This window comes from Streptomyces bugieae (assembly GCF_036352915.1).
Lineage (GTDB): Bacteria > Actinomycetota > Actinomycetes > Streptomycetales > Streptomycetaceae > Streptomyces > Streptomyces endophytica.
The window spans coordinates 56,013-107,764 of sequence record NZ_JAZBJP010000028.1 but is presented as its reverse complement, the minus strand read 5'-3'; the positions used below and the strand labels follow the sequence as shown (position 1 = coordinate 107,764).

Below are 51,752 nucleotides of genomic sequence, written 5' to 3'. Positions count from 1 at the left end.
GGGGGGGGGGGGGGGGGGGGGGGGGGGGGGGGGGCCCGGGGGGGCGGGGGGGGGGCGGGGGGGGGGGGGGGCGGTTCGGGGGGCGGCCGGCTCGGTCGGTGTCAGCGGGCGCGGGCCACCGTCCGTGGGGTGCCGGGGACGCCGGAGACGCCGGGCACGTCCGGCTCGCCGGCGAAGTCGGGGTGGCCGGGGAGGTGGTTGCGGCCGGGCGCGGTGCGCGGGACGTCGGTCGCGTACGGGTTCCCCGGGACGGGGCGGCCCGACCCGTAGGGGTTCCCCGGAACTCCGGGCCCGGGGACGCCGTTCGGGAGGTCCGGCCCGCGGACATCCACCTCCCCCGGTACGCCCCGGCCGGCGGGCGCGCCACCGTATCCGTCCGGCACCCCCGGCCCGCCGGGCACGCCCGACGGCGCCACCGGTGCCAGCCCCCGCTCGGCCCAGGGCGCGGACGGCGGCGGGCCGGACTGCGGTGCCGGGGCGGGAGACGGGGCGGGCGAAGGGCTGGCAGAAGGGGTGGCGGAAGGGTCGGGAGCCGGGGACGGGGCCGGGGCCGCGGGCGACTCGCCGGCCGGACCAGGGGCCGGGAGCGCCTGCGGGTCCGGGCTCCGGGGCGGGAGCCGGTCCGCCGCCGGGCGCGGGGCGTTCGCCGCCTCCGCTCCCGGCCCGGCTATGGCCGCGGGGCCGCGCCCGGCCGAGCCACCGCCGCGCGCCGCCCGGTCCCTGGCCAGCGGTGCCGTGCAGAACGCGCACCGGTCGCCGAGCACTTCCAGCCCGCACCAGCCGCACTCCTCGCGCCGTACCGACGCGACCAGTTGGCGGAGGATCGCCGGGTCCGGGATGCCCGCGGCGAATTCGATCAGCTTCTGGGTGCCCCACCACCGCGCGGACTCGGCGGGCAGCCGCACCTCGTAGGCCCCCTGCACCTGCCAGGCCGGGGCGAGGGCGCCGGTGACCCAGTCCGTGGTGAGCTGGCCGCGGGCGACCGCGAGTTCGGTGGCGAATCCGGGCGGCCGCAGCCCGGCCTCGGTGGCGTGCCGGTCCAGGTGCACCAACTGCGGTTCGGGGTGGGCCAGGACGGCGAAGTGGGCGCCGGGCAGCCAGGACTTCACATGGGCGCGCAGATCGACCTCGATGCGGTCCAGCCCGGTGACGCTGCCCAGCAGGGCACCGGCATGGATGTAATGGGTCAGCAGCCGGGCCGCGCTGGCCAGTACGCCGGGGCTGAAGTCGCACAGGGACAACTGCCGCAACTGACGCGCCAGCAGGGCGACGCCGAGCGGCGGCAGGGAGACCGGGACGATGGCGATCCGGTCGCTCTCCAGGACGGCGCGGAGGGTGTGCAGCCGCCGGATGTGCTCGGGCGGGCAGGCGGAGGAGTACAGCGCGACGAGGTGGCCGTGGTGTTCCAGCACCGCGCTGGTCTCCGTCAGCGCGTCGTCCAGGGGCGCCAGATGCGGTGCGGGCAGGACGACGGCGGCGGGTGTCCGCCCGTCGACGGCGGCACCTCCCTGCGCGAACGGAGTCGAGAGCAGGGGGGAAGGCAGCGTGAGGTCAGGGCTGGTGACTGCAATCGCGGTCGGCACGTCGCTCCCCCACTCCCTCCGGCCGCCGGGGGTCCCGGGACCGCGGATCGGCACAGCTCTGCGCCATCGGCGCCATACGCTCAGCACTTTATCCACAGAGATACGTCCCGGAGAACACGTTCTGGGCTACTCGTCATGACCATCGCGGCGGCCGAAGCGACCGCCGCCGCCATGAGCCGCGCGATGACCTCCGCGATGACCTTCGACCGGAGGGAATCCGTGCATACCGCCCCGAACGGCGAGAACGGCAACTCCCGCTTGTGGCAAGGACCTTGACAGGAGCATTGGTCTGGACCACGTTGTACGGCACGCACGCACAGGGGCCCCTGAACGCGCATCCGCACCACCCCTCTCACCGTCCCCCCACTCCCCACACGGAGGCAGTCGTGGTTCGCGCACGATCAGATGCGGTTCGCGCAGGTTCAGGTTCGTTGGGCGCACGGTCGGTCACGGGCGTACACAAGGTCAGGGTGAGACTGCTCGCCGGGCTGGCCGCCGCGGTGCTGACCTCGGCCGGTCTCGTCGCCGCCGGCACCGCCCAGGCCTCGCCGGAACACCCGGCCGCGGCCGCCGCCCGGGCCACCGGCTCCGCGGCGCACCCCGCCGCCGTCCCCGCGCACGCCCTCACCGGCTACTGGCAGAACTTCAACAACGGTGCCACGGTGCAGAAACTCAAGGACGTCGACGACGCCTACGACATCATCGCGGTGGCGTTCGCCGACGCCACCGACCGGCCCGGGGCGGTCACCTTCCACCTCGACCCGGCCGTCGGCTACGGCTCCGTCGACGACTTCACGGCGGACATCAAGGCCGAGCAGGCGGCCGGCAAGTCCGTGATCCTCTCGGTCGGCGGCGAGAAGGGGGCGATCTCGGTCAACGACGACGCCTCCGCGAAGAACTTCGCCGACTCGGTCGACAAGCTCATGGACGACTACGGCTTCGACGGCGTCGACATCGACCTGGAGAACGGCCTCAACGCGACGTACATGACCCAGGCCCTGAAGGCGGTGCACGCCGCGCACGGCGACGTCGTGGTGACCATGGCCCCGCAGACCATCGACATGCAGTCGCCGCAGAACGAGTACTTCAAGACGGCGCTCGGCATCAAGGACTTCCTGACCGCCGTCAACATGCAGTACTACAACAGCGGTTCCATGAACGGCTGTGACGGCAAGGTCTACGCCCAGGGCTCGGTGGACTTCTTGACCTCGCTCGCCTGCATCCAGCTCGAAAACGGCCTGGACCCGTCGCAGGTCGGCATCGGCGTCCCGGCGTCCGACCGCGCGGCCACCAGCGGCCACGTCGCCCCGTCCGTCGTCAACGACGCGCTCGACTGCCTGACCAAGGGCACGGGCTGCGGCGCGTTCACGCCGCCGAAGAAGTACCCGGGGCTGCGCGGCGCGATGACCTGGTCCACCAACTGGGACGCCGCCAACGGCAACGAGTTCGCCCACCAGGTGGGCACCCACGTCCACGGCCTCCCGTAGGGGATCCCTGCGGACGCCCCCAGCCGCCGCCCCCCACTGCCAGGTCCCGCGCACACGGTGCACGGGACCTGGCGCCGTTCCGTCAGCTGTGGCAGGTCACCTCCGCACGCCCGCCGGCTTCGGCAGCGCACAGCCCGCCGCGCTCAGGTCCAGCTTGTTCCCGGCGCCGAAGCACTTCGGGATCCCGTAGGTCTCCTCGGCGTAGTTGGTGCCCTGGTGCACCGTGACGTTGCCGTTCTCGTCGACCTCGCACGGGTTGTTGACGGTGCACTTCTCGCCGTCCTCGTTGCCCGTGTTGTTGATCGCCGCGACCTTGCCCGTCGTGGTGTCGACCACCGGCGAACCGGACGTGCCGCCTATGGTCTTGCACTCCGGGGTGTAGCGGACCGAGTCCTTCCAGGTCCAGTCGCCCTCCTTGAGGGTGGGCACGAACCCGTCGATGCTGCAGGTGTAGATCTTCTTCCAGTAGCCGGAGACCACACTGATCCCCGCGCCCTTGGCCGGGTGCTCGGTGGCCAGTTCCAGCGGCTTGATCCCGTACTTCTGCTCGATCTGGGCGTACGTGGAGCCGGTCTGGTAGATCGTGACGTCGGTGTCGGTCATCGTCGCGTAGGCGACCTTGGTGGCCCTGATCGTGCCCACGCCGCGCGCCGACTTGTCGAGCAGGGTGAAGCTGCGGCGGGACGGCTGGTCGACGATCACCTCACCGGCGCCGGGCATACCGCTTTCCAGACAGTGACCGTTGGACATCACCAGCGCCGGGTCGTTCGGCTGCGAGGTGGGCATCCGCACCACCGAGCCGGAGCAGTTGCTCAGCGCCACGGTGCCGGCGAAGTCCACCGCCTTGGTCTTGTGCTGCGCGTGGTGGGACGCCGCCGCACCGGGCGCCGCCTGCGCCGTCGTGACGGTGCCCACCAGGGCTGCGGCTCCCAGCACGGCCGTGGCCAGGGTGCCGACGAGAGGTCTGTTCATGTGGGGGTCCTCTCAGCTTCTGTACCGAGAGTCCGCACGAACCCTCGGTTTTGTCGTGCGCATTGTCAGCGCCACACCCCACCGGGGCAACCAATCCACCGAAATCGATGGGAAGTTGACGGGCACCGCGGCCGCCCCGGACTCTCCCCGCCCCGCCACATCTGGCCATCCCGCACCTTGACCCGCCCATGCCAACCCCAAACACTGGCGGCGTCGCTTCGACTCACACCCCACAGGAGACCGCATGCGACCACGGATACGCGGCGGACGGTCGACCGTCCTTGCCGCGCTGCTCTCCCTCGCGCTCGCCGCCCCGATCACCGCCGCACAGGCCCTGGGCTCTCCGGCCGGAGCCGCCGTCGGTGCCGCCGCGGCGGACGGCGGGGACCGGGCCCAGGACCTGCAGCCCCATCAGTACGAGGTCACCGGGCCGGCCACGCCGGCGGCCCGTACCGCGCTCGCGGCGACCGGCGTCAGCATCGACGAGGTGCACGCCCGGGCCGTCGTCATCACGGCCGACCGGACCCAGGCCGCCGCCGTACGTCACCTCGGGTACGGCATCCGGCAGTTGCCCGACAGCCCGGGGGCCGCGCCGGCCGCTCCCGGTACCCGCGTCAAGGACTTCCCGCCCGGCTACACCGGCTACCACACCTACGCCGAGGCCACGAAGGAGATCGACACCCTCGTCGCCAAGTACCCGGCGATCCTGTCCAAGCAGGTCATCGGCAGGTCCCACGAGGGCCGCGACATCCTCGCCCTCAAGCTCAGCAAGAACGTCACCAAGGACGAGAACGAGCCCGAGGTGCTCTTCACGGCCCATCAGCACGCCCGGGAACACCTCACCGTGGAGATGGCCCTCTACCTCCTCAATGAGCTGACCTCGAAGTACGGTGCGGACCCGCGCGTGACGAAGATCCTCGATTCGCGGGAGATCTGGATCGTGCCGGACCTCAACCCGGACGGCGGGGAGTACGACATCGCCTCCGGGTCGTTCCGCAGCTGGCGGAAGAACCGGCAGCCCAACGCCGGGAGCAGCGAGGTCGGCACGGACCTGAACCGCAACTGGGACTTCAAGTGGGGCTGCTGCAACGGCTCCTCCGACGACCCGGGCGACGAGACCTACCGCGGCCCCTCCCCCGCCTCCGCGCCCGAGGTGCAGGTCGTCTCGAAGTTCGTGCGCAGCCGCGTCGTCGGCGGTGTGCAGCAGATCAAGGCCGCCATCGACTTCCACACGTACAGCGAACTCGTCCTGTGGCCCTTCGGGTTCACCAACGACCCCACCGGCCCCGGCATGACCCAGGACGAACACGACACCTTCGCCACCCTCGGCAAGAAGATGGCCGCCACCAACGGCTACACCCCGGAGCAGTCCAGCGAGCTCTACATCACCGACGGCGCCATCGACGACTGGCTGTGGGGGGACCAGAAGATCTTTGCTTACACCTTCGAGATGTTCCCGTCGTCCGGACACGGCGGCTTCTACCCGAAGGACTCGGTGATCGCGAAGGAGACCGCACGCAACCGGGAGGCGGTGCTCCAGCTGCTGGAGACCGCGGACTGCGTGTACCGCGTGATCGGCAAGGAAGGGCAGTACTGCAAGGGCAGTTGAGCCGCGGGTGGGTTGCGGACCCGCACGGAGGCACGGGCCGCCGCGTCGCTGCGGGGAGGCGGCGGCCCGTGCCCGTCACACCAGCAGGCTCACCAGCGCCGCCACCGCGAACCCCGCGACCGAGAGGACCGATTCCAGCACCGTCCAGGTCTTCAGCGTGTCGCGTTCGGTGATGCCGAAGTACTTGCTGACCATCCAGAACCCGCCGTCGTTCACGTGCGAGGCGAAGATCGAGCCCGCCGAGATCGCCATGATGACGAGTGCGACGAAGGGCTGCGAGTGGTGGCCCGCCTCGATCAGCGGCCAGACGATGCCGGCCGTGGTGACGATCGCGACGGTCGCCGAGCCCTGGGCCACGCGCAGGACGAGGGAGATCAGGTAGGCGAGGACGATCACCGGCAGGCCGATGCCCTTGAAGGTGTCGGAGAGCGCCTGGGCGACGCCGCTGCCCTTGAGGACCGCGCCGAAGATCCCGCCGGCGCCGACGACCAGCAGGATGTTGCCGACCGGCTTCAGGGCGGCGGTGGACACCGTCTCCAGGGACTTGCGGGACCAGCCGCGGCGGATGCCGAGCAGGTAGTACGCGAGCAGCAGCGCGAGGGTCAGGGCGACGAAGGGGTGGCCGAAGAACTCGACGACCGAGCGGGCGGTGGAGGGCGCGAGGGCGATCGAGGAGAAGGTGGCGAGCAGGATCAGGACGAGCGGGGTGCCGATGATGGCGAAGACGGTGCCGAGCGGGACCGGCTTCTCCGCCGGCGTGACGCCGGCCCGGTGCTGTTCCTCCGTCAGCGCGGCCTTCGCCTCCGCCGCGGCCTCCACCATGTCCTGCGGCACGGGCACGAAGATCCGCTTGCCGATCCAGGCGGCCCAGCCCCAGGCGGCGAGGACGGCGGGGAGGCCGCAGACGATGCCCATGAGGATGACCCAGCCGAGGTCGACGTGGAGCAGGCCCGCCGCCGCCACCGGACCCGGGTGCGGGGGCAGGAAGGCGTGGGTCATGGACAGGCCGGCGAGCAGCGGCATGCAGTACAGGACGATCGACTTGCCACCCCTCTTGGCGGCCGCGTAGACGATCGGTGCGAGGACGAAGATGCCGACGTCGAAGAAGACCGGTATGCCGAAGATCAGGCCGGTCAGTCCCATGGCGAGCGGCGCGCGCCGCTCGCCGAAGAGGTGGAGCAGGCGGGAGGCCAGCACCTCGGCGCCGCCGGAGACTTCGAGCACCGCCCCGAGCATGGTGCCGAGGCCGATGATGATCGCGACGTGGCCGAGGGTGCCGCCCATGCCGGACTCGATGAGCGAGACGGCGTCGGACTTCTGGACGGTGCCGAAGAGTTCGGTGACGGAGAGGCCGGCGCCGAGTCCGACGGCTGTCGAGACCGCCAGGAGGGCCACGAACGGCTGGAGCCTGATCTTGATGATCAGGAAGAGCAGCAGCACGATGCCGAGCGCGGCAACGGTCAGCAGTCCGGCGGTGCCGCCGATGAGGGGGAGGATGCCGCCGGTGTGGGGTGGTGTTCCGGCAGGGGTGGCGGCCGCGAGCGGGGCGAACGGGGACATCGTTGACCTCGTAAGTGCATGAGACTTTCAGGGCAGGAGGGATCGCGGCACGGCACACCGCGCTGGTGTGCCGCCCCGTGACGACGTACGGCTTGCTGTTGGTGCGGGGGAGGGCTCAGCCCAGGACGGCGAGCGCGTCGATCTCGATGAGCAGGCCCTTGGGCAGACCGACGTAGACGGTCGTGCGGGCGGCCGGGGCCTCCTTGAGGCCCTGCTCCTCGAAGTACTGGTTGTAGATCTCGTTCATCTCGGCGAAGTGGTCGGTGTCCGTGAGGTAGACGCGCATCATCATCACGTCGTCCCAGGTCGCGCCGCCCTCTTCGAGGATCGCCCGGACGTTGGCGAAGGTCTGCAGGGTCTGCTCGCGCAGGGTCGGGCCGGCCGGGGTGGGGGCCTGGCCGTCGACCGCGGGGAGGAAGCCGACCTGGCCCGCGACCTGGAGGATGTTGCCCTTCTTCACGCCGTGGGAGAACTTCGCGGGCGGGGTGGTGTGGGTGGCCGGGGTGAGGGCGGTCTTCTCGCTCATGCTCATGCTTCCTTGGTCGGTGTACTGCCGGAGTACTCCCGGCTGATGGCGTCGGCGGTGCGGCGCACCAGTGGGAGCAGGGTGAGGAGTTCCTCGGCGGAGACGACGACGTTCGGTGCGGAGACCGACATGGCGGCGACGACGCGGCCGTCCGCGCCGCGGACGGGAGCCGCGACGCAGTTGATGGACTCCTCGTGGCCACCGAGGTCGGTGGCCCAGCCCTGTTCGCGGACCTTGGCCAGTTCGGCGAGGAAGGCCGCGGCGTCGGGGGTCGAACGGGCCGTGTAGCGGGGGTAGTCGAGCGTCGAGGCGAGGGCGCGGCGCTCGGCTTCCGGGAGGTCGGCGAGGAGCAGTTTGGCCACCGCGGCGACGGTGATCGCGACGGGCTTGCCGATCCGGGAGTACATCCGGACCGGGTAGCGGCTCTCGACCTTGTCGATGTAGAGGACCTCGTTCTCCTCGTGGACGGCGAGGTGGACCGTGTGCCCGCACTGCTCGTTGAGTTCGACGAGGTGCGGGTGGGCGATCTCGCGTACGTCGAGGTTCTCGACGGCCTCCTGGGCGAGCGCGAAGAGGCGGGCGCCGAGGCGGTAGCGCTGGTCGGCCTGCCGGTAGACCAGGCCGTGTTCGTGGAGGGTGCGCAGCAGCCGCAGGGCGGTGGACTTGTGCACGCCGAGCCGGTCGGCGACCTGGCCGAGGTCGGCGGGTCCCTCGGCGAGCAGCGGCAGGATGCTGAGCGCGCGGTCGACGGTCTGGCTCATGCTCGTGCCTCGCTTCGCTCGGCCCTGCCTTCGCCAGGGACGCGCCTCTCGACGGCTCTCTCACTTCGCTCGTTCACGGCGTGTGTACCTCCTCGACGGCCTCCTGAGTGGCTGCGATCCAGCCGGGGCCGAGGTGCAGTTTCTCCCAGGCGTCCGCGTCGAGCGCGGCCAGCCGGTCGGCGAGGGCCCGGCCGGGCGGGGCCGCGAGGTCGCCGGGGACGGTGAGGGCGGCGGCGGCGAAGAGGTGGCCGTGGCGGACGCGGGCGCGCAGCGGCAGGCCGCGGAGGGTGGCGGAGAGGAAGCCGGCGGCGAACGCGTCACCGGCGCCGACGGCGGCGACGACGTCCACGTCCGGGGCGCGGACGGCCACGCGTTCGCCGCCGTGCCCCTCGGCCCGTTCCCCGCCGTGGAAGACGACGGCCCCGCCCGCGCCCCGCTTGACCACCAGGAACTCCGGCTCGGGCAGGGCCTCGCGGATCGCCCGGCCGCCGTGCAGGCCCCAGGCGTCCCGGGCCTCGTCCTCGCCGACGAACACCAGGTCGGCCCCGCGCGCGAGGTCGAGCAGGACCCGCGGGCCGATGGGGGTACCTCCCTGCGCGAGCGGAGCCGAGAGCTGGGGGGAGCCGCGCCACAGGCCGGGCCGGTGGTTGACGTCGAACGAGACGAGGGGGCGGCGGCCGGGGCGACGCGCGGTCAGGGTGTGCAGCAGGTCGAGGCAGTCGGCGGAGAGGGCCGCGGTGATACCGGACAGGTGCAGGATCCGGCCGTCCTGGAGGGCGCCGGTGTCCAGGGTGGTCACGGACATGGCGGAGGCCGCGGAACCGGCGCGGTAGTAGGCGACCTCGTGGGCGTCGGTGGCGCGGTCGCCGGCGGTGCGGAAGTAGATGCCGGTGGGGCGGTCGCGGTCGCGGCGCACCGCGGAGGTGTCGACGCCGTATCCGGCGATGGTCTCGACGAGGTGGTCGCCGAAACCGTCGGCGCCGACCCGGCTGACCCACTTCGTGCGGTGGCCGGCGGCGGCGAGCATGCAGGCGACGTTGGACTCCGCACCGCCGATGGCGCGGTCGAAGGAGGGGACGTCGGCGAGCCGTCCGGGCCGGCCGGGCAGGAAGGTGACCATGGACTCGCCGAGGCAGACGACCTCGGCGGCCGGGGCGGGGGTGCCGCCCGGGCCGTGGATGCCGCTGACGTCCGGGGTCGTGGTCACGATCGTGTGCGCTCCTTCGCTGGACCGGCCCGGGCGGGCCGTGCGCGGCCCGCCGTCCCCGGAGGTTTTCCCGGCGAGGTCCGCCATTTCCTGCGGTTTCCCGCCGTGTTTCCCACCATTGACCGGGCGATGGCCCGGATGTTAGACAGCTGTCAGCGATATGCGCAATGGTCGTTGCAGAGCATGCAACATGATCTTTGAGGAGGCCCCATGACGGGGGAGCGGCTCGCGCAGGGACTTGCGGAACTCGCGGACGAACGTGTCGATCACCGCTTCAAGGGGCTTCCCCCGGACGCCGAGGGACTGACCGTCGGCGAGCTGGCCGCCGAGCGCCGCAACCTCTTCGACGGCGGGTTCACCACCCCCGTCCTGGCCCTCTCCGCGGAGGCCGTCGAGCACAACCTGGCCGCCCTGGAGACCTACTCCACCCGGCACGGCCTGGCCTTCGCCCCGCACGGCAAGACCTGCATGGCCCCCCAGCTCTTCGCCCGCCAGCTGGAGCACGGCGCCTGGGGCATCACCGCGGCCGTCCCGCACCAGGCCCGGGTCTACCGCACGTACGGCATCCAGCGGATCTTCCTGGCCAACGAGCTGGTGGACGCCGCCGCGCTGCGCTGGCTGGCCGGTGAGCTGGCCGCCGACCCCGACTTCCGCTTCGTCTGCTACGTCGACTCGCTGCCCGGCATCGCGCTGATGGACGCCGCGCTGCGGGAGGCCGGCGCCACCCGCCCGGTCGACGTGGTCATCGAACTGGGCGCGGGCGAGGGCGCGCGCACCGGCGTCCGCACCGAGGCCGAGTGCCTCGAACTCGCCGACGCCATCGCGGGCGTGGACACCCTCCGGCTGGTGGGCGTCGCCGGGTACGAGGGCGAGGTGCCGGACGCCGACAGCGAGCGGGTGCGCGCCTGGCTGCGCCGGCTGGTGGCACTGGCCGTGGAGTTCGACAAGGCCGGCCGGTTCGCCGACCTGGACCGGATCGTCGTCAGCGCCGGCGGCAGCGCCTGGTTCGACGCGGTCGCCGAGGTCTTCGAGGAGATCCCCGCCCTGTCGGCACCGGTCCTCAAGCTGCTGCGCTCGGGCGCGTACGTCTCGCACGACGACGGCCACTACCGCCGGCTGACCCCCTTCAACCGCATCCCGGACGAGGGCGATCTGCAGCCCGCCTTCCGGCTGTGGGCGCAGGTCGTCTCCCGCCCCACGCCCGGCCAGGCGTTCCTCAACGCGGGCAAGCGCGATGCGGCCCACGACCTGGACCTGCCGCGGGCCCAGGTCGTGCGGTCCGGCCGGGACGGCAGCGAGCGGCCGGCGGACGGGATCACCGTCACCGGGCTGTCCGACCAGCACGCCTGGCTGGCGACGGAACGCGCCGGGGACGTCGAGGTCGGCGACTGGGTCGGGCTGGGCCTGTCCCACCCGTGCACGTCCTTCGACAAGTGGCAGCTGATCCCGCTGGTCGAACGGGACGGCACGGTCGTCGACTTCGTCCGCACCTTCTTCTGACCCCCCGCTTCCGCCCGAGCCGAGAGGCCCCGCCATGGACCTGGTCATCCGCGACGTACGCGTCCTCGACGGCACCGGCGGGGCCTCCTACCGGGCGGATGTGGCGCTCGACGGCGGCCGGATCGCCGCCGTCGTGCGCGCGGGCGGCGGCCGCCGCCCCACCGCCCGCCGCACCCTGGACGCCGGCGGCCTCGCCCTCTCCCCCGGCTTCATCGACATGCACGCGCACAGCGACCTGGCGCTGCTGCGCGACCCGGCGCACGAGGCCAAGGCCGCCCAGGGCGTCACCCTCGAAGTCCTCGGCCAGGACGGCCTGTCGTACGCACCGGTCGACGACCGCACCCTCGCCCAGGTCCGCCAGGCCGTCACCGGCTGGAACGGCGGCGGCCCCGGGGACACCTCCCTCGACTTCGACTGGCGCACGGTCGGCGGGTACCTCGACCGCCTGGACCTCGGCTTCGACGGACAGGGCATCGCGGTCAACGCCGCCTACCTCGTCCCGCAGGGCACGGTCCGGATGTACGCGGTCGGCTGGGACGACCGGGACGCGACCCCGGCCGAGCTCGACCACATGAAACGCCTGGTCGCCGACGGCCTGGAACAGGGCGCCGTCGGCATGTCGTCCGGCCTCACCTACACCCCCGGCATGTACGCCAAGGACGCCGAACTCACCGAACTGTGCCGGGTCGTGGCCGCGTACGACGGCTACTACTGTCCCCACCACCGCAGTTACGGGGCGGGCGCCCTGGACGCGTACGAGGAGATGGTCGACCTCGCGCGCACCGCCGGCTGCGCCCTCCATCTCGCCCACGCCACCATGAACTTCGGCGTGAACCAGGGCCGGGCCGCCGACCTCCTCGCCCTCCTCGACGACGCGATCGCGGCGGGCGCGGACATCAGCCTCGACACCTACCCGTACACCCCCGGCTCCACGACTCTCGTGGCGATGCTGCCGAGTTGGGCCAACGAGGGCGGCCCGGAGGCCACCCTCGCCCGGCTCCGCGACGACGAGACCGCCGAGCGCATCCGCCACCACGTCGAGGAGCTCGGCTCGGACGGCTGCCACGGCGTACCGATCGAGTGGGACACCATCGAGATCTCCGGCGTCGCCGACCCCGCGCTCGCCTCCGGCGTCGGCAAGACGGTCGCCCGGGCCGCCGCCGAGCGCGCCGAGGCCCCCTGGGTCACCGCCCGCCGCCTCCTCCTCGACGACCGCCTCGGCTCGACGATCCTGCAGCACGTCGGGCACGAGGAGAACGTCCGCGCGATCATGCAGCACCCGGTGCACACCGGCGGCAGCGACGGGATCCTCCAGGGCGACAAGCCGCACCCGCGCGCGTACGGCACCTTCCCGCACTACCTCGGCCACTACGCCCGCGAGTTGGGGGTGCTGTCCCTGGAGGAGTGCGTGGCCCATCTGACGGGCCGTCCGGCGGCCCGGCTACGGCTGCCCGACCGCGGCCTCGTCCGCGAGGGCTACCGCGCCGACCTGGTCCTCTTCGACCCGGACACGGTGGCGGCGGGCTCGACGTTCGAGGCCCCGCGGACGCTACCCGTCGGCATCCCGCACGTCCTGATCGACGGGCGCTTCGTCATCGAGGACGGCCGCCGGACGGACGTCCTGGCGGGGCGGGCGGTGCGACGCACTCCATAGGGGCACCTCGGACCGGGTCCGCTCCCGGACGGCGGCCAGGACCAGGTCGCCCAGCTCCTGCTCGTTGTTGGTGAGCGAGGCGCCCAGGGTCGTGGCGCGCTCCTCGCGGTCCGGGGACCGGCGGATGGTGAAGAAGACCACCGGCCCGTCGTACTGCCCGTCCTCCTTGAGGCGTTCCACCATGACGAAGCCCGCGGTGTGGTCCCGCCCCCGGCTGATGTCGGAGATCAGCAGGTCGGGGGTGTGGGTGCGGAGCGCCCGCACGGCGTCGACGCTGTTCTCCACATGCGTCACCTGCGCCCCGAGACCCTCCAGCACCGTGCGCACCACGGCCTTGCGCTCCGGCTGGTCGTCGACCCACAGGACGTGGAACGGCGGCAGTGGCAGGTACGGGCTCTGCTGCCCGTATCCGGACTGCGGCATCGGCTGCGGGTAGGCGGATTGCGGCTGCTGCGGGTACCCACCGCCCTGCTGCCCCGGCTGCGGGTAGCCGGACTGCGGTACCGACCGCGGGTAGCCCGACTGCGGCACAGCCTGCGGGTAGCCGCCCTGCGGGGGGTACGCGGACGCCGGCTGCGGCTGCTGCCGCACCGCTCCCGGGCCCGGCCCCCCGGCGCCGCCCATCCCCGCGTACGGCTCCTCGCCCGACCAGGCCAGCGGCGGGCCGAAGCCCATGCCGTGGCCGTCCGCGCGGCCGTCCGGCAGGCTCTGCCACATCGGGGCCCACTCCTGGGACATCCGGGTCGGCTCGTCGCCGGAACCCTGCGGGCCCTCGCGCAGCCGTTGCAGCAGCCGGTCCGCGTCCGGGCGGGCGGTCAGCTCGTCGACCAGCGAGGTGAACGCCGGATTGATCACCAAGGTGGGGAATTCCGTGGGGAGTTGACGCTCCAGCGCGGTCAGCACCGCCTCGCCCGACTCCCCGAGCGGCGCCGGCGCCAGCAGGTCGTACGAGGCGAGGAAGGTCCGCACCCTGGTGAGTTCGTGGTCCGGGGGCGGGACCGCGGCCGCGGACAGCAGCGTGCGCCGCACCTCGCGGTAGGTACGGAACTCGGCCACCACATCGCCGTCCACCGTGCCGGACGGGCCGGTCATCATCCGGTAGAAGTCGGGATAGAAGTACTGCAGCAGCAGCGTCCTGATCACCGCGTCGGGGCCGAAGTCACGCCAGACCGGGTTCAGGGTCGCTTCCAGCACGAAGCCGTTGACCAGGCGTTTGATGCGGCGCGGGTTGCGGTCCGAGCGCTGGACCAGCAGATCCACCAGGGCGTCGTCGAGCAGCGGCTCGATGCCGGCGGTCCGGGCGCACCACCGGATGTAGTCCTTGACGCCGTGGTTGTCGGGGGCCGGAATCCGGTAGCTGGTCTGGAAGATCTTCTCCAGGAACGCCGAACCGGCCGGCGACAGATCGCGCAGCAGCCCGTTGGGCCCCAGCGCCGACCGGTCGCAGCCGATCATGAACGCCAGCCCGGGCACGTCCAGGTAGACCTTCACCGCCTCGCAGACCGCGAGCACCGTCTCCTCCGAGCAGCGGTCGAGGTCGTCGATGAAGACCACCAGGAGCCGGCGCGGCCGGAACTCGGTGTTCTGCGACCATTCCTGCACCAGCTCGCCGATCGCCCCGCGCATCTCGTTGCGCGCCTGGGAGTTGACCGACAGGCCCTTCCACAGCTCGTCGACGAGGCCGGCCATCCCGAGCGGTCCCGCGACGACGGTGGTCAGGGCCCGGGCCGCCCGCAGCAGGGCGCGCCGCTCGCTGACCCGGGCCAGACCGCGGCGCAGCACCCGTCGGTCGAAGCGCATCAGGACGGACTTGATCAGCCCTTCCAGCGCGTCGGCGCCGGTCGAGGTCCAGGCGTTGTACCAGACCGTGTGGACGTCGGGGGCGTGCGCCAGGTCCGCGTCGACCAGCCGCATCAGGCTGCTCTTGCCCATGCCCCAGCCGGCGTCGACGGCGAGGGTGAAGGGGGTGGACCCGCGGGAGGCGACGAGCAGGCCGGCGAGCTGGCGGGCGGCGCGTCCGGCGCCGAGCAGATCCGCGCCGGGCTCGGCCACCGGCTCGTCGTTGAGGAGCGCGAACGGGCCGTGCGACGGGGGCGCGGTGACGGCCGGCGCGGCCGCGGCGGGAGGTAACGGGGCCGAGGTGGGCATGCGCCCGGAGCGTACCGGGACGGCCGTGCGCCCGCGCACCCCGCCGCGAAATCAGCAGCACCCCGGCCGGCTGCCCCTGCCGGCCGGCGGCGTCCGGCGCGACACCCGGACCCTTCGCCGTCACCGATGGTGAGGAACCCCACACCCTGCGCTCATCAACGTGGGGAAAAACACCGGGCGGGCGGCGAAACACGCCCGTAAGGTGGCGGACATGCAGGTGATCCAGTCAACGAAGCTCGCCAACGTCTGCTACGAAATCCGTGGCCCGGTGCTCGAGGAGGCCATGCGGCTGGAGGCAGCGGGTCACCGCATCCTCAAGCTGAACACCGGCAACCCGGCGGCGTTCGGCTTCGAGTGCCCGCCCGAGATCCTGGAGGACATCCTCCGCACGGTCGGGACGGCGCACGGCTACGGCGACGCGAAGGGCCTGCTGTCCGCCCGCCGCGCGGTGATGCAGCACTACCAGACCAAGGGCATCGAGCTCTCGGTCGACGACATCTACCTGGGCAACGGCGTCTCCGAGCTGATCCAGATGTCGATGCAGGCGCTGCTGGACGACGGCGACGAGGTGCTCGTGCCGGCCCCGGACTACCCGCTGTGGACCGCCTCGGTCTCGCTGTCCGGCGGCACCGCCGTGCACTACCGCTGCGACGAGCAGGCCGACTGGATGCCCGACCTGGCCGACATCGAGCGCAAGATCACCGACCGCACCAAGGCCATCGTCGTCATCAACCCCAACAACCCGACCGGCGCGGTGTACGACGACACGCTGCTCCAGGGCATCGCGGAGATCGCCCGGCGGCACAACCTGATCGTCTGCGCCGACGAGATCTACGACAAGATCCTCTTCGACGGGGTCACCCACACCCCGTTCGCCGCGCTCGCCCCGGACCTGCTGACCCTGACCTTCAACGGCCTGTCCAAGGCGTACCGGGTCGCCGGCTACCGCAGCGGCTGGCTGGCGGTCTGCGGCCCGAAGGCGCACGCCTCCTCGTACATCGAGGGGCTGACGATCCTCGCCAACATGCGGCTGTGCGCCAACATGCCGGCCCAGCACGCGGTCGCCACGGCGCTCGGCGGCCGTCAGTCGATCAACGACCTCGTACTGCCCGGCGGCCGACTGCTGGAGCAGCGCGACACCGCGTACGAGCTGCTGACGCAGATCCCCGGGGTCAGCTGCGTGAAGCCGAAGGGCGCGCTGTACGCCTTCCCGCGGCTGGACCCCAAGGTGTACAAGATCAAGGACGACCGGCAGATGGTGCTGGACCTGCTGCGCGCCGAGAAGATCATGATCGTGCACGGCACCGGCTTCAACTGGCCCGAGCCGGACCACTTCCGGCTGGTCACCCTGCCCAGCAAGGACGATCTGGCGGACGCGGTGACCCGGATCGGCACCTTCCTCGACGGTTACGGACAGTACTGAGCCGGGCCGACTTCTATACGACCCACAACTTTAGACAGCGTCTAAGCTAGGATGGCTTCCTGGACATTTTTCAGGAGGCCGTCCCATGTACGAACCGATCCGCACCAAGTCGGTCCACACCATGGCCGCCGCCCCGGAGATCCCGCACCGCTCCCGCGAGGAGGAGCTGGACATCCGGCTCGCCGGACAGCTGACCGCACTGCTCACCGTCACCGACGAGCTGCACGCCCTGGCCCGGCGCCAGGACGCCCGCCCGGCCGGGGACCCCGGCGCCGGACCGGCCCCGGACGCCGCCGCGCTGGCCGAGGCCGCCGACCGTATCGCCGAGCAGGTCGCGCGGCTGAGCGGCGGCCACTACCCGCTGCGCGCCGAGCCCTCGGACGCCGGCAGCCCGTCCCGCGCGGCGGCGCTCCAGCAGCGCGCCCGCACCCTGGCCGGCAACGCCCTGGCGGTCGCCACGTCCCGCGGCGACACCGCGGTGATCGCCCTGGCGGCCGAGCGGATGGAGGCCCACACGGGGCCGGTACGGGACCTGGCCAGCGCCTGAGGCAGGGCCTGAGGAGCCACCGCTCCCCGACCCGGCCGCCGCGGCCCGTTCACTCCACCGGCCCATCGGCCCCGGCCCGCCCGGGCGACCGGCCCGCGCCGGCCTCCGCCTCGCGCTCCGTCACCACAGGCCCGGCGCTCCGCAGGGAACACGGCCGGGGCCCCACACCCTCGGTGCGGGGCCCCGGCCGGATGCCCGGCGGCAGCGTCAGCGTCGGCGGCGGTCAGCCGAGGCGCTGCACCAACGCGCGGTACTCGTCCCACAGTTCCTTCGGCGTGTGGTCACCGAAGGTGTTGAGGTGCTCGGGAACCAGCGCCGCCTCCTCGCGCCACACGTCCTTGTCGACGGTGAGCAGGAAGTCGAGGTCGGTGTCGCTGAGGTCGAGACCCTCGGTGTCCAGCGAACCCTTGGCGGGCAGCACGCCGATGGGGGTCTCCACGCCCTCGGCCTTGCCCTCCAGCCGCTCCACGATCCACTTGAGCACCCGGCTGTTCTCGCCGAAGCCCGGCCACACGAAGCGGCCCGCGTCGTCCTTGCGGAACCAGTTGACGTAGTAGATCTTCGGCAGCTTGGACTGGTCCTTGTCCTTGGCCACGTCGACCCAGTGGGCCATGTAGTCGCCCATGTTGTAGCCGCAGAACGGCAGCATGGCGAACGGGTCGCGGCGCAGCTCGCCGACCTTGCCCTCGGCCGCGGCGGTCTTCTCCGACGCCACGTTCGCGCCGAGGAAGACGCCGTGCTGCCAGCTCAGCGACTCGGTCACCAGCGGTACGGCGCTGGCCCGGCGGCCACCGAAGAGGATGGCCGAGATCGGCACGCCCCGCGGGTCCTCCCACTCGGGCGCGATGATCGGGCACTGGCCGGCCGGGACGGTGAACCGGGCGTTGGGGTGCGCGGCCGGCGTCCCGGACTCCGGGGTCCAGTCGTTGCCCTTCCAGTCCGTGAGGTGCTCGGGCTGCTCCTGGGTCATGCCCTCCCACCACACGTCGCCGTCGTCGGTCAGCGCGACGTTGGTGAAGACGGAGTTGCCCCACAGGGTCTTCATGGCGTTGGCGTTGGTGTGTTCGCCGGTGCCGGGCGCGACGCCGAAGAAGCCGGCCTCGGGGTTGATCGCGTAGAGGCGGCCGTCCTCGCCGAAGCGCATCCAGGCGATGTCGTCGCCGATGGTCTCGACCGTCCAGCCGGAGATCGTGGGCTCCAGCATGGCGAGGTTGGTCTTGCCGCAGGCGGACGGGAAGGCGGCGGCCACGTACTTCGACTCGCCCTGCGGCGGGGTGAGCTTGAGGATCAGCATGTGCTCGGCCAGCCAGCCCTCGTCACGGGCCATCACCGACGCGATGCGCAGCGCGTAGCACTTCTTGCCGAGCAGGGCGTTGCCGCCGTAGCCGGAGCCGTAGGACCAGATCTCGCGGTCCTCGGGGAAGTGCGAGATGTACTTGGTGGAGTTGCACGGCCACGGAACGTCGGCCTCGCCCTCCGCCAGCGGCGCGCCGAGGGTGTGCACCGCCTTGACGAAGAAGCCGTCCTCACCGAGCTCGTCGAGGACCGGCTGCCCCATGCGCGTCATGGTGCGCATGGAGACCGCGACGTACGCGGAGTCGGTGATCTCCACGCCGAGGGCGGACAGCGGCGAACCCAGCGGGCCCATGCAGAACGGAACGACGTACATCGTCCGCCCCTTCATCGCACCGCGGAAGATGCCGCCCTCGCCGCCCGCGCCGGTGAAGATCTCCCGCATCTCGGCGGGGGCCTTCCAGTGGTTGGTCGGGCCGGCGTCCGCCTCCTTCTCGGAGCAGATGAAGGTGCGGTCCTCGACACGGGCCACGTCCGAGGGGTCGGAGGCGGCGTAGTACGAGTTGGGGCGCTTGATCGGGTCGAGCTTCTTGAACGTCCCCCTGGCGACGAGCTCCTCCGCGAGCCGCTCGTACTCGGCCTCGGAGCCGTCACACCAGACGACCCGGTCGGGCTGGGTGATCGCTGCAATTTCGTCGACCCAGGCAATGAGTCCCTGGTGACGGGTCGGGACGGTGGGAGCCGCGTTGTCGCGCGCCACGATCGCTCCTAGATGAGGGTGTGGACGGATATATGCCCGGTGTGCCGGGAAAATCCGCTTCTTTTGGTTGTTGCCCCTTGGGGGCCGCGACCCGGATGCTTCGTGACCGCTCATCCGGTGCCGTCCGCACTCATTTGATCATCCGACCCGAATACCGATCTGTCCAGAGGGCACCTTCGTGACCGTCACCACTCGTGGACGAACCGGTAACCTACGGTCGCGTAGCTAGCATTGCGCCATGACTTCCGCGCCCGACGCCGCCGAGAACCGGCCCGCCACCGCGTCCCCCGCGATCGCGGCGGTCGCCGCCACTGCCGCACCGCTCAAACCCAAACTCCGCGGCTGGCTGCACGCCGGGATGTTCCCCGCCGTCCTGCTCTCCGGGGTGTTCCTCACCGCATTCGCCGACAGCCCCCGCGGCCGTCTGGCCTGCGCCATCTACACCCTGACCGCCTGCCTGCTGTTCGGCGTCAGCGCCCTTTACCACCGCGGCGATTGGGGCCCGCGCGCGGACCGCGTACTGCGCCGCCTCGATCACGCCAACATCTTCCTGATCATCGCCGGCACCTACACCCCCTTCACCATGCTGCTCGTGCCCGGATCACGCGGGCAGGTGCTCCTCTGGGCGATCTGGGCGGCCGCGCTCGCCGGAATCATCTTCCGCGTCTTCTGGGTCGGCGCGCCCCGCTGGCTCTACACCCCCTGCTACATCGCCATGGGCTGGGCCGCCGTCTTCTTCCTCCCCGATTTCCTGCGCACCGGCGGGGTCGCCGTCCTCGTGCTCGTCGTCATCGGCGGCCTGCTCTACAGCGCCGGCGGCGTCATCTACGGCATCAAGCGTCCCAACCCCTCTCCCCGCTGGTTCGGCTTCCACGAGGTCTTCCACTCCTTCACGCTCGCCGCCTTCGCCGTCCACTACGTCGGCATCTCGCTGGTGGCCTACACGCACGCCTGAGACACCGGATCCCCACGCAGCACCCGAAGCTCACGGAGCTCACCCGGCCCGCGTTTCACGCTCCGTGGATCCCCTTGCTTCACAGCGTGACAGACGCCACTGACAACGGCGGCGGCTCGGCCGGGGCGCGGGCCCGGGCGCGACCGTGGCCCCCCGGACGACCGGTGCCCGAGAATGCTGTGCATGGTCTCCGCACGCACCGCCGCCACCCGGACCGGAACGCCGAAGCCCGGGCTGCGGGAACGGAAGAAGGTCAAGACCCGGCAGGCGATCCGGCGGGCCGCATACCGGCTCTTCGCGGAGCGGGGCTACGACGCCACCCCCGTCGACCGGATCGCCGAGGCCGCCGACGTCTCGCCGAGCACGGTCTTCCGCTACTTCCCCACCAAGGAAGACCTCGTGCTCACCGACGAGTACGACACCGTGCTGGCCACCGGACTGCGGTCCCGGCCGGCGGACGAGCCGATCGTCGAGTCCGTCCGCCGGGTCACCGTCGAGGCACTGCACCGCCTCTCCCCCGAGGACCGCACCGACCTCGTCCAGCGCATCCGGCTGGTCCGCGAGGTGCCCGCGATCCGCGGCCGTACGGCGGAGAACACCGCCCGGGACACCGCCACGATCTGCGCCGTCCTGGCCGAGCGCACCGGCCGCCCGGCCGACGACCTGGAACTACGGGTCGTCAGCGCGGCCGTCCTGGCCGCACTCCAGGAGGCGATGCTGGCCTGGGTGGCGGGGGCCGGGACGCCCGGGGAAGGCGGGACGCCCGGGGAAGGCGGGACGCCCGGTCTGGAGGAGCTGGTCCGGCTGATCCACCAGACGATGGACGTGCTGGCGCGCGGGCTCACGTCGTAGCGGCGGGGGCCTCCGGGGGCGGCGCGGCGCCCGGACCGTCCGCCGGCTCGCCCAGGCGTGCCGCGAGCCGCGCCCGTAGTTGGGAGAGCCGCTCGATGCGGTCGTCCAGGTCCGCGAGCCGGCGCCGGGCCACCGCTTCCGCCGTCGAACACCGTTCCGCGCGCGGGTCCTTGGGGATCAGTGCGGGCACGCCCTCGGGCGGCATGGTGCGCAGCAGATGCGCGAAGGCCCGTACGTCGCCCACCGTCAGCCCGGCCTCGCGCAGTTCGCGGACCGCCCGGAGCCGGCGGATGTCCTCGGCGTCGTAGACCCGGTGCCCGGAAGGGGTCCTCCGGGCCGTCACCAGGCCCTGCTGTTCGTAGTAGCGCAGTGCCCTTGGTGTCATCCCGGCGGCCGCCGCGGCGTCCCCGATCCGCATCGGCGCCTCCCGTGGCGGGGCGGCCCACCGCCCCTCGTCCCTCGGGCTCCCCCGGTGCTCCGCTCCCTCGCGGTCCCCCGTCCTGTCGTTCAGCGCCCGCTCGCCCCCTCGCCACCCGCCCCGTTCAGGACGCGTTCGATGCCGGTCGCCGCGTCCAGCAGGGCCTCGTCCGCGCCCTCGGCGGCGACGAGTTGGAGCCCCAGCGGCAGCCCGTCGGCGGCCCGTCCGGCGGGCAGACTGAGGGACGGCAGACCGGCGTTGCTCCAGGGCAGGCACATGATCGAGGTGCCGGTGGTGGTGAGGTCGGCGGGTGCCGGGCCGGTGGCCGCCGGGGCGAGCCACAGGTCGATGCCGGCCCCGGCCGACGCGGCGGCGAGCCGGGCGCGGAACGCGGCCCGGCGCGTCCGGGCCGCTTCGTAGGCGGCGTCCCCGATCGCCTGCCCCTGCCGGATGGCCGCCGTGGTCTGCTCGCGGTAGCGGTCGCCGAAGCGCGCGAACCAGTCGGCGTGGGCCCGGGCGACCTCGTAGCGGTTCATCGTGAACAACTGCTCCACGACCGCGTCGAAATCGTCCATCACCGGGACCTCGCGGACCTCGTACCCGGCGTCGCCCAACAGCTCGCGCTGCTCCTTGAAGGCGCGCAGCGCCTCCTCACCGGCGCGCTCCAGATAGGGGCCCACCGGCACGCCCAGCACCGGGCGCGAGGGCCGGCCCGGGACCGGGACCTGCTCCGGACGTTCCGGGCCACCGCGCCCGCCGCGCCAGCCGTCGAGGAGCACCGAGGCGGCCAGCGCGACGCCCGCCACGTCCGTGGCGTACCACCCCAGGGTGTCGAAGCTGAGGGCGTTGGGGATCACGCCGTCGAGCGGTATCCGCCCGTACGTGGGCTTGAAGCCGACCACGCCGCAGTAGGCGGCGGGCCGGATCATCGAGCCGACGGTCTGCGTCCCGAGGGCCAGCGGCACCATGCCGGCGGCGACCGCGGCCGCCGAACCGCTGCTGGAACCCCCGGGCGTATGGGCGGGGTGGTGCGGGTTGCGGGTCGGGCCGGGGGCCGTGACGGCGAACTCCGCGGTAACGGTCTTGCCCGCCACACAGGGCGCCGGCCGCGCGCAGCCGGTCCACCACGACGGCCTGCGCACCGGCCAGCACCTCGGGCGGCAGGGCCGATCCGGCGCGGGTGGGCAGGCCGTCCACCCGCACGATGTCCTTGATGCCGACCGGTACGCCGTGGAGCGCGGGCCGCCCGGCGGGGCCCGGCGGACCGGCCGCCGCCAGCTCCCGCGCCGCCTCCAGGAGCCGCGTACGCCGCCCGTCCTCGGGCACGAAGGCCCGCACCTGCGGATCGGCGGCGTCGATGCGGTCGCAGGTGCGCCGCACCGCGTCGACGGGATCGTCCGCGCCGGACCGCAGCGCCGCGGCCTCCTGGACAAGGGACCGGTGCCCCAGCAAGGTCGTCACGCCCGCAGGCTACAACCGGCCGCCGACAACGGCCGGTTGGGCGACGACCACGGCCCCGGCCCGCACCCGGACCGCTGCCCCGACCTCACAACTCCACGACGACCGCGCCCAGATGGCGGCCCTCGGTGAGCTCGCGCAGCGCCCGGGGTGCCTGTTCGATGCCCTGCAGCCGGGCGTGCGGGAAGGTGAGGGTGCCGTCCCGGAGGCCCGCGGCGAACCGCCGGTTCCACTGGGGGATCAGGTCCAGGTGCTTGTAGAGGGCGATGCCGCGCAGGGTGATGCTCCGGATGAGCAGCGAGAGGCTGTCGACCGCCACCTTGACGGTCGTGCCGTCCTGGGAGAGCTGACTGGCCAGGGCGCCCACGATGGCGACCCGGGCGTCGCGGTTGGCGAGGGCGAGGGCGGCCTCCAGCTGCTCGCCGCCGACGTTGTCGAAGACCGCGTCGATGCCGTCCGGTGCCGCCTCGCGCAGCTGCTCCTCGATGGGGCCCGCACCGCGGATGACCACCGCGTCGTAGCCCAGTTCCTTGATCAGGCGGTCGGCCTTCTGCTGTGACCCGGTGCTGCCGATGACCCGGGCCGCGCCGAACTGGCGGGCGACCTGTCCGGCCAGGGTGCCCACGCCGCCGGCCGCGCCGGTGACGAACACCGTGTCGCCGGGCCGTACTTCGGCGCCGCGCTCGATGCCCATCAGGGCGGTGGCCCCCTGGGAGAGGTACGCGGCGGGGTCGGGCATCAGGTCCGGGTCGAGGCGGGTCGCCGCGTCGGCGTCGAGCAGCGCGTACTCACGCCAGCCGAGTTGGTGTTCCACCAGGTCACCGGGGTTGAGGTCGGTACCGGGGGCGGCCACGACCTCGCCGATCGCATGGCCGTGCAGCGGCGCCCCGACCTCGTAGGAGGGGATGGGCACGTCGTTGTGCTCGTCCATCAGGCTGCGCATCACGGCGCCGAGGCCCATGTGGGTGTTGCGGACCAGCACCTGGCCGGGCCCGGGTTCGGGGACCGGGACCTCCACGATCTCGAAGAGGTCATCGGTGACCGGCCCCGTGGGGCGGGCGGCCAGGCGGACTTCGCGGTATGTGCGGTTCGTCATGACCCGAGGCTAAAACTTGACGCGCACGTCAAGGTCAAACCGGTCATTGGTCCTAGGACTTGGGACGGTGTTCCCGGGGCGTGCGCCGAACGGCCGGGCCCGGGGCCGCCCCCGGGAGGCCCCGGCCCCTGCCGTCACCCCCGGAGGCGCTCCGCCAGCTCCTCCGGGTCCGTCGTGGGCCGCTCGCAGGTGAAGTGGCGGCACACGTAGGCGGCGGGTGCGCCGTCGACGAGCGGGCGGTCCTTGAGGAGCGGCATCGCGTCGGCCTCCTCGGTACCGGGGGTGCCCAGTGCGACGACCGCGCCCGGTGCCGTGCCGAGCAGCGCGGCGCGGTGCAGGGCGGCGGTGGCCGGATCTCCCTGCGGGCCCACGACCGCGATCTCCCGCGGCCCGTCCAGCGCCGCCTCGGCGACCGCGAGCCCCCAGCCGATGAAGCGCGGGGCCCGGCCACCGAGCGCCGTGACGATGCCCAGGGCGCGTTCCGCCGCGCTCCGGTGGAGGTCGCTGCCGGTCAGCGCCCCGTACGACAGGAGCGCACCGGCCGCCGCGGTCCACCCGGAAGGCGACGCGTTGTCGGTGGGGTCCTGGGGGCGGCGGATCAGCGACTCGGCGTCGGCGGCGGTGTCGTAGAGCGCGCCGTCCTCGGTGGTGAACTGGAGCAGCACGGTGTCCAGCAGGAAGCCCGCGAAGTCCACCCAGACGCCTTCGCCGGTGACCGAGGCGAGGGCGAGGAAGCCCTCGGCGACATCGGCGTAGTCCTCCAGGACCCCGGAGTTGCCGCCGGGCACCCCGTCGCGGGAGGTGCGGTGCAGCCGGGCATGCCAGTCCATGTGGACGCGGACCAGCAGGTCGGCGGCGTCGGTGGCGGCCTGGACGAGATCGGGGCGGTCGAAGTAGGCGCCGGTCTCGGCGAGCGCGGCGATGGCCAGGCCGTTCCAGGCGGCGACGACCTTGTCGTCCCGGCCGGGGCGCGGCCGCTGCTCGCGCGCCGCCAGCAGCCGCTGCTTGACGGAGGCCACCCGCGCGGCGTCGACCGGCCCGTCCGTGTCGGGGAGTTGGAGCACCGAGGCGCCCTCCTCGAAGGTGCCCTCCTCGGTGACGCCGAAGTACGTGGCGGCGAACTCCGCGTCCTTCTCCCCCAGTACGGCGCGCAGTTGCTCCGGCGTCCATACGTAGTAGGCGCCCTCGACGTGCCGGCCCGTGCCGTCGTCGCTGTCCGCGTCCAGGGCCGAGGCGAAGCCGCCCTGGTCGGTGCGGAGTTCGCGGACCATGAAGTCGGCGGTCTCCACGGCGATCCGACGGGCCAGGTCCGAGCCGGTGGTCCGCCACAGGTGCGCGTAGGTCCGGCACAGCAGGGCGTTGTCGTAGAGCATCTTCTCGAAGTGCGGCACGGTCCAGGTGGCGTCCACCGCGTAGCGCGCGAAGCCGCCGCCGAGCTGGTCGTAGATGCCGCCGCGGGCCATCGCCGCGCCGGTCGCCTGCACCATCTCCAGGGCCGCCGCCGAACCGGTGCGGGCGTGGTGGCGCAGCAGGAACTCCAGCACCATGGACGGCGGGAACTTGGGCGCTCCGCCGAATCCGCCGCGCACCGCGTCGAAGTCGCGGGTCAGGCCCATCAGGGCGGTGTGCAGCTCCTCGGGCCGGGGCGGTCGCCGGTCGGCGGGCAGCGACTCGGTCAGCGAACGGCCGGCCAGGTCGGCCACGATCCGCCCGGCGACCTCGCCGACCTCGTCCCGGCGGTCGGACCAGGCGGCCCGCACCCCTTCGAGGATCTGCCCGAACGACGGCATGCCGTGCCGCGGCTCGGGCGGGAAGTACGTACCGAAGTAGAACGGCTCGGCGTCGGGGGTGAGGAAGACGGTCATGGGCCAGCCGCCCTGGCCGGTGGCGGCCTGCACGGCCTCCATGTACACCGCGTCCACGTCCGGCCGCTCCTCGCGGTCGACTTTGACCGCGACGAAGTGCTCGTTGAGCAGCGCGGCGGTGTCCGCGTCCTCGAAGCTCTCGTGGGCCATGACGTGGCACCAGTGGCAGGAGCTGTAGCCGACGCTCAGCAGCACCGGTACACCGCGCCGGCGGGCCTCGTCGAACGCCTCGGCGGACCACGGCCACCAGTCGACGGGGTTGTCGGCGTGCTGGAGCAGATACGGGGAAGTCTCATGGGCCAGGCGGTTCGGCATGGCTCCATCCTCTCCCACCGAGGCCCGCCGTGACGGGAGCGAAGGGAGTTATCCACAGGCCTGCCGGAATCCGCGCGGAGGCGGAACACTGTGCGTACGGCGAAGATCGACGCCGGAGACTGCGGTAACTGCGGAGGGGGACGTCATGCCGGTCTCACTGGCTGCGCTGCGCGAGGACCATCGCGCGGACGCGGAGGCCCTGTTGACCAGGGCCGTCGAGGAGGAGGTGCGCCGCTCGGGCGGGCGGCTGGACGGGGCGGCGCTGCTCGGCAGAGCGCGGGCGGCGCTGGACGGGCTGGCGGACAGCGCCGCCGAGGAGTACACCGCCTATGTCCGGGCGCTGGACGAGGCGGCCGCCGGCCGGCCGTCGCTGGGGCGGCGGCTGGCGCCGAAGGAGCTGGGCACGCCCGCGGTCGCGACCGGCGTCGCGGCGGTGGCGGCGTTCGGCACGGACCTCGCGTACGGCTCGGGCGGGGGCGCGGCGCTGGGGGTCGGGGCCGCGGTGCTGGTGGCGGGTGCGGCGGCGACGGTCGTGAAGCTGACCGCGGGCCACTGGCCGGCCGCGCACCGTGAGGCGGGGCGGCGGGGGCAGCCCGGCGGTGCGGAGCAGCTGCGGCTGCAGTGGCTGACGGCGCTGGAGGTGCGGGGCATCCGGCCGTTCCTGGACCAGCAGCGGATGCTGACGGCGGCGGCCCGGAGCGGCGGCGCCAAGGACGGCGCGACGACCACGAAGACCACCCGGGGGCCGCAGCTGCGCGGCGCCGACCGGAGCGCGGCGGCCCGGCAGCGGTCCGTGCTGGAGCACTCCTTCTCCCAACTTCCGCAGGCCGACGGCCCGTTCGCCGGACGACGGGCCGAGCTGGCCCGGATCGCGCAGTGGGTGCAGGCGGCCCGCGCGTCCACGGAGACCCGGCCGACGGTGGTGGTGCTGCACGGCGAGCCGGGATCGGGGCGTACGGCGCTGGCGGTGCGGGCCACCCATCAGCTGCGCGACCAGTTCCGCGGCGCCTGTGTGGTGGATCTGCGCGGCGACACCCCGGGCGAGGTGCCGCTGCCGACCCGGGACGCGCTGCTGCATCTGCTCAACCGACTCGGCGCGCCGCGCGAGCAGCTGCTGTTCCGCGAGCGTCCTTCCCAGGAGCAGCACGTCAAGCGGCTCACCGAGCTGTACCACCAGCATCTGACGGGCCTGCCGGTGACGGTCCTGCTGGACGACGCCGCGGACCCGGAGCAGGTGCGCACGCTGGTGCCCGAGCGGTCCGACAGCCTGGTGCTGGTGACGTCCCGGGAGCCGTTGAAGCTTCCCGAGGACCTGGAGGCGTGGGTGCACCACCTGCCGGTGGGGCCGCTGGACGCCGCGGGCACCGAGGAGCTGCTGCGCGCCGCCGCGGCGGCCGGCGAGGGGACCGCGGGCGGTGCGGGCGCGCGGGAGTCCCGGCCCCGGCCGGCAAACGCCCCGGCGGAGCCGTACGACGCCCGGGCGCTCGACGAGATCTCCGGGCTGTGCGGGGGCCTGCCGCTGGCGCTGCGGGTGGCGGGTTCCTCGCTCGGCGCGCGCACCCCCGCCGAGCTGGCCACCGCCCTGGCGGCCGGTCCCCCGGCCCCGCCGGTGGAGCGGGCGCTGGCGCTGGGCTACGCCGACCGCCCCGAGCCGGCCCGGCGGCTGCTGCGCCGGCTGGCGCTGGTGGGCCGGGCCAGCCTGGGGGCGGCGGCCGCCGCGGCGCTGCTCGGCGTCGAGACCGCCGAGGCCGAACGGCAGCTGTCGGCCCTGGCCCGGGCCGGCCTCATCGAGCACGTCCGCGGCGAGCGCTACCGCCTGCACTCCCTGGTGCACGCCTTCGCGCACGCCCGGCTGGTGGACGAGGAGGAGCCCGGTGAGCGCGGCGCCGCCCAGGAGCGGCTGATCCGCGGCTATGCGGAGCTCGCCGACTCGGTCATCCGGCTGGTCGACGGCCGTACCTCGACCCGCGCCGACCGCTTCGGTTCGCACGGCTTCACGTCCCTGGACGCGGCCCTGCAGTGGCTGGACGACGAGTCCAGCTTCATCACGGCCGCGCTGCGCCACGCCGATCAGGACGTCGACCAGGCCGCGGTCTCGCACCTGCTGGGCGCGCTGGCCGACTACTGCCTGCTGCGCGGTGACCTCTACCGCCTCGGGGAGCTGAGCGAGCTCACCCGGGCCGTCGGCCAGGGGCTGCTGGTCCGCTCGGTGCAGTGGCGTACGGGTGTGGCGGCCCGGCAGCTCGGCGAGCTGGACAAGGCGCGGACGACCCTGTCGTCGGTGGTGGATCTCTACTTCGAGGCACAGCATCCGGCGGGCGCCGCACGGGCGTTGCGCGATCTGGGCATCACCCTCCAGCAGCAGGGCAACCTCCAGGAGGCCGCGGTCAAGCTCCGGGAGGCGCTGGAGCTGCAGTCCGGCCCGGACATGCACGGCGACCGCGCCTGGACGCTGCACGCCCTGGCGGCCGTGGAGCGGGACCGGGCGCAGCTCGCCGAGGCCCTCGCCATGCTGCGGGAATCCCTGGAGCTGCACGAGGAGAGCGAGAGCGTGCACGGCCAGGCGTGGGCGCACTTCCAGCTCGGCCAGGTGTATCTGCGGACGGGCGAGGTGCCGCGGGCCGAGCAGGCGCTGCACGCGGCGCTGGAGCTGTACGGCCGTACCCAGGACGAGCGCGGCGCGGCCTGGGCGATGACCCAGCTGGCCCGGGCCCGGCTGGTGGCCGGCGAGCCGGGGCCGGCGGCCGACCAGCTGCGGCAGGCGCTGCCGCTGCACCACCAGCACGAGGACGCCCGTGGTGAGGCGTGGACGATGTACTACCTCGGGCAGGCGCTGGAGGAGCGCGGCGAACGGGACGCGGCACTGCGGCAGTTGGAGCGCTCGCGGACGATGTTCAGCCGCATGCAGGACGGCTACGGCCTGGCCTGCGCCCGGCACCACTCCGGGCGGGTCACCCGCGATCTACGGGCCGAGCAGACCGGTTCGCTGCGCAACAGCGGCTTCGCCCGGCAGCTGCTGCAGGACGCCCGCAAGGACTTCGCGCGGATCGGGGTGCCGCACGGTGAGGCGTGGTCCTGCCTGGAGCTGGTGATCATCGACGCCGGTAACGGGCGGGCGGCCCAGGCGCTGGAGCTGGCCGACGAGGCGGCCGGGACGTTCGCCGGCTACGGCGACCGACGCGGCGAGGACTGGGCGCGCTTCCTGCGCTGCACGCTGCTGCCGTTCGCCTCGGCGGGCGGTTCCGTGGTGGGCGCGGCCGTCGCGCAGGAAGAGCTGGACCGGCTCATACGGGACAAGCACCCGACCCGCGACGCGAAGCTGGAGGACTGCGCGGAGGCCTTCGCCATCCTGCTGGAGCGCGGCGTGGAGCCGGAAACGGGCTGGCAGGCATGGCGGCTCGGCATGGTCCCGGACCGCCACGCCCGCGAGGTCATGGGCGTCCTGACCGGCCCGTCGGTCGGGGACTGACGGGCCCGCCGGGAACGGCCACCGGCGGCCCCGGCTTCCGGTGTCGCCGGCGCGCGAGCAACCACCGGCCACGGCCCACGGCCGTGCCGGAGCAGCTCGTGACGACACGCAACGGCTCGCCGGCCGCTCGGGCCGGCGAGCCGCCGGGGCGGTCAGCCGGTCGCTGCCAGGAGACCGGCCGTCGACCGCACCCGGTCTTCGGCCGTCCTCAGCCGGTCTTCGGCTTCGCGGCGGCCGGGGCGGCGGAGGCGGTGGTGCCCGCCTCGCCCTCCTCCGGCTGCTCCTCGAAGTTGACCTTCTTCATCTGCTTGTTCATGGACTTCATCAGCAGCCACACGGCGCCGCCGATGACCGCGAAGACGATGAAGCCGAGGACGCCGGGGGTCACCTTGTCCTTGTCGAAGCTGTCGGCAAGGGTGACGAAGTGCGTCAGGGCGAGGGTGCTGGTCGCGCTCATCATGGGGTCAATTGTTGCGGATGCCCGCGAAGAGGTCGTCCTCGGGGAGGGAAGTGTCCACGAGCGACTTCGCGAGCTCGTACTCCTCCGTCGGCCAGACCTCGCGCTGGATGTCCATCGGCACCCGGAACCACCCGCCGTCGGGGTCGATCTGGGTGGCGTGCGCGATCAGCGCCTTGTCGCGGATCTCGAAGAACTCGTCGCACGGGATGTAGGTGGTCAGCGTGCGCTCGCGGCGCTCGAACTGCTTCCAGCGCTCCAGCCACTCGCCGTACGGCGACTCCATGCCGCGGGCCAGCAGCGCCTCGTGCAGCGCGATGGTGCGCGGCTTGTTGAAGCCCTGGTTGTAGTAGAGCTTCTGCGGCTGCCAGGGCTCACCGGCCTCCGGGTACTTCTCCGGGTCGCCGGCCGCCTCGAAGGCCACCATCGTGATCTTGTGCGTCATGATGTGGTCCGGGTGCGGGTAGCCGCCGTTCTCGTCGTAGGTCGTGATGACCTGCGGCTTGAACTCCCGGATCAGCTTGACCAGCCGCCCGGCCGCCTCGTCGACGTCCTGCAGGGCGAAGCAGCCCTCGGGGAGCGGCGGCAGCGGATCGCCCTCGGGCAGCCCGGAGTCGACGAAGCCCAGCCACTCCTGCTTGACGCCGAGGATCTCCCGGGCCTCGTCCATCTCCTTCCTGCGCACCTCGTGGATGTGCTCCTCGATGTACGGGTCCCCCTGGAGCTTGGGGTTGAGGATGGAGCCTCGCTCACCGCCTGTGCAGGTGGCGACCAGCACGTCCACCCCCTCGGACACGTACTTGGCCATGGTGGCCGCACCCTTGCTCGACTCGTCGTCGGGGTGGGCGTGCACCGCCATCAAACGCAGCTGCTCAGTCAAGACTCGATCCTCAGTTAAGGGCCGGAGAAGATGCCTCCTATAGTGACCGAAGCGAGGGGGCGCTGTATTCCCTGGGGCGGGGACCCCCCGGGGGTTCCCGAGCCGGCTCCAGGTCCCCGTACCAGGAGGATGGATCGATGGCCGCGGTGCGCGAAGGGCTCCCCGACGGACGCTACGGCCGCTCCGCGGACCAGCGCGCGGACCGCAAGCTCAAGATCATCGGAGCGGTGCTCGGCGCCGGGCTCCTGGGCGTGGTCGGCTGGGCCGGCGTGTCGTACATCTCCGGACAGGACCTCAGCGGCCGGGTGATCACCTGGGACGCGGTGTCCGACCACGCCGTCAAGGTCCATCTGGAGGTCGTCAAGGGCGCCGGCGACAAGGGCGTGTGCACCCTGCGCTCGCAGGCGGCGGACGGTTCCGAGGTCGGCCGCAAGGACGTCACCGTCGACCAGCGCGCGAGCCAGGTCGACACCGAGGTCACGCTACGGACGACGAAGCGCGCGACCAACGCGGTGCTGGTCGGCTGCACGTCCGCATCCTCGTCCTCGTAGAGTCGTCGCGCGTCGTAGACCCGGGATCCCTGCCCGTCCAGGGGCGGGCCGAGGTACGCGCGGGGTGCATCCGTACCGCCGCAGCTACCCTCCGCCACCGTCCGCCCCTCGGGTGCCTCGCGCGCCGTACTCCGGCATGGCGTGTCGTGACCGCCTCTGATCAGCGATGATGCGTTCCTGTGCGGTCACTGTGAATTTCCTCTTCCCCGTTTTGTGCCGGAATTGTTAGGCTCGTGGTTTCGCCCACCCGTGAAGGCGCAAACCTTCCTGGTAGGGCGTTTGATTTATCCCCAGTACCGACGAGGAGCACCTGTGACCCAGACCAGCGAGAACGTCACCTGGCTGACCCAGGAGGCGTATGACCAGCTCAAGGCCGAGCTGGAGTACCTGTCTGGTCCCGCACGCGCCGAGATCACCGAGAAGATCCAGGCGGCCCGCGAGGAAGGTGACCTGAAGGAGAACGCCGGGTACCACGCGGCCAAGGAAGAGCAGGGCAAGCAGGAGCTTCGGGTCCGGCAGCTCACCCAGCTGCTGCAGTCCGCGAAGGTCGGCGAGGCCCCCGCCGCCAACGGCGTCGTCGCTCCCGGCATGGTCGTCACCATCGCGTTCGACGGGGACCCGGACGACACGCTGTCGTTCCTCCTGGCCTCGCGGGAGTACGCGAGCTCGGACATCGAGACCTACTCCCCGCAGTCCCCGCTGGGCACGGGCGTGAACGGCAAGAAGATCGGCGCCGATGCGGAGTACGAGCTCCCCAACGGCAAGAAGGCCAGCGTGAAGATCCTCGACGCCAAGCCGTACACCGGCTGAGCCGCGGGACGCCCGCAGACACACGCGAAGCGGCCCGGAGCCTCGTGCTCCGGGCCGCTTCGCGTGTGTACGGCCTGCCCCGCGTGGGGAGCCCTCCCGGGCCCCTGCCCCCCCGGGACCGCCGACTCCGCTCAGGCGGTCGCCGAGCGGTACTTGCGGACCGCCAGCGTCCGGAACACCGCGATGATCAGGATCGACCAGATCACCGAGGCCAGCACCGGGTGCTCCATCGGCCAGGCGCCGGTGACCGACTTGGGCACCCGGTCGATCGTGTTGCCGAACAGCTCGCGGGCCGCGGCCACCGTCGCACTGAACGGGTTCCACTCCGCGACGTGCTGGAGGAACGCCGGCATGCCGTCGACCGGCACGAACGCGTTGGAGATGAAGGTCAGCGGGAAGAGCCAGATCAGCCCGCCGGAGGTGGCCGCCTCGGGCGTGCGCACCGAGAGGCCGATCAGCGCGCCGATCCAGGAGAAGGCGTAGCCGAGCAGGAGCAGCAGGGCGAAGCCGGCCAGGACCTCGGCGAGGTTCTCGTGGGTGCGCCAGCCGATCAGCACCGCGACGACCGCCAGCACGACCAGCGTCAGCGCGGTCTGCACGAGGTCGGCCAGGGTCCGGCCGGTGAGCACCGCGCCCCGGGACATCGGCAGCGACCGGAAGCGGTCGATGAGCCCCTTGTGCATGTCGTCGGCGATCCCCGCGCCGGCGCCCGCCGTGGCGAACGTGACGGTCTGGGCGAAGATGCCGGCCATCAGGAACTCCCGGTACGCCTGGGCGTCGCCCACCGGGGCGCCGGGGATGTTGATCGAGCCGCCGAAGACGTAGGTGAACAGCACCACGAACATGATCGGCTGGATCAGCCCGAAGATCACCACCTCGGGAATCCGCACCATCCGGATCAGGTTCCGCTTGGCCACGACCAGGGAGTCGCGCACCAGCCGGCTGAGGCCGCCGCGTGCCGGCGGGGGTCCGAGCGGCCTGCCGCCGGCGTCCCCGGTCGCCGTGCCCGCCCTACTCGCCGTGGTCATTGCACGCCCTCCTTCCGGTGCCCGGCGGCGCTCGCCGGGCGACCGTCGCCCGTGGTCCCGGTCCGTTCCGTACCGGCGTCACCGCCTCCGCCGCCACCGCCGCCGTCGCCGTCGCCGTCCGCGGACTCCGCGGCGTGCCCGGTCAGCGCGATGAAGACGTCGTCGAGGGTCGGGCGGCGCAGGCCGATGTCGTCGATCTCCACACCGCGGACGTCCAGTTCGCGGATCACCTCGGCGAGCAGCTTGGCGCCGCCGGCGACCGGGATCGTCAGCTTGCGGGTGTGCGGCTCGACCGTGCCCTCCCCCTTGGCGAAGCCGCGCAGCACCTCGTCGGCGACGGTGAGGTGCTCGGGCGCGTGCACCACGACCTCGACGCGCTCGCCGCCGGTGCGCGCCTTGAGGTGGTCGGAGGTGCCGCGGGCGATGACCTTGCCGTGGTCGACGACGCAGATGTCGTGCGCGAGGCGGTCGGCCTCCTCCAGGTACTGGGTGGTGAGCAGCAGGGTCGTGCCGCCCGCGACGAGCTCCTGGATGACGTCCCACAGCGCCTGGCGGTTGCGCGGGTCCAGGCCCGTGGTCGGCTCGTCCATGAACATCACCGGCGGGCTGACGACCAGCGCGGCCGCGAGGTCGAGGCGGCGGCGCATCCCGCCGGAGTAGGTCTTGGCGGTACGGTCCGCCGCATCGCCGAGGTGGAAGCGTTCCAGCAGCTCGGCGGCCCGACGCTTGGCGTCCCGGCCGCTCATCTGGTAGAGCTGCCCGACCATCGTCAGGTTCTCCCGACCGGTCAAGTACTCGTCCACAGCGGCGAATTGGCCCGAGAGGCCGATGGACCGGCGTACCTTGTCGGGGTGGGCGAGCACGTCGATCCCGGCAACCTCCGCCTTGCCGCGGTCGGGTCGGAGCAGGGTCGTCAGGACACGTACGGCGGTGGTCTTGCCGGCACCGTTCGGGCCGAGCATGCCGAGGACGGTTCCTTCGGGAACGTCCAGGTCGACGCCGTCCAGTGCCCGCACGTCGCCGAAGGTCTTCACCAGCCCTTCGGCGTAAATGGCGCCTGGCATATGGGTACCCCCATGGCTTGGGTGAGTTCCAGGTCGAAATATGTCGAATGTTACGTTCGGCAGCAAAAGCCCGCTTCTGGGCATTTGTCCGCAGTGGGACACCACGGCGCGCACGGCACGCCGGCATCCCGCATCCGGGATGCTACTCCGAAACGCGATACATCGCGATACAAATAACCGGATCCGGCTTCCACCCCCGACGGACTCGCGCCCGCCCCACTCCGGCCCCTCCGGACACTCGGACGCTCCAGTCCTTCCGGCCCTTCCGGTCACTCCGGCGGCTCTCGGCCCGGCAGCCCCTCCGGTCACTCCAGGACGACGTACCCCGCCTCCGCGAGTGCCGTGCGCACCTCGTCGCAGTGCTCCGGGCCCTTGGTCTCCAGATGCAGTTCCACCTCGACCTCGGTCAGCCCGAGCCGCGGATCGGTCCGTACGTGCCCCACGTCGACGATGTTCGCGTCCACCACCGTCAGCACCCCGAGCAGCGTCTCCAGCGCCCCCGGCCGGTCCGACAGCCGCAGCCGCAGCGAGAGGTAGCGGCCCCCGGCGGCCATGCCGAACCGCAGGATGCGCTGCATCAGCAGCGGATCGACGTTCCCGCCGGACAGCACCGCCACCACCGGCCCCTCGAACGACCCCGGATCGGCGAGCAGCGCCGCCACCGGGCTCGCCCCGGCCGGCTCCACCACCAGCTTCGCCCGCTCCAGACAGAGCAGCAGCGCACTGGAGAGGTCGTCCTCGCTGACCGTCCGGACCTCGTCCACCAGCCGCTCGACGATCCCGAAGGGCACGTCGCCGGGCCGGCCGACCTTGATGCCGTCCGCCATCGTCGACAGCCCCTCGATCGCCACCGGATGCCCGGCCGCCAGCGACGGCGGGTAGCAGGCCGCGCCCGCCGCCTGCACCCCGACGACCTTCACGTCCGGCCGCAGCGCCTTGACCGCCAGCGCGATCCCCGCGGCCAGCCCGCCGCCGCCGATGCCGACGACGATGGTGCGCACCTCCGGGCACTGCTCCAGGATCTCCAGCCCGACCGTGCCCTGACCGGCGATGATGTCGCGGTGGTCGAAGGGGTGGATGAAGACCGCGCCGGTCTCCCGCGCGTACTCCTCGGCGGCGGCCAGCGTCTCGTCCACCACATGGCCGTGCAGCCGCACCTCGGCACCGTATTCGCGGGTCGCCGCCACCTTCGGCAACGGGGCGCCGACCGGCATGAACACCGTGGAGCGCACGCCGAGCAGGGACGCCGCGAGGGCCACCCCCTGGGCGTGGTTACCGGCGCTCGCGGCCACCACACCGGCCGCCCGCTCCTCCGCGGAGAGCCCGGCGATCCGGACGTAGGCGCCGCGGATCTTGAACGAACCGGTGCGCTGGAGGTTCTCGCACTTGAGGTGGACGGGCGCGCCGACCAGCCCGGACAGATAGCGGCTGCCCTCCATCGCGGTGGCCCGTGCCACGCCCGAGAGCATCTTGTGCGCCTCCCGGACGTCCTCGATCGTGACCGGGATCGCGACGGGGGGCGTGACAGGGGGTAGTTCGGCGTCGGTCTGTCCGGAGTCGGGGCGGGGCTCGTGCGGCGGACGCGGCGGATGAGGCGTATGAGCAGCCATACCGCCAGTCTCGCAGTTCGACGGTGCGCGGGCCCGCCCACCCACGGGCACCAACGAGGGGGACGGAGCGTTATCGGAATGGACGGCGCAGGTACGCCGTGCGCCGGGTCCGCGTACGCTGTCCTCCCATCCATACGCACTTCCATCGAAGCGAGCTCCCGGCCATGCCCACCTCTTCGGACATGACGACCCACACCGACCCCGCTCTCCTCGACGCGCTGCAGCACCAAGTGGCCGTCTTCGCCCGCCGCGCCGAACAGAGCCGGCTCGGCGGCGTCGGGCAGGCGCGCAATTCCATGGACCGCGCCGCCTACCTGCTGCTCAACCGCCTCGACCAGGAAGGCCCGATGGGCGTCAAGGCCCTGGCCGCCGGCATGGGCATCGACTCCTCGACGGTCACCCGGCAGGTCGCCCCGCTCGTCGACTCCGGGCTCGTCAGCCGGGCCACCCACCCGGAGGACGGCCGCGCCGTGGTGCTCGAACTGTCCGAGCGCGGCCACGCCCGGCTGGACGAGGTGCGGGCCTCGCGCCGTGCGCTGATGGCGCTGGTCACGGAGAAGTGGACCGACGAGGAGCGCGAGGCGTTCACGACGCTGCTGACCCGCTTCAACGTCTCCCTCTCCGACATCACCGCGTCCCTGACGCCCACGGGGCAGGCGTCCTGACACCAGCGGCAGCTCCGGCCGGCGGCACGCCACTGCCCGGCCGGCAGCCCGCCGCGTACCGGCCGGCGACATGCCACGGCCCGGCGGCCGGTGACGCGCCCCGGCCCGGGCCCGGGTAAGTCGTCACGCCTCTTGACCGGGTGGCCGCGCTGCCGTGCTATAGGAGCCCAGGGGGTCGGGCGTCCGTCATCCGGGAGGCGCGGTGCGAGAGCGGCGGCCGGTGCAGCAGCGCCGCCACGCCCGGGAGTTCGAGTCGTTCGTGGCGGGCGCGGCCGGACGGCTGTTCCGCGCCGCCACCCTCCTGACCGGCGAGCCCGCCGCCCATCCCGCCCCGGCCGCCGAGGAATTGCTGATCCACGCGCTGGCCCGGACGTACGCCGACTGGGACCGGCTGCGCGGCGAGGACCCGTACGAGCGCACCCGCCGGGAGCTCGCCGACCGTTTCGCCCGCACCGCCCGGCGGCACCGACGGCCGCGCGGCGGGCCGCTGGACCGGCTGACCCCGCAGGAACGCCTGGTCCTCGTGCTGCGGCTGCACGAAGGGGTGGCCGAGGAGCAGACCGCGGCCCAACTCGGCCTGCCCGCCGAGCGGATACGCGCGCTGTGCCGGCACGCCGTCGCCGCGCTTCGCAGCCACCGGCCGGTGCGCCGGGTCCGCGGCGGCGGGGCGCCATGAACCTCTACCCCGAGGCCGCCGTGCCGGACCCGGGCGTACCCGACCGCAAGGAGGCCGAGGCCCGGCGGATGCTGGCCGGGCTGCCGCTGCCGCCCGTACCGCCGGACCTGGCCGCCCGGGCCCTCGCCCGCGGCCGGCGGCTGCGCGCGCACCGCCGGCTGCGGCGCCGCCTCGGCTGGCTGCTGGCGCTGCTCGCCGTGGCGGCGCTGACCTGGACCGCCGCCGCCCAGCCCTGGGTCCCGCCGCCGTCCCGCACCACCCCTCCCGTCGAGGGGTGGTGACGGGCAAGCGGCCGCACGAGGCGGCGAGCGGCGGCTATCGGCAGGGGGTCAGCCCAGCGCCTGCGCCAGGTCGGCCAGCAGGTCCTCGGCGGACTCGATGCCGACCGAGAGGCGCACGAGGTCGTTGGGGACCTCCAGCTGCGAGCCGGCCGTCGACGCGTGCGTCATCCGCCCCGGGTGCTCGATCAGCGACTCGACGCCGCCCAGCGACTCACCGAGGGTGAACAGCTGCGACCGGTTGCAGACCTCGATGGCGGCCTGCTCCCCGCCCGCGACCTGGAACGACACCATGCCGCCGAACGACCGCATCTGCTTGGCCGCGACCTCGTGCCCCGGGTGCTCGGACAGGCCCGGGTAGTAGACCCGGGTCACCTTGTTGTGGGAGGTCAGCAGCTCCGCGATCCGCTCGGCGTTGGAGCTGTGCCGGTCCATCCGTACGGCGAGGGTCTTGATGCCGCGCATCACCAGCCACGAGTCGAACGGGCCGGCGACCGCGCCCATCGCGTTCTGGTGGTAGGCGAGTTCCTCACCGAGGGTGTCGTCGTTGACGACCAGGGCGCCGCCGACCACGTCCGAGTGGCCGCCCATGTACTTGGTCGTGGAGTAGACCACCACGTCCGCGCCGAGGGCGAGCGGCTGCTGGAGGTAGGGGCTGGCGAAGGTGTTGTCGACGACGAGCCGGACCCCGGCGTCCCGCGAGACGGCGGCCAGCGCCTCGATGTCGCTGATGCCGAGCAGCGGGTTGCTGGGCGTCTCCACCCAGATCAGCTTCGTACGGGGGCGCAGGGCCTCGCGCACCGCCCGCGGGTCGGAGGTGTCGGCCACCGACCACTCCACGCCCCACCGCTCGACGACCTTGGAGATCAGCCGGAACGTTCCGCCATAGGCGTCGTTGGGGATGATGATGTGGTCACCGGGGACCAGCAGGGTGCGCAGCAGGGTGTCCTCGGCCGCGAGGCCGGAGGCGAAGGCGAGCCCGCGGCGTCCGCCGTCGAGCGCGGCGAGGTTCTCCTCCAGGGCGGTACGGGTCGGGTTGGCGCTGCGGCTGTATTCGTAACCGCCGCGCAGCCCGCCCACACCGTCCTGCTTGTAAGTGGATACCTGGTAGATGGGCGGAACCACCGCGCCGGTCGTCGGGTCGGGTTCCTGACCTGCGTGGATGGCAAGGGTTTCGAAATGCTGGTGGCGCTGTTCGCGCTGATCGCTCATGCCTGCCGAGGGTAGTCGGCCGCGCGGCCGGCGTTCCCGGAACTTTCTGGTTCGCTTGTTAGTGGATACGTACGAGGGGTCGCACACTGGTTCCCGCCACGCCCCCTCCGCCCCGCCCGACGCCCCCGAACCGCCGCCGCCACAGCCACAGCCACAGCCACAGCCACAGCCACAGCCACCATCACCCGTTGTTCACCACAGGCACAGGACACAGGACACACACCCCATGGACGCTCTGCTGGTTCTCCTCGCCGCGCTCGCGCTGGGCGGCCTCGTCTTCCTGCCCTGGATGCGCCGCCGGCGGGCCGGTCGGCAAACCCGGCAGGGGCTCGCGGTGGCCTCCGACCCGATGGCGGGCTACGGCTTCGTCCCGCTGGAGGAGCTCGACGTACGGCTGCCCGGCCCGGACCGGGAGCTGGAGGACGCGCTGGACGCGGTCCGGCGTACGCACGACTGGCGCCCGGCGGCCGAGCTGCTGAAGTCCACCGGTGACGACTGGGAGCGCCGCTGGCAGCGGGTGCAGACGCTGGCCGGCGCGGCCGCGTTCGAGCTGGCCGCGGGCGGGCCGGCGCAGGAGGGCGGGCGACGGACCGGCGGCATCTGGCTGCGCACCTGGCGCTCGGAGGCGCCGAAGGACCCCGGCGGCGCCGAGACGCACGCCCAGTTCCTCGTCGTCCAGGCGCTGCGGGACCCCGGCTCGCAGGACTTCCGGATGATCCTGGAGGAGGCCCGTACGGTCTGCCGGGAGGCCGGCCTGCTGGCACCGGGCAGCCCGATCCCGTACATCATCGAGCTGGCCGTGGCCCGCGGCCTGCACGACCGGCCCGCCGACTACGAGGAGCTGTGGTCCGAGGCCGCCCGGCGCGCCCCGCACCACATGGGCGCCCACCTCGCGGCGCTCCCCTACTGGTCCCAGAAGTGGCACGGCTCCCGCACGGAGGCCGAGGCGTTCGCCGAACGCTCCGCGGCCGGCGCACCCACCGGCTCCCTCCTCCCGGCCCTCCCGCTCTTCGCGGTCTACGAGCACCTGCCCGAGGCCAACATGGTCCGCAGCCTGTACCAGAGCGCGGTCGTCGAGCGCGCCATCGAGGGCGCCCACTTCGCCCTCCGCGAGGCCCCGGCCGACCACCCCATGGCCCCGCACGTCCGGCACCTGCTCGTCTGGTTCCTGGTACGCGCCGAGCGCTACGCCGAGGCCATGGAGCAGCTGCGCCTGGTCGACGGCCACGTGGGCGCCGTGCCGTGGTCGTACGGCCGCAGCCCGGCCGCCGAGTACGCCGCCTACCGCGCCCTGGCCATCGCCGGCTGGGAACAACTGGGCGGCACATCGACCGGCTTCCCCCAGGACCGCCCGTAGACGCAACGGGGCGGCCCTGGGGAGGCCCGTCAACGCGACCGCGAGCCGTCCCGCACACCCGCGACCGCATCCCCGAGGCGTCCCGCACACCCGCGACCGCACCCGCGAGGCACCGACACGGCCGCGAACGCGAGACGGCCCGCCCCGCCCAGGATCACGACCGGGCGGCACCCTGCACACACTCCGGACACCCCGCACACCCCGGAATGCGACCGCGCCCGCCGACGTTGACGCAAGGGCCGACCACGAACCGCTCCCTCCCGAACCGCTCCCTCCCGAACTGGCACCTCCCGCCCTCCCTGGAGCCGCTCCCATGCTCTTCTCCCGCTTCAAGAACCAGCTCCCGACCCCCGAGGAAGCACTCGGGGGCCGCCCCGAGCCGGCCTTCGCCGTCCCCGAGCGGCACACCGTCCTCGGCAACCCGCTCCTGGGCCCGTACCCGGAGGGCCTGGAGATCGCCGACTTCGGCCTGGGCTGCTTCTGGGGCGCCGAGCGGAAGTTCTGGCAGACCGAGGGCGTCTGGACCACCCTCGTCGGCTACCAGGGCGGCCACACCCCGAACCCCACCTACGAAGAGGTCTGCAGCGGCCACACCGGCCACACCGAGGCCGTCCGCGTCGTCTACGACCCGGCAGTGGTCCCCTACACGTCCCTCCTGAAGCTCTTCTGGGAGTCCCACGACCCCACCCAGGGCTTCCGCCAGGGCAACGACGTCGGCACCCAGTACCGCTCCGCCATCTACACCCACTCCCCCGCCCAACAACAGGCCGCCGAAGCCTCCCGCGACGCCTACCGCACCGTCCTCCACAACTCCGGCTACACCGACATCACCACCGAAATCCTCCCCGCCGACACCACCCGCCCCTTCTACCCGGCGGAGGCGTACCACCAGCAGTACTTGGACAAGAACCCGGGCGGGTACTGCGGGATCGGGGGGACGGGCGTGAGCTGCCCGGTGGGTGTGGCTCCGGCTCCGGAGTCAACGGACAACTAGCTTGGGGGCCTGCTCAATCGGCGGTAGGCGGGGGTAGCCACCAACGTCGCCGGTCGACCTGTATGCACGTTGCTCGTGGCTGCGCGTGAGGGGACCCTGGACCCCGAGGCGTACGTCAGCGCGAAGAGCATCAGCCTGGACCCACCCACCCCCGATGGCGTGGGCGAGAAGATCCCCGCATCGGCTGCTGTGAGTACGAACTTGTCCTGCATACGTGCCCCGGCCTCCTTCCAAGGCCGGGGCACAGGTTTTGCCGACCTGGCGCACCTCTGCGCGTGGGCTGGGGGTAGGCGCCCTGGTGCAGGACAACCGCTCGTCGCGCGGTGTACTGAGTCCTAGTTTGGATGCTGTTCCTTCATTTCCACAGCACCAGATGATGCATTGATGTGGACGATCGCGCTCGATTCCTTGCAGGTGACCTTGATGCGCCACACAGCATGCCAATCAGATCCCTTTTTGACTGCGAGCAATTCTCCCACTTCAGCCTTTTGACATCCGGGAGTAGAGCTCTTCGCGAGCTGAAGCGCCTTTCCTTTACTGATTCGGGAAGGGGGAATAGCGACATCCGGCGCTTCGCGCGTCGAAAGTTGAGAAACATGTCCCGTTCGATCTATCTGGACATCAAGCCGCATAGGCATGAGAACGGAATCGCGGTACCTGCGCCAGCTAACGAGCCAGCCCAGGGAAGCATTTTGGCCGACTGGAGAAATCTCTGTCTTGCTACCTCGGACGGCCCACGGAAAGTGGAGCTCGGCATAGGTGACAGCTACCTTTTTAGCTTGCGTAGAATTCTCAACATGAGTCGGCGCTCCGGGCACCGGAAAGCCTGCAGGCTCTCCATCGTCCGACATGTCCAGGCTGGCCGTGATTTCATTTCCTTCGGGCCAATTGATTTGAACGAACCCGACTGGAAGGCTAGCCATTACAGTGCCTCGGTCGGAATCGGGAGATGATGAGAACTGTACGTTGCCAACCGTGTAGTGATCGCCGAACGCTTGACGGACGGCTTTAGCAACCGCGTCCCGTTGGTCGCCGGCCGCTGACCCCACCGCCTCGGTCGCCCTCACGGAATGCGGCTGGATAGAGGTAGCCCAGACCGCACCAATAATCGCCGAGAAAGTCACACACGTGATCACTGCCGGCGAACGACCCAGTCGCCAGGGAGTCAAGTCGCTTCGCCGAACACGTACGAGAAGAAATGCAATAACTGCACCAAGGAGGCTGCCAGCTGAATTGGACACCAAGTCGCTGGTGTCGCAGGCTCTTCCGATGGCTGGCAGAGCACCTTGTGCGGTCTCGATTACAACCGAAAGAGCGACACCGCATGCGACAGCGGGGATCACCTTTCGGGTTACAAATGCCCCCATAAACCCCACGGGTGTGAACATCAGGCAGTTCAACAGGCCCTGTTCCGTGTTGAAGGGTTCGAGCAGCTTGAGATTCACGACGCACGTGCCTGACCCCTGGGTGCCTCCCGTGGTCCATAGCGTCAAAAAGAGCACGCTCGCCACCGAAGTGCACCAAAGAGCGAAGGAGACCGGGCGGTCGGTCCTCTTCTTTGCAACGAGAAGAACTACGATAAAGAAGGTCACAGAAATGATGCTTGTGACGATTACGAATGCCGTATGGCCTTTGAAAACAGCTTCAAGCATGGGCGGCCCCCTGGGGTCATTTTCTCAATGCGCAACGCCCCCTCGCGGTTTCTCCGCAAGGGGGCGCGACAGCCATCGCGGTGCAGTCCGCGAAAGAAGCATTCGGCTGGCTACTTCTGCACAGGAATGGCCTCTAGCTGGCGTCGTTTAAGTCAGCAATTCCTTGTGGGAGGGGTCTGGAAGGTGCTTCCACCCGAGTAAAGAAGGCCAACATTAGGGCTACAAGATGCAGAAGGAGACCACTGCGCCGAGGCTATCAGCGAAGTGCTGCACGTCTTTGTCCCACTCCAGTGGTTAGAGCCGCTGCGGAGGTATCCGACCTTACAGGAAACGGACGAACCTCCCGTCTTGTCGTACGAGACGTCTATGTAGGTACCCTTGGAAGTCGAGTTCATGAGCAGAACGCCGTTGCTGAGTTCCGAGCAAACGTCATGGTCCGTGATGTACCCGTCATGCGGGCAGTCGTAATGCGCGGCTGCTGCCTTCACCATCCCCGGCTTCGCATCCGCGGCACTTGCACTGGCGGCGGTCACGAATGGCATAAGAGTGGCAACTGAAGCAATAGCAGTGGCTGCGCGAAGGCGCGAGTTCACAATTCCCCCTATGACTTACACAACCTTTACAACGAGGAAGATCGTAACACGAGTTTGATCTTGGTCGGGAAGTGGTTTTTCGGCCACCCGTCACCTCGTTCCCTTTTAAACTAAATTGCCCAACACTGCCGAGGACGGTCGACGCCCAACTGGCGGACGGGCGTTTCTTAATATCCCCCACGGGCCGGAGAGGTGGTGAACGGGCCGCGATGCCGTGTGGGGAACCTCGCCTCCTGCAGTCCAGGCAGTGGCGGCATTGCGTCACTTGGTTGCCTGGCTGGGTGCGTCACGTCGCCAGTGCGTGCGACGACTGCGCGATGCCCTCGTCTGAGCCTTCGGCAAGTCGGTACGGTCGTCGTGTCCGGCGCACGTGGGTTGGCTTCGCAGGCGGGCGGACCTCTCCGTGTCGCAAGCGACTGGAGACACCCTCAATTACCAGTCAGCTGCTGCCACGTGGTGCGCCGTACCAACGCCAGTCCGTGCGGCGCGGGCGATCGGGAGTATCGAGGCGGCCGGTGGCCCACAGCAGGGTTGACCACGGGGTGCCGGTGAGGGGTACGTCAGGGAAGAGGCGTGCGAGAGCTCGCTCGCTCAAGTCCTGCGGGGGCTCGTACGCGCGGTGCAGGCCCTGAGCGATGTCGTGGGTGTGGACGAGGGTCTCGGCGACGCCCATCGCCGCGAATCCCTCCGGGTCGGAGGCGCCGAAGACATGCGGGGCCAAGGTCGTGGGAGCCGCGGTGTCGACGGCGGCTGCGAGCAGGCCGCCGCAGGCCGTCACCACGGTCAGGAGTCCCTCGGGTCCCGCGTCCTCGTCGCCGAAGATGACATTGGCCGGCCCGTCGGGTCGGTCACGGGAGATGCGCAGTGGCACGCGTGGTACGTCCATCGGCTGCGCGAGGCCGAACCGCAGTGCGTAGGTGAGCAGATCGTCCGCGAGGTGTTCCAGGGTCTCCCAGCATGTCCACTCCAGGCTGCCGGCCCTGACCTGCCATTGGGCCGCGGGGACGCCGGTGAGGGTATCGACGCAGTGGGCGACGGCTCGGCGCACATGGCTCCCGCTCACCAGCACTTGCGGTTCGACGGACGGTGGCATGCGGGAAGCCTACAAGGCCGGGCTGACAGCGCCCCAGGATCCCGGCTCTCTGACGTGACGGGGGCTGGGGCTGTGACTGGGGCTGTGACTGGGACTGCGACTGGCGCTGCGACGAGGAGTGCGACCTGCGCAAGTCGGGTGTGCCGGCGGCTCGTTGGCCGGTTCGGCACTGGGGCAGCGAAAGCGAAAGGGAAAGGGAAAGAGAAAAGAAGATGGACGAGACGGTTCGTCTCGTTTAGCGTGGGGGGATGACGAACCAAAAGCACGGCAAGTGCGCTCATATCGCCATGTTCTCCATCGCCGCCTACGGGCATGTGAACCCGAGCCTCGAAGTGATCCGGGAGCTCGTCGCCCGAGGGCACCGCGTCACGTACGCGATTCCTCCTCGCTTAAAGGAGGTGGTCGCCGAGACGGGTGCCGAACCGGTCCCGTACCGCACGACCCTGCCGTCGCCCGACAGCGACCCATCGGCGTGGGGGACCACGCTCCTCGACAACGTCGAGCCGTTCCTGGACGACGCGATCCAGGCGCTGCCGCAACTCATCGAGGCGTATCGAGGCGACGAGCCGGACCTCGTGCTGCATGACATCACCTCGTATCCGGCGCGCGTCCTCGCTCACCGCTGGGGCGTGCCCGCGATCTCCCTCTCGCCGAACCTCGTCGCGTGGGAGGGGTACGAGGAGGAGGTCGCCGAGCCGATGTGGGCGGAGGCCAGGGCGACCGAGCGCGGCAGGGCGTACTACGAGAAGTTCACCAACTGGCTCGCGGGGAACGGGATCACGCAGCATCCCGACCCGTTCGTCGGTCGCCCCGGCCGGTCGATCGTGCTCATCCCCAAGGCGCTGCAGCCGCACGCCGACCGGGTCGACGAGAACGTCCACTCCTTCGTCGGCGCCTGCCAGGGCGACCGTACGGCGCAGGGCGACTGGGAGCGGCCCGCGGACGCCGAGCGGGTGCTGCTCGTCTCGCTCGGCTCGTCCTTCACCAAGCAGCCCGATTTCTACCGCGAGTGCGTCAAGGCGTTCGGCGGCCTGCCGGGCTGGCACGTCGTGCTCCAGGTGGGAAAGCACGTCACCGCCGACGAGCTCGGGGAGCTCCCCGGGAACGTCGAGGTGCACCACTGGGTACCGCAGTTGGCGATCCTGAAGAAGGCCGACGCCTTCATCACGCACGCCGGCGCAGGAGGCAGCCAGGAGGGCCTGGCCACCGCCACACCGATGGTGGCGGTCCCGCAGGCCGTCGACCAGTTCGGCAACGCGGACCTGCTCCAGGGACTCGGCGTGGCCCGCCACCTCCCGATGGACCAGGCGGACGCCGCCACCCTCCGCGCGGCGGTGCTCGCGCTCGTCGCCGATCCGGAGGTGGGACGCCGCCTCGCGGCCGTACAGCGGGAGATGGCCACCGAGGGCGGCACCCGGCGAGCGGCTGACCTCATCGAGGCCGAATTGCCCGCCGGGTAAGGGCACCAGCAGTAGGTGGAGCAGCGGTTCGCCCCGGCACGGTCGCTATGACGGTGGCGGTGCCTGATCGCTCGCCGGGCTGCCGTCGAAATAGATCACGAGGGTGTGCTCCGGCTGTTCTGCCAGGTGGAAGGCGGTGTAGCGGTAGTCGAGCGGTCCGCGGGTGGGGTGGCGGAGGCGTTTGTGGCCGCTGTGGCGGAGTTGTAGCTCGTAGTGGGGCCACCAGGTGCGGGCTTCCGGGCTTCGCTCGTGCAGCTCGTCTATCAGGTGGGTGTAGCGCGGGTCGTCGGGGTGGTGGGTGGAGAGGGTGCGGAGGCGGGCGAGGAGGGCACGGGCCTCGGGTTCCCAGTCGACCAGGACCTCGCGGGCCGCGGGTTCGAGGAAGACCCAACGGACCAGGTTGGGCGGGCGGTTGGCCTCGGCGGTGGGGTGCGGGGAGAAGAGGTGGGGGAAGAGCTGGGCGGCGGCCTGGTTGTGGCTGAGCACGTCGTAGTTGCCGGCGATGAGGTACGCCGGGTGCGGCTGCAGGAGGAGGGGGACGGCTGCCGCCTCGGCGGTGAGGGGTTCGGGGTGCCCGGCCTCGGGGGCGGGGGTGTGGCCGGCGAGGTGGAAGAGGTGGTCGCGCTCGTGCCGGTCGAGCCGCAGTGCCGCGGCGAGGGCGTTCAGCACCTGCTCGGAGGCGCGGATCTCGCGGCCTTGCTCCAGGTACGTGTACCAGGTGGCGCTGATACCGGCGAGCAGGGCGAGTTCTTCCCGGCGGAGTCCCGGGGTTCGGCGGCGGCCGGTCCGTGGCAGGCCGACATCGTCCGGGGTGAGGCGCTCCCGGCGGGTGCGCAGGAACGTGCCGAGTTGGCGACGTAGCGGGTCCGGCTGCTGCTTCGGCATGGGTGTGGCACCTCTCGGTTACGGGTGCCTCTCGATTGCGGGCGCCTCTCGGTTGCGGGTCCCTCTCGGTTGCGAGGTGCCTCTCGGTTACCGGCACCTGCCCCTCGTGCAGCGCTTCTCGCCCTCGCATGGCACCGCTGGTTCCAGAATAAGTGCGTTCTGGATACCAGGGTGAGCGCCTTTCAGACTGACGTGGTGGCCGGGCAACGGGCCCGGTCCCGTACGGCAGGGGAGGAGACCATGTCCGGTATCGAGGGGAAAGTCGTGGCGATCACGGGGGCCAGCAGCGGCATCGGGGAGGCGACCGCGTTGCTGCTTGCCGAGCGGGGGGCGCGGCTCGTGTTGGGGGCGCGTCGGTCGGAGCGGCTGGCGGAGCTCGTGGGTCGGATCGCGGCGGCGGGGGGCGTGGCCGTGCGGATCCGTACCGACGTGACCCGGCGGGAGGATCTGAAGGCCCTGGTCGCGCTGGCAGTTGAGCGCTTCGGGCGGCTCGACGTACTCGTCGGCAACGCCGGGGTCGGGACGATCTCGCCGCTCGACGATCTGCGGGTCGAGGAGTGGGATCACATGGTCGATGTGAATGTGAAGGGGGTGCTGCACGGGATCGGCGCCGCGCTCCCGGTCTTCCGGGCACAGGGCAGCGGGCACTTCGTCACCACCGCCTCCACGGCTGCGTTTCGCGTCGTGCCGGCCATGGCGGTCTACGCCGGTACCAAGTTCGCGGTCCGGGCGATCTGTGAGGGGCTGCGCCAGGAAGCAGGCGGGGCGCTGCGGGTGACCACCGTCTCCCCCGGCCCCATCGCGACCGACTTCGCCGAGGCGTCGACCAACAGCCGGGTACGGGCCGAGATCACGGCGATGCGGGACCGTCTCGCCATCCCGCCCGACGCGATCGCCCGGGCCATCGCGTTCGCCATCGAGCAGCCCGCGGAGGTCGACGTGAACGAGGTCGTGGTGCGGCCCACCGCGCAGGGCTAGCGTCCGTGGAGGGGCTCGGGGACGTGTGCGTGGGACCAACTCGCGGCTGCCTGTGCCGACTTCGCCGGAGTTCTTGCGTATCTTCGCTGGATACGCCGACTTCGTCGGGGTTCTCGCGTATGCGTGCGGGGCGGCGGTGGGGCGCGTCCTACAGTCGGCTGTCATGGACTGGATCGAGCGGGTGGGGAAACTGCGGCAGTGGTCGCGGAACGGGGCCCGGGCGCCGCACAAGCCGTTGTTGATGTTGTACGCGCTGGGGCGGTTCCGGCAGCAGCCCGACGGGGTCATGCGGTACTCGGATGTGGAGCAGGATCTGCGGGATCTGCTGGCGGACTACGGGCCGGCGCATCAGACGTCGCCGGCGTATCCGTTTCACCATCTGGTGAGTGACGGGGTGTGGGAGGTCCGGACGGACAGCGGGGCGGGGAGTCCGGGGACCGGGGTGCAGGTGTTGCGGGAGAGCGGGGCGCGGGGGCAGTTCGTGCCCGGGTTGCGGTCCGCGTTGTCCGAGGACCCCGCTCTGCTCGGGCGGCTGGCGCAGGTGTTGTTGGACGTTCATTTTCCGCCGTCGATTCATGGGGACATCGCTGCCGCGGTGGGGCTCGATCTGGAAACGGGTGGTGGGGTGGTGCTGCCCGGCGGCGGTGCGAGGTCCGGTCGTCGGCGGGCGGAGGAGCTGCGCAGGCAGGTGCTGATCGCCTACGAATACCGTTGCGCCTTCTGCGGGTTCGACGGGGCGATGGGGCGGGTGCCGGTGGGGCTGGAGGCGGCCCATGTGCGGTGGTGGGCGTTCCAGGGGCCGGATGACCTCGCGAACTGTCTGTGTCTGTGCTCGCTGCACCACAAGCTGTTCGACCGGGGGGTACTGGGGTTGGACCCGGGGCGGCGGATCACCGTTTCCCGGGAGTTCGTGGGGCGGAGCGGCGCGGCGAAGGGGCAGGTGCTGGACCTCACGGGGCGGACGCTGATCGGTCCGCAGGGCGGGAGTGAGCGGGTCGCGGGCGAGCACATCGCGTGGCACACGGCGCAGGTTTTTCGCGGCCGACCGCGCGTTCCGGAGTGTGTGTGAGGGGCGTGCGAGTCCGGGAGTGGGACTGAGGGAGTGGGCCTCAAGTCTGAGGGAGGGGGCCTTACTCCCCCTGCAACCGTGCCCGGTCCGCCGCTGCCCGTCCCTGGTGCCAGCCGGCCACGTCGCGGATGCCGCGGAGGCGGACCGGGGCGGTGTCCGGGAAGAGGGCGCCGGTGGTTTCCTCGACGGCGAGTTCGCGGGCGGCGAGGACGGGGAGGAGGTCCGGGGCGGTGGTGGCGGACTCGGCGGTGACGGCCGCCGTGGCGGCCGCGGTCGCCGCGGCGAGCCGGTCGCGGATGCGGTCCGCGTACGCCACGAGGAAGGTCTGGCGGAAGTCCCGGGTACGGCGGGCGCGGCCGCGGGCGTGGTGGTCGTCGCCAGCGCGGTTCATGGCCGTGGTGGCCTGCAACAGCAGCGAGGTGTAGAGCAGTTCGGCCGCCTCCAGGTCGGGCGGGAAGCCGACGACCGTGGAGAAGCCGGCCTCGGCGGCCCAGACGGCCTGGCAGCGGTTGGCGGCCGCGACCGCGTCCAGGAGCAGCGCCTTGGCCTGTTCGTACGGGCCCTCGATGCCGATGCGGACCGCCGACGGGCCGCCGGCCGGGCCGCCCGCGGTGCCGGGTCCGCCGGCCAGCAGCGCCTCGTCGATGCTGTGCCGGGCCATCAGCTCCTGCGCCTTGGCGGAGAGCGCCTCGGCCTCCTCGGCGTAGGTCGTCGCCTCGGCCTTGGCGAGCAGGGCGCGGATCCGGCCGAGCGCCCGGGAGGCGGCGGTGCGGGCGGTGCCCGCCGGGGAGCCGGCGGGCGGGGCGGACGGTGGCGGGGGCGGCGGCAGCGGGGTGATGCGGGGCAGCCGGGCGAGCAGGCGCAGCGCCGCCAGGACGGCGTAGGCGGCCTCGAAGCGGGAGGTGCGGCCGCGCCGGGCGAGGGCGTCCAGGTAGCCGCGGTCGCCGTCCCACCAGACGTCGGCGCCGAGCCGGCTCAGCTGCTCCTGCCAGCGGGGATCGCCTCCGGGACCGGTCCCGGACGTGTTGCCACCGCGGCCACGGACCGGCCGGGCGGCCTCGGCCGCGATGGCGTCCACGACGATCGCGACGGGCGTGGGGCCGTCGGCCTCCCGGCGGACGATGCGTTCCAGGTCGGCGGGGTGCCAGCCGCCCGCCCAGCACTGCCGTACGGCCGCGACGGCGGCCGCGACCAGCGCCGCGCTCACCGCCTCCGGGCCTGACTCCGATCCGACGTTCCGTCCGGCATTCGGCCCGGCGTTCCGTCCGGCACTCCGCCCGGAATGCGGCCCGGCCCCCGGTCCCGCCTCCGGTCCCGGCTTCCCTCCTGACGGCGGTCCTGCCGGCGGTCCTGTCTGCGGTCCTGCCGGCGGTGCGGGCTCGGCGGCGGCCAGGATCGAGGCGCCCGCCTCGATGGCGTCCTCGGCCGCGGTGCCGTCGGGCGCGTAACGGACCCGGCCCAGCACCTCGGCGACCAGCTCTTCGGCCGCCTGGGGCCGCGGCCCGCCGCGTCCTCTGTTTCCGCGCTCGCTCACCCGTTCACTCTACGGAGGTGCCGGGCGGAGCCGTGCCCCGGTGGCCGGCGGTGGCCGCTCCCCAGTCCCAGAGGGACTGCAGGACGGGGCCCAACGCGCGGCCCCGCTCCGTGAGTTCGTAGCGGACGGTGGACGGCCAGCCGGCGGTGCGGTCGCGGTGTGCCACGCCGTCGGCGACGAGCTGGCCGAGGCGGTCGGTGAGCACCTTGTCGGAGAGCGCGGGGAGGGCGGCGGCGAGCTCGCTGTAGGTGTGCGGGCCGCGCAGCAGTTCGCGGAGGACGAGCGTGGTCCAGCGGCCGCGGAGCGCGCCGAGCGCGATCTCCACGGGGCAGTCCGGCGACGGCGCGCGCACCGCTGCCCGGGCGTCGTCGGGCAGGCCGGGCACGTGCCGAACCGTTCGGTGAGTCACGAGGGGGCCTCCTAGGGTTGCGCCCGCGATCGCACGGACCACCACCGAGGAGGCGACGACCGTGCCCATGCCCCACCATTCTGCTCAGCCCGCCACGTCCCCGACCGCCACGTCCCCGACCGCCATGTCCCCGTCCGCCCCGTCGCCCACCGCGCCGGGCACGCCGCCCGCGCTGCCGCGTACGGCCCATGACGTGCCGTACGTCTTCGCGGCGCGGTTCAACGCGGGGGATCCGGACGCGGTGCAGGAGATGTACGCGCCGGACGCGGTCTTCGTGCCGCCGGACGGCGTGCCGGCCACCACGTCGGAGGAGATCCGCCGGGCCAACGCCGCCTTTCTCGCGCTCGGCCTGCCGATCACCGTGCGGCCGCGCCAGGTGCGGGTCGCCGGCGACACCGCGCTCCTCGTCGTCGACTGGGAGCTCGGCGCCGGGGACGGGGAGGGCGGCGACGGCGGCGGGGCGCACGACGCCGTGGCCGGCCCGGTGCGCGGGACGGCCACGGACGTGGCCCGGCGGGGGCCGGACGGCTGCTGGCGCTATCTGATCGACAGCCCCTTCGGCGGCGGCCCGGCCTAGTCAGGGCCCCCGGCCCGGTCAGGCCCCGGTACCGCTGTGGTGGCGGGTCACTTCACCGCGCCGTCGCTACCGGGCGCGGTCAGTTCACCGCGCTGCCCGCCACCCACTGCGACCAGTCCATGTTCCAGCCGTTGAGGCCGTTGTCCGGCTTGATGGTGCGGTCCGGGGAGTTGATCACCCGGACGACGTCGCCGGTCTGGGAGTGGGTGAAGAACCAGGCGCCGTCCGTCTTCGGGTCGTCGGCACCCTTGACGTCCTCCAAGCCGATGCAGCCGTGGCTGGTGTTGGCGGTGCCGAAGATGCCCTTGCCCCAGTAGTTGCCGTGGATGAAGGTGCCGGAGGAGGTCAGGCGCTGGGCGTGCGGGACGTCGGGGATGTCGTACTCGCCCTTGCCGCCCTTCTTCTTGAAGCCGACGGTCGAGCCGTCCATCCGGGTCTGCTTGAAGCGCTCCGAGATGACCA

The 51,752-nt window shown here is 72.0% G+C and carries 44 protein-coding genes and 1 pseudogene (1 of these 45 only partly in view); 21 read left to right on the top strand and 24 right to left on the bottom strand.

Translation table 11 applies throughout. The features are described from left to right. Nucleotides 1-101 precede the first annotated feature (101 nt). The gene (locus tag V2J85_RS30850; RefSeq protein ID WP_330823413.1) at nucleotides 102-1,583 is read right to left on the bottom strand and encodes a hypothetical protein; all 1,482 of its coding nucleotides are present in this window, start codon (nucleotides 1,581-1,583) and stop codon (nucleotides 102-104) included. A 135-nt stretch (nucleotides 1,584-1,718) separates the two neighbouring features. Between V2J85_RS30850 and V2J85_RS30845 the strand changes: the two genes are divergently transcribed. Beyond that, on the top strand, nucleotides 1,719-1,859 hold the full coding sequence (locus V2J85_RS30845; protein WP_330823411.1) for a hypothetical protein: 141 nt from the start codon (nucleotides 1,719-1,721) through the stop codon (nucleotides 1,857-1,859). A gap of 194 nt (nucleotides 1,860-2,053) precedes the next feature. Further along, nucleotides 2,054-3,070: a chitinase gene (locus V2J85_RS30840; RefSeq protein ID WP_330823410.1), complete on the top strand. Its 1,017-nt coding sequence runs from the start codon at nucleotides 2,054-2,056 to the stop codon at nucleotides 3,068-3,070. Between the two features lie 96 nt (nucleotides 3,071-3,166). Here the strand turns inward: V2J85_RS30840 and V2J85_RS30835 are convergent, their stop codons facing one another. Next, entirely contained in the window at nucleotides 3,167-4,042 is an 876-nt protein-coding gene (locus tag V2J85_RS30835) for a S1 family peptidase (RefSeq protein WP_261955945.1), read from the bottom strand. Between the two features lie 244 nt (nucleotides 4,043-4,286). Between V2J85_RS30835 and V2J85_RS30830 the strand changes: the two genes are divergently transcribed. Then, entirely contained in the window at nucleotides 4,287-5,651 is a 1,365-nt protein-coding gene (locus V2J85_RS30830) for a M14 family metallopeptidase (protein WP_330823409.1), read from the top strand. Nucleotides 5,652-5,726: 75 nt separating this feature from the next. Here V2J85_RS30830 and V2J85_RS30825 read toward each other — a convergent pair whose 3' ends face one another. The 4 genes from V2J85_RS30825 to V2J85_RS30810 form a co-directional block, all read right to left on the bottom strand. Next, on the bottom strand, nucleotides 5,727-7,211 hold the full coding sequence (locus tag V2J85_RS30825; RefSeq protein WP_330823408.1) for a GntP family permease: 1,485 nt from the start codon (nucleotides 7,209-7,211) through the stop codon (nucleotides 5,727-5,729). 115 nt (nucleotides 7,212-7,326) lie between these two features. Further along, nucleotides 7,327-7,737, bottom strand: coding sequence for a RidA family protein (locus tag V2J85_RS30820; protein WP_261955948.1), 411 nt, complete (start codon nucleotides 7,735-7,737; stop codon nucleotides 7,327-7,329). 2 nt (nucleotides 7,738-7,739) lie between these two features. Beyond that, entirely contained in the window at nucleotides 7,740-8,498 is a 759-nt protein-coding gene (locus tag V2J85_RS30815; RefSeq protein ID WP_330823407.1) for an IclR family transcriptional regulator, read from the bottom strand. Between the two features lie 73 nt (nucleotides 8,499-8,571). Further along, nucleotides 8,572-9,705 (bottom strand): sugar kinase, encoded by a 1,134-nt coding sequence (locus V2J85_RS30810; RefSeq protein ID WP_261955950.1) that lies wholly within the window; start codon nucleotides 9,703-9,705, stop codon nucleotides 8,572-8,574. A gap of 210 nt (nucleotides 9,706-9,915) precedes the next feature. Between V2J85_RS30810 and V2J85_RS30805 the strand changes: the two genes are divergently transcribed. Both V2J85_RS30805 and V2J85_RS30800 read left to right on the top strand, forming a co-directional pair. Then, nucleotides 9,916-11,205, top strand: a complete 1,290-nt coding sequence (locus V2J85_RS30805; protein ID WP_330823406.1) for an amino acid deaminase — start codon at nucleotides 9,916-9,918, stop codon at nucleotides 11,203-11,205. 34 nt (nucleotides 11,206-11,239) lie between these two features. Next, complete coding sequence (locus V2J85_RS30800) at nucleotides 11,240-12,859, top strand: N-acyl-D-amino-acid deacylase family protein (protein ID WP_261955952.1); 1,620 nt, start codon at nucleotides 11,240-11,242, stop codon at nucleotides 12,857-12,859. Here the strand turns inward: V2J85_RS30800 and V2J85_RS30795 are convergent. Continuing rightward, entirely contained in the window at nucleotides 12,755-15,007 is a 2,253-nt protein-coding gene (locus V2J85_RS30795) for a P-loop NTPase fold protein (protein WP_261955953.1), read from the bottom strand. The genes V2J85_RS30800 and V2J85_RS30795 overlap by 105 nt on opposite strands. A gap of 211 nt (nucleotides 15,008-15,218) precedes the next feature. On the opposite strand from V2J85_RS30795, the gene V2J85_RS30790 reads away from it, so the two are divergent. Together V2J85_RS30790 and V2J85_RS30785 are read left to right on the top strand one after the other, a co-directional pair. Continuing rightward, a complete protein-coding gene (locus V2J85_RS30790; protein WP_261955954.1) occupies nucleotides 15,219-16,430 on the top strand; it encodes a pyridoxal phosphate-dependent aminotransferase in 1,212 nt (403 codons plus the stop codon). 85 nt (nucleotides 16,431-16,515) lie between these two features. Then, nucleotides 16,516-16,977: an SCO4983 family protein gene (locus tag V2J85_RS30785; RefSeq protein ID WP_330823404.1), complete on the top strand. Its 462-nt coding sequence runs from the start codon at nucleotides 16,516-16,518 to the stop codon at nucleotides 16,975-16,977. A 223-nt stretch (nucleotides 16,978-17,200) separates the two neighbouring features. Here V2J85_RS30785 and V2J85_RS30780 read toward each other — a convergent pair whose 3' ends face one another. After that, entirely contained in the window at nucleotides 17,201-19,030 is a 1,830-nt protein-coding gene (locus V2J85_RS30780; protein ID WP_261955956.1) for a phosphoenolpyruvate carboxykinase (GTP), read from the bottom strand. A 238-nt stretch (nucleotides 19,031-19,268) separates the two neighbouring features. Between V2J85_RS30780 and trhA the strand changes: the two genes are divergently transcribed. Both trhA and V2J85_RS30770 read left to right on the top strand, forming a co-directional pair. Further along, nucleotides 19,269-19,985 (top strand): PAQR family membrane homeostasis protein TrhA, encoded by a 717-nt coding sequence (gene trhA, locus V2J85_RS30775; RefSeq protein ID WP_330823403.1) that lies wholly within the window; start codon nucleotides 19,269-19,271, stop codon nucleotides 19,983-19,985. Between the two features lie 183 nt (nucleotides 19,986-20,168). Next, nucleotides 20,169-20,837, top strand: a complete 669-nt coding sequence (locus tag V2J85_RS30770; protein ID WP_330823401.1) for a TetR/AcrR family transcriptional regulator — start codon at nucleotides 20,169-20,171, stop codon at nucleotides 20,835-20,837. Here the strand turns inward: V2J85_RS30770 and V2J85_RS30765 are convergent. The 4 genes and pseudogenes from V2J85_RS30765 to V2J85_RS30750 form a co-directional block, all read right to left on the bottom strand. Further along, entirely contained in the window at nucleotides 20,827-21,255 is a 429-nt protein-coding gene (locus tag V2J85_RS30765; RefSeq protein ID WP_261955959.1) for a MerR family transcriptional regulator, read from the bottom strand. The two genes, V2J85_RS30770 and V2J85_RS30765, sit on opposite strands and share 11 nt — an antisense overlap. Nucleotides 21,256-21,344: 89 nt before the next feature. After that, a pseudogene (locus tag V2J85_RS30760) lies at nucleotides 21,345-22,716 on the bottom strand (amidase). 85 nt (nucleotides 22,717-22,801) lie between these two features. Beyond that, on the bottom strand, nucleotides 22,802-23,809 hold the full coding sequence (locus tag V2J85_RS30755) for an MDR family NADP-dependent oxidoreductase (protein ID WP_261955961.1): 1,008 nt from the start codon (nucleotides 23,807-23,809) through the stop codon (nucleotides 22,802-22,804). Nucleotides 23,810-23,943: 134 nt separating this feature from the next. Further along, complete coding sequence (locus V2J85_RS30750) at nucleotides 23,944-25,989, bottom strand: thioredoxin domain-containing protein (protein WP_330823399.1); 2,046 nt, start codon at nucleotides 25,987-25,989, stop codon at nucleotides 23,944-23,946. A gap of 145 nt (nucleotides 25,990-26,134) precedes the next feature. Between V2J85_RS30750 and V2J85_RS30745 the strand changes: the two genes are divergently transcribed. Next, nucleotides 26,135-29,458, top strand: a complete 3,324-nt coding sequence (locus V2J85_RS30745) for a tetratricopeptide repeat protein (protein ID WP_330823398.1) — start codon at nucleotides 26,135-26,137, stop codon at nucleotides 29,456-29,458. A gap of 208 nt (nucleotides 29,459-29,666) precedes the next feature. Here the strand turns inward: V2J85_RS30745 and V2J85_RS30740 are convergent, their stop codons facing one another. Both V2J85_RS30740 and mca read right to left on the bottom strand, forming a co-directional pair. After that, on the bottom strand, nucleotides 29,667-29,918 hold the full coding sequence (locus tag V2J85_RS30740) for an RAMP4 family protein (protein ID WP_261955964.1): 252 nt from the start codon (nucleotides 29,916-29,918) through the stop codon (nucleotides 29,667-29,669). Between the two features lie 4 nt (nucleotides 29,919-29,922). Continuing rightward, nucleotides 29,923-30,795 carry a mycothiol conjugate amidase Mca gene (gene mca / locus V2J85_RS30735; protein WP_261955965.1) on the bottom strand — a complete coding sequence of 291 codons (873 nt, stop codon included), beginning with the start codon at nucleotides 30,793-30,795 and terminating at the stop codon, nucleotides 29,923-29,925. 137 nt (nucleotides 30,796-30,932) lie between these two features. Between mca and V2J85_RS30730 the strand changes: the two genes are divergently transcribed. Beyond that, entirely contained in the window at nucleotides 30,933-31,346 is a 414-nt protein-coding gene (locus V2J85_RS30730; protein ID WP_330823397.1) for a DUF4307 domain-containing protein, read from the top strand. Nucleotides 31,347-31,658: 312 nt separating this feature from the next. Further along, nucleotides 31,659-32,156: a transcription elongation factor GreA gene (greA, locus tag V2J85_RS30725; RefSeq protein WP_030414702.1), complete on the top strand. Its 498-nt coding sequence runs from the start codon at nucleotides 31,659-31,661 to the stop codon at nucleotides 32,154-32,156. A 131-nt stretch (nucleotides 32,157-32,287) separates the two neighbouring features. Here greA and V2J85_RS30720 read toward each other — a convergent pair whose 3' ends face one another. The 3 genes from V2J85_RS30720 to ilvA form a co-directional block, all read right to left on the bottom strand. Beyond that, nucleotides 32,288-33,184: an ABC transporter permease gene (locus tag V2J85_RS30720; RefSeq protein WP_261955967.1), complete on the bottom strand. Its 897-nt coding sequence runs from the start codon at nucleotides 33,182-33,184 to the stop codon at nucleotides 32,288-32,290. Beyond that, nucleotides 33,181-34,248 (bottom strand): ATP-binding cassette domain-containing protein, encoded by a 1,068-nt coding sequence (locus V2J85_RS30715; RefSeq protein ID WP_261955968.1) that lies wholly within the window; start codon nucleotides 34,246-34,248, stop codon nucleotides 33,181-33,183. Before V2J85_RS30715 ends, V2J85_RS30720 begins: the two co-directional genes overlap by 4 nt. 305 nt (nucleotides 34,249-34,553) lie before the next feature. Further along, complete coding sequence (gene ilvA, locus V2J85_RS30710; protein WP_410011276.1) at nucleotides 34,554-35,858, bottom strand: threonine ammonia-lyase; 1,305 nt, start codon at nucleotides 35,856-35,858, stop codon at nucleotides 34,554-34,556. Nucleotides 35,859-36,022: 164 nt separating this feature from the next. Here ilvA and V2J85_RS30705 point away from each other — a divergent pair, with 164 nt between their 5' ends. The 3 genes from V2J85_RS30705 to V2J85_RS30695 all read left to right on the top strand — a co-directional run bounded on the left by V2J85_RS30705 (nucleotide 36,023) and on the right by V2J85_RS30695 (nucleotide 37,480). Next, on the top strand, nucleotides 36,023-36,523 hold the full coding sequence (locus V2J85_RS30705; RefSeq protein ID WP_261955969.1) for a MarR family winged helix-turn-helix transcriptional regulator: 501 nt from the start codon (nucleotides 36,023-36,025) through the stop codon (nucleotides 36,521-36,523). 202 nt (nucleotides 36,524-36,725) lie between these two features. Continuing rightward, nucleotides 36,726-37,199 carry a sigma factor-like helix-turn-helix DNA-binding protein gene (locus tag V2J85_RS30700; RefSeq protein WP_261955970.1) on the top strand — a complete coding sequence of 158 codons (474 nt, stop codon included), beginning with the start codon at nucleotides 36,726-36,728 and terminating at the stop codon, nucleotides 37,197-37,199. Beyond that, nucleotides 37,196-37,480: a hypothetical protein gene (locus V2J85_RS30695; protein ID WP_261955971.1), complete on the top strand. Its 285-nt coding sequence runs from the start codon at nucleotides 37,196-37,198 to the stop codon at nucleotides 37,478-37,480. Before V2J85_RS30700 ends, V2J85_RS30695 begins: the two co-directional genes overlap by 4 nt. A gap of 48 nt (nucleotides 37,481-37,528) precedes the next feature. On the opposite strand, the gene V2J85_RS30690 is transcribed toward V2J85_RS30695, so the two are convergent. Continuing rightward, nucleotides 37,529-38,689, bottom strand: coding sequence for a cystathionine gamma-synthase (locus tag V2J85_RS30690; RefSeq protein ID WP_261955972.1), 1,161 nt, complete (start codon nucleotides 38,687-38,689; stop codon nucleotides 37,529-37,531). Nucleotides 38,690-38,915: 226 nt separating this feature from the next. Between V2J85_RS30690 and V2J85_RS30685 the strand changes: the two genes are divergently transcribed. Next, nucleotides 38,916-40,046: a hypothetical protein gene (locus V2J85_RS30685; RefSeq protein ID WP_261955973.1), complete on the top strand. Its 1,131-nt coding sequence runs from the start codon at nucleotides 38,916-38,918 to the stop codon at nucleotides 40,044-40,046. A gap of 313 nt (nucleotides 40,047-40,359) precedes the next feature. Next, nucleotides 40,360-41,040 (top strand): peptide-methionine (S)-S-oxide reductase MsrA, encoded by a 681-nt coding sequence (gene msrA, locus V2J85_RS30680; RefSeq protein ID WP_330823395.1) that lies wholly within the window; start codon nucleotides 40,360-40,362, stop codon nucleotides 41,038-41,040. A 335-nt stretch (nucleotides 41,041-41,375) separates the two neighbouring features. On the opposite strand, the gene V2J85_RS30675 is transcribed toward msrA, so the two are convergent. Both V2J85_RS30675 and V2J85_RS30670 read right to left on the bottom strand, forming a co-directional pair. Continuing rightward, entirely contained in the window at nucleotides 41,376-42,692 is a 1,317-nt protein-coding gene (locus V2J85_RS30675) for a VanZ family protein (protein ID WP_330823394.1), read from the bottom strand. Nucleotides 42,693-43,724: 1,032 nt separating this feature from the next. Next, on the bottom strand, nucleotides 43,725-44,378 hold the full coding sequence (locus V2J85_RS30670) for a DinB family protein (protein ID WP_330823392.1): 654 nt from the start codon (nucleotides 44,376-44,378) through the stop codon (nucleotides 43,725-43,727). A gap of 248 nt (nucleotides 44,379-44,626) precedes the next feature. Here V2J85_RS30670 and mgt point away from each other — a divergent pair, with 248 nt between their 5' ends. Further along, nucleotides 44,627-45,838, top strand: a complete 1,212-nt coding sequence (gene mgt, locus V2J85_RS30665; protein WP_261955977.1) for a macrolide-inactivating glycosyltransferase — start codon at nucleotides 44,627-44,629, stop codon at nucleotides 45,836-45,838. A 45-nt stretch (nucleotides 45,839-45,883) separates the two neighbouring features. Here mgt and V2J85_RS30660 read toward each other — a convergent pair whose 3' ends face one another. Then, on the bottom strand, nucleotides 45,884-46,723 hold the full coding sequence (locus V2J85_RS30660) for a helix-turn-helix transcriptional regulator (protein ID WP_330823390.1): 840 nt from the start codon (nucleotides 46,721-46,723) through the stop codon (nucleotides 45,884-45,886). A gap of 240 nt (nucleotides 46,724-46,963) precedes the next feature. On the opposite strand from V2J85_RS30660, the gene V2J85_RS30655 reads away from it, so the two are divergent. Together V2J85_RS30655 and V2J85_RS30650 are read left to right on the top strand one after the other, a co-directional pair. Next, nucleotides 46,964-47,701, top strand: a complete 738-nt coding sequence (locus V2J85_RS30655; protein ID WP_330823417.1) for an SDR family oxidoreductase — start codon at nucleotides 46,964-46,966, stop codon at nucleotides 47,699-47,701. A 163-nt stretch (nucleotides 47,702-47,864) separates the two neighbouring features. Then, on the top strand, nucleotides 47,865-48,770 hold the full coding sequence (locus tag V2J85_RS30650; protein WP_330823388.1) for a phosphorothioated DNA-binding restriction endonuclease: 906 nt from the start codon (nucleotides 47,865-47,867) through the stop codon (nucleotides 48,768-48,770). Between the two features lie 61 nt (nucleotides 48,771-48,831). On the opposite strand, the gene V2J85_RS30645 is transcribed toward V2J85_RS30650, so the two are convergent. Both V2J85_RS30645 and V2J85_RS30640 read right to left on the bottom strand, forming a co-directional pair. Continuing rightward, nucleotides 48,832-50,235 carry a DUF2786 domain-containing protein gene (locus V2J85_RS30645; protein WP_419836851.1) on the bottom strand — a complete coding sequence of 468 codons (1,404 nt, stop codon included), beginning with the start codon at nucleotides 50,233-50,235 and terminating at the stop codon, nucleotides 48,832-48,834. A 73-nt stretch (nucleotides 50,236-50,308) separates the two neighbouring features. Further along, on the bottom strand, nucleotides 50,309-50,689 hold the full coding sequence (locus V2J85_RS30640; RefSeq protein ID WP_330823384.1) for a winged helix-turn-helix transcriptional regulator: 381 nt from the start codon (nucleotides 50,687-50,689) through the stop codon (nucleotides 50,309-50,311). Between the two features lie 91 nt (nucleotides 50,690-50,780). Here V2J85_RS30640 and V2J85_RS30635 point away from each other — a divergent pair, with 91 nt between their 5' ends. Further along, the gene (locus tag V2J85_RS30635; protein ID WP_330823416.1) at nucleotides 50,781-51,290 is read left to right on the top strand and encodes a YybH family protein; all 510 of its coding nucleotides are present in this window, start codon (nucleotides 50,781-50,783) and stop codon (nucleotides 51,288-51,290) included. A gap of 79 nt (nucleotides 51,291-51,369) precedes the next feature. Here V2J85_RS30635 and V2J85_RS30630 read toward each other — a convergent pair whose 3' ends face one another. After that, nucleotides 51,370-51,752, bottom strand: partial view of a L,D-transpeptidase gene (locus tag V2J85_RS30630; protein WP_261955981.1) — the 3' end only. Its footprint extends 886 nt past the window's final position; 383 of the gene's 1,269 nt are visible here — the last part of the coding sequence; its start codon lies off the right edge, out of view; its stop codon occupies nucleotides 51,370-51,372.

Coding starts and splice junctions, on each gene's coding strand:
- V2J85_RS30845 (WP_330823411.1), top strand. CDS start 1,719: ATGACCATCGCGGCGGCCGAAGCGACCGCCGCCGCCATGAGCCGCGCG.
- V2J85_RS30835 (WP_261955945.1), bottom strand. CDS start 4,042: ATGAACAGACCTCTCGTCGGCACCCTGGCCACGGCCGTGCTGGGAGCC.
- V2J85_RS30830 (WP_330823409.1), top strand. CDS start 4,287: ATGCGACCACGGATACGCGGCGGACGGTCGACCGTCCTTGCCGCGCTG.
- V2J85_RS30825 (WP_330823408.1), bottom strand. CDS start 7,211: ATGTCCCCGTTCGCCCCGCTCGCGGCCGCCACCCCTGCCGGAACACCA.
- V2J85_RS30820 (WP_261955948.1), bottom strand. CDS start 7,737: ATGAGCGAGAAGACCGCCCTCACCCCGGCCACCCACACCACCCCGCCC.
- V2J85_RS30815 (WP_330823407.1), bottom strand. CDS start 8,498: ATGAGCCAGACCGTCGACCGCGCGCTCAGCATCCTGCCGCTGCTCGCC.
- V2J85_RS30805 (WP_330823406.1), top strand. CDS start 9,916: ATGACGGGGGAGCGGCTCGCGCAGGGACTTGCGGAACTCGCGGACGAA.
- V2J85_RS30800 (WP_261955952.1), top strand. CDS start 11,240: ATGGACCTGGTCATCCGCGACGTACGCGTCCTCGACGGCACCGGCGGG.
- V2J85_RS30795 (WP_261955953.1), bottom strand. CDS start 15,007: ATGCCCACCTCGGCCCCGTTACCTCCCGCCGCGGCCGCGCCGGCCGTC.
- V2J85_RS30790 (WP_261955954.1), top strand. CDS start 15,219: ATGCAGGTGATCCAGTCAACGAAGCTCGCCAACGTCTGCTACGAAATC.
- V2J85_RS30785 (WP_330823404.1), top strand. CDS start 16,516: ATGTACGAACCGATCCGCACCAAGTCGGTCCACACCATGGCCGCCGCC.
- trhA (WP_330823403.1), top strand. CDS start 19,269: ATGACTTCCGCGCCCGACGCCGCCGAGAACCGGCCCGCCACCGCGTCC.
- V2J85_RS30770 (WP_330823401.1), top strand. CDS start 20,169: ATGGTCTCCGCACGCACCGCCGCCACCCGGACCGGAACGCCGAAGCCC.
- V2J85_RS30765 (WP_261955959.1), bottom strand. CDS start 21,255: ATGCGGATCGGGGACGCCGCGGCGGCCGCCGGGATGACACCAAGGGCA.
- V2J85_RS30755 (WP_261955961.1), bottom strand. CDS start 23,809: ATGACGAACCGCACATACCGCGAAGTCCGCCTGGCCGCCCGCCCCACG.
- V2J85_RS30750 (WP_330823399.1), bottom strand. CDS start 25,989: ATGCCGAACCGCCTGGCCCATGAGACTTCCCCGTATCTGCTCCAGCAC.
- V2J85_RS30745 (WP_330823398.1), top strand. CDS start 26,135: ATGCCGGTCTCACTGGCTGCGCTGCGCGAGGACCATCGCGCGGACGCG.
- V2J85_RS30740 (WP_261955964.1), bottom strand. CDS start 29,918: ATGATGAGCGCGACCAGCACCCTCGCCCTGACGCACTTCGTCACCCTT.
- V2J85_RS30730 (WP_330823397.1), top strand. CDS start 30,933: ATGGCCGCGGTGCGCGAAGGGCTCCCCGACGGACGCTACGGCCGCTCC.
- V2J85_RS30720 (WP_261955967.1), bottom strand. CDS start 33,184: ATGACCACGGCGAGTAGGGCGGGCACGGCGACCGGGGACGCCGGCGGC.
- V2J85_RS30715 (WP_261955968.1), bottom strand. CDS start 34,248: ATGCCAGGCGCCATTTACGCCGAAGGGCTGGTGAAGACCTTCGGCGAC.
- ilvA (WP_410011276.1), bottom strand. CDS start 35,858: ATGGCTGCTCATACGCCTCATCCGCCGCGTCCGCCGCACGAGCCCCGC.
- V2J85_RS30705 (WP_261955969.1), top strand. CDS start 36,023: ATGCCCACCTCTTCGGACATGACGACCCACACCGACCCCGCTCTCCTC.
- V2J85_RS30695 (WP_261955971.1), top strand. CDS start 37,196: ATGAACCTCTACCCCGAGGCCGCCGTGCCGGACCCGGGCGTACCCGAC.
- V2J85_RS30690 (WP_261955972.1), bottom strand. CDS start 38,689: ATGAGCGATCAGCGCGAACAGCGCCACCAGCATTTCGAAACCCTTGCC.
- V2J85_RS30685 (WP_261955973.1), top strand. CDS start 38,916: ATGGACGCTCTGCTGGTTCTCCTCGCCGCGCTCGCGCTGGGCGGCCTC.
- msrA (WP_330823395.1), top strand. CDS start 40,360: ATGCTCTTCTCCCGCTTCAAGAACCAGCTCCCGACCCCCGAGGAAGCA.
- V2J85_RS30675 (WP_330823394.1), bottom strand. CDS start 42,692: ATGCTTGAAGCTGTTTTCAAAGGCCATACGGCATTCGTAATCGTCACA.
- V2J85_RS30670 (WP_330823392.1), bottom strand. CDS start 44,378: ATGCCACCGTCCGTCGAACCGCAAGTGCTGGTGAGCGGGAGCCATGTG.
- mgt (WP_261955977.1), top strand. CDS start 44,627: ATGACGAACCAAAAGCACGGCAAGTGCGCTCATATCGCCATGTTCTCC.
- V2J85_RS30660 (WP_330823390.1), bottom strand. CDS start 46,723: ATGCCGAAGCAGCAGCCGGACCCGCTACGTCGCCAACTCGGCACGTTC.
- V2J85_RS30655 (WP_330823417.1), top strand. CDS start 46,964: ATGTCCGGTATCGAGGGGAAAGTCGTGGCGATCACGGGGGCCAGCAGC.
- V2J85_RS30650 (WP_330823388.1), top strand. CDS start 47,865: ATGGACTGGATCGAGCGGGTGGGGAAACTGCGGCAGTGGTCGCGGAAC.
- V2J85_RS30635 (WP_330823416.1), top strand. CDS start 50,781: ATGCCCCACCATTCTGCTCAGCCCGCCACGTCCCCGACCGCCACGTCC.